The 44,646-nt window shown below is 60.5% G+C and carries 40 protein-coding genes (1 of these 40 cut by a window edge); 14 read left to right on the plus strand and 26 right to left on the minus strand.

Going from position 1 to position 44,646, the window contains the following annotated elements; translation table 11 throughout:
• On the minus strand, positions 1–349 hold the 5' portion of the coding sequence (locus tag F8O05_RS11440) for a sulfite exporter TauE/SafE family protein (protein ID WP_158052878.1). 515 nt of this gene lie to the left of the window's left edge; 349 of the gene's 864 nt are visible here — the first part of the coding sequence; it begins with the start codon at positions 347–349; its stop codon lies off the left edge, out of view.
• A gap of 128 nt (positions 350–477) precedes the next feature.
• On the opposite strand from F8O05_RS11440, the gene F8O05_RS11445 reads away from it, so the two are divergent.
• Positions 478–1,545: an MBL fold metallo-hydrolase gene (locus F8O05_RS11445; protein WP_158052879.1), complete on the plus strand. Its 1,068-nt coding sequence runs from the start codon at positions 478–480 to the stop codon at positions 1,543–1,545.
• On the plus strand, positions 1,545–2,879 hold the full coding sequence (locus F8O05_RS11450; RefSeq protein WP_225735877.1) for an MFS transporter: 1,335 nt from the start codon (positions 1,545–1,547) through the stop codon (positions 2,877–2,879). The genes F8O05_RS11445 and F8O05_RS11450 overlap by 1 nt, the downstream gene beginning before the upstream one ends.
• A 5-nt stretch (positions 2,880–2,884) precedes the next feature.
• Here the strand turns inward: F8O05_RS11450 and F8O05_RS11455 are convergent, their stop codons facing one another.
• The 8 genes from F8O05_RS11455 to F8O05_RS11490 form a co-directional block, all read right to left on the minus strand.
• Positions 2,885–3,826, minus strand: a complete 942-nt coding sequence (locus F8O05_RS11455) for a LysR substrate-binding domain-containing protein (RefSeq protein WP_158052880.1) — start codon at positions 3,824–3,826, stop codon at positions 2,885–2,887.
• Between the two features lie 33 nt (positions 3,827–3,859).
• Positions 3,860–4,243: a ribosome silencing factor gene (rsfS, locus tag F8O05_RS11460; protein ID WP_158052881.1), complete on the minus strand. Its 384-nt coding sequence runs from the start codon at positions 4,241–4,243 to the stop codon at positions 3,860–3,862.
• A gap of 45 nt (positions 4,244–4,288) precedes the next feature.
• Positions 4,289–4,921: a nicotinate-nucleotide adenylyltransferase gene (gene nadD, locus F8O05_RS11465; RefSeq protein WP_225735878.1), complete on the minus strand. Its 633-nt coding sequence runs from the start codon at positions 4,919–4,921 to the stop codon at positions 4,289–4,291.
• Positions 4,922–4,945: 24 nt separating this feature from the next.
• On the minus strand, positions 4,946–5,191 hold the full coding sequence (locus F8O05_RS11470; RefSeq protein WP_158052883.1) for a hypothetical protein: 246 nt from the start codon (positions 5,189–5,191) through the stop codon (positions 4,946–4,948).
• A 10-nt stretch (positions 5,192–5,201) separates the two neighbouring features.
• Positions 5,202–6,719, minus strand: coding sequence for a GTPase ObgE (gene obgE / locus F8O05_RS11475; RefSeq protein ID WP_158052884.1), 1,518 nt, complete (start codon positions 6,717–6,719; stop codon positions 5,202–5,204).
• A gap of 112 nt (positions 6,720–6,831) precedes the next feature.
• Positions 6,832–7,086, minus strand: coding sequence for a 50S ribosomal protein L27 (gene rpmA / locus F8O05_RS11480; RefSeq protein ID WP_158052885.1), 255 nt, complete (start codon positions 7,084–7,086; stop codon positions 6,832–6,834).
• An 18-nt stretch (positions 7,087–7,104) separates the two neighbouring features.
• On the minus strand, positions 7,105–7,413 hold the full coding sequence (gene rplU, locus F8O05_RS11485; RefSeq protein WP_026937417.1) for a 50S ribosomal protein L21: 309 nt from the start codon (positions 7,411–7,413) through the stop codon (positions 7,105–7,107).
• A 185-nt stretch (positions 7,414–7,598) separates the two neighbouring features.
• Positions 7,599–10,343 (minus strand): Rne/Rng family ribonuclease, encoded by a 2,745-nt coding sequence (locus F8O05_RS11490; RefSeq protein ID WP_225735879.1) that lies wholly within the window; start codon positions 10,341–10,343, stop codon positions 7,599–7,601.
• Between the two features lie 297 nt (positions 10,344–10,640).
• On the opposite strand from F8O05_RS11490, the gene F8O05_RS11495 reads away from it, so the two are divergent.
• The gene (locus tag F8O05_RS11495) at positions 10,641–11,120 is read left to right on the plus strand and encodes a DUF3237 domain-containing protein (RefSeq protein ID WP_158052887.1); all 480 of its coding nucleotides are present in this window, start codon (positions 10,641–10,643) and stop codon (positions 11,118–11,120) included.
• Here F8O05_RS11495 and ndk read toward each other — a convergent pair.
• Positions 11,117–11,539, minus strand: coding sequence for a nucleoside-diphosphate kinase (gene ndk / locus F8O05_RS11500; protein WP_158052888.1), 423 nt, complete (start codon positions 11,537–11,539; stop codon positions 11,117–11,119). The two genes, F8O05_RS11495 and ndk, sit on opposite strands and share 4 nt — an antisense overlap.
• 182 nt (positions 11,540–11,721) lie before the next feature.
• Here ndk and F8O05_RS11505 point away from each other — a divergent pair, with 182 nt between their 5' ends.
• Positions 11,722–12,255, plus strand: coding sequence for an arginase family protein (locus F8O05_RS11505; RefSeq protein ID WP_158052889.1), 534 nt, complete (start codon positions 11,722–11,724; stop codon positions 12,253–12,255).
• A gap of 20 nt (positions 12,256–12,275) precedes the next feature.
• Here the strand turns inward: F8O05_RS11505 and F8O05_RS11510 are convergent, their stop codons facing one another.
• The 7 genes from F8O05_RS11510 to F8O05_RS11540 all read right to left on the minus strand — a co-directional run bounded on the left by F8O05_RS11510 (position 12,276) and on the right by F8O05_RS11540 (position 21,683).
• A complete protein-coding gene (locus F8O05_RS11510; protein WP_158052890.1) occupies positions 12,276–12,689 on the minus strand; it encodes a DUF4233 domain-containing protein in 414 nt (137 codons plus the stop codon).
• Positions 12,689–14,329, minus strand: coding sequence for a bifunctional folylpolyglutamate synthase/dihydrofolate synthase (locus F8O05_RS11515; RefSeq protein WP_158052891.1), 1,641 nt, complete (start codon positions 14,327–14,329; stop codon positions 12,689–12,691). Before F8O05_RS11515 ends, F8O05_RS11510 begins: the two co-directional genes overlap by 1 nt.
• 2 nt (positions 14,330–14,331) lie before the next feature.
• Positions 14,332–17,616, minus strand: a complete 3,285-nt coding sequence (ileS, locus tag F8O05_RS11520; RefSeq protein ID WP_158052892.1) for an isoleucine--tRNA ligase — start codon at positions 17,614–17,616, stop codon at positions 14,332–14,334.
• A 423-nt stretch (positions 17,617–18,039) separates the two neighbouring features.
• Complete coding sequence (locus F8O05_RS11525) at positions 18,040–18,660, minus strand: TetR/AcrR family transcriptional regulator (RefSeq protein ID WP_158052893.1); 621 nt, start codon at positions 18,658–18,660, stop codon at positions 18,040–18,042.
• 94 nt (positions 18,661–18,754) lie between these two features.
• Positions 18,755–19,798, minus strand: a complete 1,044-nt coding sequence (locus F8O05_RS11530; protein ID WP_158052894.1) for a DUF4097 family beta strand repeat-containing protein — start codon at positions 19,796–19,798, stop codon at positions 18,755–18,757.
• Positions 19,795–20,466, minus strand: coding sequence for a response regulator (locus tag F8O05_RS11535; RefSeq protein ID WP_158052895.1), 672 nt, complete (start codon positions 20,464–20,466; stop codon positions 19,795–19,797). Before F8O05_RS11535 ends, F8O05_RS11530 begins: the two co-directional genes overlap by 4 nt.
• Positions 20,454–21,683, minus strand: a complete 1,230-nt coding sequence (locus F8O05_RS11540) for a sensor histidine kinase (RefSeq protein ID WP_158052896.1) — start codon at positions 21,681–21,683, stop codon at positions 20,454–20,456. Before F8O05_RS11540 ends, F8O05_RS11535 begins: the two co-directional genes overlap by 13 nt.
• 348 nt (positions 21,684–22,031) lie before the next feature.
• Here F8O05_RS11540 and F8O05_RS11545 point away from each other — a divergent pair, with 348 nt between their 5' ends.
• From F8O05_RS11545 to F8O05_RS11585, 9 genes are all read left to right on the plus strand, one after another.
• Positions 22,032–23,867 carry a phosphoenolpyruvate carboxykinase (GTP) gene (locus tag F8O05_RS11545; protein WP_158052897.1) on the plus strand — a complete coding sequence of 612 codons (1,836 nt, stop codon included), beginning with the start codon at positions 22,032–22,034 and terminating at the stop codon, positions 23,865–23,867.
• A gap of 159 nt (positions 23,868–24,026) precedes the next feature.
• Positions 24,027–25,481 (plus strand): NCS2 family permease, encoded by a 1,455-nt coding sequence (locus tag F8O05_RS11550; RefSeq protein ID WP_158052898.1) that lies wholly within the window; start codon positions 24,027–24,029, stop codon positions 25,479–25,481.
• Positions 25,482–25,532: 51 nt separating this feature from the next.
• The gene (locus F8O05_RS11555) at positions 25,533–26,102 is read left to right on the plus strand and encodes a TetR/AcrR family transcriptional regulator (RefSeq protein ID WP_158052899.1); all 570 of its coding nucleotides are present in this window, start codon (positions 25,533–25,535) and stop codon (positions 26,100–26,102) included.
• Positions 26,103–26,255: 153 nt separating this feature from the next.
• The gene (gene valS / locus F8O05_RS11560; RefSeq protein WP_158052900.1) at positions 26,256–28,850 is read left to right on the plus strand and encodes a valine--tRNA ligase; all 2,595 of its coding nucleotides are present in this window, start codon (positions 26,256–26,258) and stop codon (positions 28,848–28,850) included.
• A gap of 424 nt (positions 28,851–29,274) precedes the next feature.
• Positions 29,275–29,652, plus strand: coding sequence for a hypothetical protein (locus F8O05_RS11565; RefSeq protein WP_158052901.1), 378 nt, complete (start codon positions 29,275–29,277; stop codon positions 29,650–29,652).
• A gap of 8 nt (positions 29,653–29,660) precedes the next feature.
• On the plus strand, positions 29,661–29,945 hold the full coding sequence (locus F8O05_RS11570) for a Fe-S oxidoreductase (RefSeq protein WP_192497154.1): 285 nt from the start codon (positions 29,661–29,663) through the stop codon (positions 29,943–29,945).
• 19 nt (positions 29,946–29,964) lie between these two features.
• Positions 29,965–32,040, plus strand: coding sequence for a M3 family metallopeptidase (locus F8O05_RS11575; protein ID WP_158052902.1), 2,076 nt, complete (start codon positions 29,965–29,967; stop codon positions 32,038–32,040).
• Between the two features lie 70 nt (positions 32,041–32,110).
• The gene (locus F8O05_RS11580; protein ID WP_158052903.1) at positions 32,111–32,533 is read left to right on the plus strand and encodes a VOC family protein; all 423 of its coding nucleotides are present in this window, start codon (positions 32,111–32,113) and stop codon (positions 32,531–32,533) included.
• Between the two features lie 60 nt (positions 32,534–32,593).
• On the plus strand, positions 32,594–34,303 hold the full coding sequence (locus F8O05_RS11585; RefSeq protein WP_158052904.1) for an MBL fold metallo-hydrolase RNA specificity domain-containing protein: 1,710 nt from the start codon (positions 32,594–32,596) through the stop codon (positions 34,301–34,303).
• Here the strand turns inward: F8O05_RS11585 and F8O05_RS11590 are convergent.
• The 3 genes from F8O05_RS11590 to clpX all read right to left on the minus strand — a co-directional run bounded on the left by F8O05_RS11590 (position 34,300) and on the right by clpX (position 37,220).
• Positions 34,300–35,010: a lipoprotein LpqH gene (locus F8O05_RS11590; RefSeq protein WP_158052905.1), complete on the minus strand. Its 711-nt coding sequence runs from the start codon at positions 35,008–35,010 to the stop codon at positions 34,300–34,302. The genes F8O05_RS11585 and F8O05_RS11590 overlap by 4 nt on opposite strands.
• Before the next feature lie 184 nt (positions 35,011–35,194).
• The gene (locus F8O05_RS11595; RefSeq protein WP_158052906.1) at positions 35,195–35,788 is read right to left on the minus strand and encodes a lipoprotein LpqH; all 594 of its coding nucleotides are present in this window, start codon (positions 35,786–35,788) and stop codon (positions 35,195–35,197) included.
• Between the two features lie 136 nt (positions 35,789–35,924).
• Complete coding sequence (gene clpX / locus F8O05_RS11600) at positions 35,925–37,220, minus strand: ATP-dependent Clp protease ATP-binding subunit ClpX (protein WP_158052907.1); 1,296 nt, start codon at positions 37,218–37,220, stop codon at positions 35,925–35,927.
• A gap of 428 nt (positions 37,221–37,648) precedes the next feature.
• Between clpX and F8O05_RS11610 the strand changes: the two genes are divergently transcribed.
• Positions 37,649–38,314, plus strand: a complete 666-nt coding sequence (locus F8O05_RS11610) for a biliverdin-producing heme oxygenase (protein ID WP_192497155.1) — start codon at positions 37,649–37,651, stop codon at positions 38,312–38,314.
• 76 nt (positions 38,315–38,390) lie between these two features.
• Here F8O05_RS11610 and F8O05_RS11615 read toward each other — a convergent pair whose 3' ends face one another.
• The 6 genes from F8O05_RS11615 to F8O05_RS11640 all read right to left on the minus strand — a co-directional run bounded on the left by F8O05_RS11615 (position 38,391) and on the right by F8O05_RS11640 (position 44,499).
• Positions 38,391–39,071 (minus strand): ATP-dependent Clp protease proteolytic subunit, encoded by a 681-nt coding sequence (locus tag F8O05_RS11615; protein WP_192497156.1) that lies wholly within the window; start codon positions 39,069–39,071, stop codon positions 38,391–38,393.
• Between the two features lie 26 nt (positions 39,072–39,097).
• Positions 39,098–39,724, minus strand: coding sequence for an ATP-dependent Clp protease proteolytic subunit (locus tag F8O05_RS11620; protein WP_158052925.1), 627 nt, complete (start codon positions 39,722–39,724; stop codon positions 39,098–39,100).
• Between the two features lie 168 nt (positions 39,725–39,892).
• Positions 39,893–41,251: a trigger factor gene (gene tig, locus F8O05_RS11625; RefSeq protein WP_158052909.1), complete on the minus strand. Its 1,359-nt coding sequence runs from the start codon at positions 41,249–41,251 to the stop codon at positions 39,893–39,895.
• A 196-nt stretch (positions 41,252–41,447) separates the two neighbouring features.
• Positions 41,448–42,338 carry a glycine betaine ABC transporter substrate-binding protein gene (locus tag F8O05_RS11630; protein WP_158052910.1) on the minus strand — a complete coding sequence of 297 codons (891 nt, stop codon included), beginning with the start codon at positions 42,336–42,338 and terminating at the stop codon, positions 41,448–41,450.
• Positions 42,339–42,406: 68 nt separating this feature from the next.
• On the minus strand, positions 42,407–43,333 hold the full coding sequence (locus F8O05_RS11635; RefSeq protein ID WP_158052911.1) for an ABC transporter permease: 927 nt from the start codon (positions 43,331–43,333) through the stop codon (positions 42,407–42,409).
• Entirely contained in the window at positions 43,333–44,499 is a 1,167-nt protein-coding gene (locus F8O05_RS11640; protein ID WP_225735880.1) for a quaternary amine ABC transporter ATP-binding protein, read from the minus strand. The genes F8O05_RS11635 and F8O05_RS11640 overlap by 1 nt, the downstream gene beginning before the upstream one ends.
• Between the last annotated feature and the right edge of the window lie 147 nt (positions 44,500–44,646).

Below are 44,646 nucleotides of genomic sequence, written 5' to 3' on the forward strand. Positions count from 1 at the left end.
CCCCGAGTACCGAACCAACTGCAAGCAGGAGCGCGAGAATCACACTGACGTTCCCGCTCAGCGAATACGAAACCACGCCAACGATGGACGGTGCGACGATCGCGAGCAGCGAGGTTCCGGACGCCAGCCGCTGATCAAAGTGGAACAAGTACACCAGTATCGGCACGATGATGATGCCACCGCCGACACCAAACAAACCGGAGGCGAGACCAACCGCGAGCCCCGTAAGAATTAGTCCGAACCAATTGCGGCGAGGGGCAAGGGCAGGTGAGTTCAAGAATTCTTCCGATCGATCGGCTCCAGCGGCAACGATAAAGACGCTACCACCGAGGCCACGCAATCCCGTCATAAGTAAAACCGATTTCGAGAATAGGACTAATCCGTTTTACTTCTGCAACTTCTCCCCGCAGAGTGGATTCATCAGCACCGCAAGACGGTGCGGAATCGGAACTCGATCACTCATACAAGGGAGTTGCAGTGAATACGACTGTTGACCTGACACCGCGAATAGTCACGCTCGGCACCGCCGGCGGCCCTCGCTGGTGGGCATCGAAGAACGGTGAACACCGTCACGGGATCGCTACCGCTGTCGTCGTCGGCGACGTGTTCTACCTCGTGGATGCAGGCCTGGGCGTCGGTCGCCAGTTGGAAAAAGCTGGCCTTTCCTTTAACCAAATGCGGGCGATGTTCATTACTCACTTGCACTCCGACCACACCGTAGACATCCCAAGCCTGCTGCTCATGGGGCTCTACGAGCGTGACGTCGCCGGGTTGGCACCGATCCGCGTACTCGGCCCCGGTGACCGTGGGGCACTACCTCCGGTCTCGCCGCGCGCAGAGATTGCACCACAACCCGTGTGCCCAGAAAACCCGACACCGGGAATCACCGGACTCATTGACTCGGTCGTTCAGGCCTTTGCCACAGACTTCAACGATCGCATTCTCGATGCTCTCCGCCCTTCCCCGCTTGACTGCTACCAGGCCACTGACATTGTGATTCCGGCAGATATCGGATACCACCCGAACGACAACCCCACGCCTGCGGGGATGGCACCCTTCGAGATCTACCGTGACGAGCTCGTGACGGTAACGGCAATCCTCGTCGAGCATCCGCCCGTTGCTCCGGCATTCGCATTCCGCTTCGACACCGCGGAGGGTTCCGTGACAATCTCCGGCGACACGACGGCCACCGATAATTTGGTCACACTCGCCAAGGACACCGATCTCCTCCTGCACGAGGCCATCGACTTTGACTGGGTGGCAGCTCGTTATGGTTCGAGTGACGCAGAAGCCGATCAGGCCTCCATCGATCATCACCGTCGGTCACACACCAGCCCAGAACAGGCCATCGAACTCGCTGAACGCGCTGGTGCCGCCCGTCTCGCGCTGCATCACCTGGTACCCGGCAGCAAGACCGAAGCCCAATGGCAAGAGTTCGCGCCCACGTTCTCCGGCGAATTCTTGATCCCGAACGACCTTGATTCCATCTCGTTTGCGCGCAAGGAAGCCGCAATCGAAACCACTCCAATTAAAGTAGGTGCCTAGTGAAAACCACCGCTCCCGCCCCGATAGAAACTTCGGCTATCAGTACGTCACTCAACACGAGCATGATGCGGCGCATCCTCGCGTCGAGCTTCTTCGGCTCCATGATCGAGTTTTACGACTTCATCTTGTTCGCCACGGCGTCATCGATCGTGTTTAGCCAAGTGTTCTTTGTGGATCTAGACCCGGGCCTCGGGCTGTTCCTCTCCTTCACGATTCTCGCGGTGGGATACGTCGCACGGCCCCTCGGCGGCGTCGTCTTTGGACACTTCGGTGACCGTCTCGGACGCAAAGGCGTCCTCGTCCTCTCAATGATGCTCATGGGTGGCACGACCGTGGCAATCGGTTTGTTTCCTCCCACAGCAGTCATCGGCGTCGCCGCACCGATTCTTCTGACCCTCTTCCGTGTGGTCCAGGGACTCGCAGTTGGCGGCGAATGGGGTGGCGCCATGCTCATCGCCCTCGAGCACGCGCCAAAGGAACGTCGCGGTTTTGCGGCCAGCTTTGCCAACATGGGCGGCCCGGCCGGTGCTGTCATGGCTACCATCGTCATGTCCGTGTTCACGATGCTGCCAGACGAGCAGTTCATCGCTTGGGGCTGGCGTGTCCCCTTCCTCCTCAGCGCGGTACTTGTGCTCATTGGTCTCGTTGTCCGCTTGAAGGTCCAAGAATCGCCTCTCTTTGCCAAGCTTGAGGAGAAGGCCGAAGAGCGCAAGACGCCTATCGTCGAGGTGATTACCAAATACCCGAAGAACCTCATTCTTGGCATTATCGCGGGCATGAGTTCATACACCGTTCAGGGGCTCATGACAGTTTGGGCCATTGCCTATGTCATCAACAATGGTCTCGACGCCACCCACGTGCTGTGGGTGAAGGCTCTCGGCGCCGCATCCACGGTCGTTGTGGTGTGGTTCGCCTCGCGCCTTTCAGACCGCTACGGTCGTCGTCCAATCATGATGCTCGGCATGGCACTTGGTGCGGTCGCCGCATTCCCAATCATGTTCATGCTTGACCTCGGCTCGCTGTGGGCATTCGCACTCGCGCTAATCATCACGCAGGGCTTCGTCCAGGGAACAATCTTTGGCCCCTTCGGTGCGTTCTGCGCGGAGCTCTTCCCGACCCGAATCCGCTACACCGGTTCGTCGCTCGTCTACCAGGCGTCATCGACGCTTGGCGCCGGCTTCACTCCGATGATCGTGTCCGGTCTGGTTGCCCTCGTTGGCGGTTCACTATGGCTTGTGGCAGTGGTGTGGATCGCTGTATTCCTCATCGCTATTCTCGCCACTCGCTTCGTCAAGGAAGGCCGCGACGCCGACCTCGAAAGTGAAATGCGCTAGAGCCACTAGGGCGCGTCAGGTGCGCGGTTGGATGCATTGCTTGCATCCAACCGTGCACCTTCTGCTTTGCACAGACCAATGAGTTCGGCCAGGCGTCGGCTCCGCCGCTCCTGGACGTATGCGATGCACACGTCGCTCGATTCGAAATCGATGAGCGGAATCGTCACGATTGGCAAGCCGTCATAAGAAATATCAACGGGCGGTCGCTGCACCAGGACACTCCAGCCAAGTCCTCGGGCAACCATACCTCGCACCGCCTCAAAGCTCGTAGACCGCCACCGGACATTCGGCCCCAGTCCAGCAGCGCGAAGCTTCGGAAGCTGAGCGTCGCGGACAGAAGGTACATCCAACAACACGAATTCATCGTCACCGAATTCAGACACGTGAACCGCATCCCGATCAGCCAGACGATGGGAAGGCGAAACCAGTGCGTAGCCTTGGCCCTTCCGGATCACCTCATGCAAAACCCCGTCCACAAGATGGCCGGTATGGGTAATGACGGCGTCGTATCGGCCGTCAAGCATCCGACGCTGCAACTCGTGACCGTCTCCCTCATCAATCCGAACTGAAACTTCGGGATTCGGAATGATGAATTTCTCTGCAATGAAGGGCACCCAGAATGGCGCCACCGCCGTGTAACAACCGATATCGAGTGGCCCCACGAGGTGCCCGGCGCGGTCCACCATCTCTTGTTGAACATCCGCAGCACGCGCAACAAGCGCGCGCGAATCATTCAGAAATCTCCGACCAGAAGACGTGAGTTGAATGCCGTGCGAACGAGTTCGCACCATCAATTGCTGGCCGACAGCCCGTTCCAGTTCACTGAGCGACTGCGACATTGCCGCCTGCGAAATATGCGCAGCCTCCGCGGCGGCCGTGACGGTCCCAACATCGGCAGCGGTAATGAAGTGCTGCAGCTGGCGAAGTGTGAAGCGAAACGGTTCCACAGTCCTACCGATCCCGAAGCGCCGCGTGAGCTGTTACTCCCCCGCAGCGTCCTCCTCGGGCAAAGCTAACTCAACCACCGGAGCATCCGCCCAGATTCGCTCGAGACCGTAGTACACGCGATCTTCCTCGTGGAAGACGTGGACAACGAGGTCACCAAAGTCAACCAGCACCCAGCGGCCGTTGTCGGTGCCCTCGCGGCGCTTTGCTTTGATACCGAAGTCTTCGCGCAGGCGATCTTCAATTTCCTCGGCGATCGAGAGCACCATGCGCTCATTCCGGCCTGAAGCAAGCAGGAAGACGTCAGCGAAGGGCAGATTCGCACTCACATCCAGTGCCACCAGGTCGAATGCAGATCGTTCGTCGGCTGCTCTGGCGGCGACTTGGGTGAGTTCGAGGGCGTGCTCGCTTGCCGTCATAAAGAAGGTTCTCCTACTGAGGTAAAAGGTGGATGCCGCGAAGGCTTATTCGTGAGTTTCAGGTTGGCGATATAGCTGGTTTTTCGCGATGTACTGTTGCACACCGTCCGGAGTCAGGTACCAGACCTGATACCCCTTACGGACCCGAGCTCGACAGTCGGTCGAAGAGATCGCCAGGGCCGGGATTTCGAGTGTGGAAACATGCTCTTCCGGCAACCCATCGAGATTAATCTCGTGCCCCGGTCGCGAAACCGCGACGAATCGCGCGTATTGGAACATCTCTCGAGAGTCTTTCCACTCGAGGATCTGCGTGATCGCGTCGGCACCGGTAATGAAGAACAGGTCCGCGTTTGGCGCCAGGGTGTTGATATCGCGAAGCGTGTCGATCGTGTATGTGGGACCACCGCGGTCGATATCCACACGGCTCGTCTTAAAGCGCGGGTTGGAGGCGGTGGCAATCACCGTCATCAAGTAACGATGCTCAGCGTCGCTCACGCCGGATTTCATGTACGGCGTTCCCGTTGGGACAAAGTACACCTCGTCCAGGTCGAAGTGCTGTGCTACTTCGCTTGCTGCGACGAGGTGACCGTTGTGGATGGGATCAAAGGTACCGCCCATGATCCCAATCCGACGCCGGCGGCGGACTGCTACGTCCGCGTTCGTTTGAGTTGGCGTCACGAGGCGCTAAACCGAGGCGGCACCCTAGTGGGTGTCGTCGTGTCCCGATTCGATGATGGGCTGGCCCGGGTGACCAACCGGGTCATGCTTGTAAAGACGTGCGGGCGACTCGTGGCGAGCCGCCATATTACGGAACGAGAACGTCACGAGCGCGATCGCCATAAGCAGCACGAACATCATGATGCCAAACACAATGGGTGGGAAGACCATGGGCCCGGGGGTAATGATCATTTCCTCGGCAGCCTGAATTACGGTCGGAAGCTCAAACATAGTCACTATCCTAGCTGTTCTTTTCGTCGGCGGTTTCCGTCCAAAGGCCCGCTTCTCGCTCGGCTTCAAGCTGCGCACGGGCCGCTGCCTTCGCATCCATCCACTCGTGGTAAGCAGCCTTGCGTTCCTTACGCGTGGCTCGGGAACTCTCCTCGAGACGCGGGTCGGTACCGTGTGCCGTCATGACCTCGGCAGCCGAAGACAGCGTCGGCTCCCAATCAAAGATCTGGCCTTCGCCGGCACCAACAACCACAGTTGAGCCAGCCTGCGCACCGGCCTTGACCAGGGCATCCTCAATACCGAGCTTCGCGAGCCGGTCGGCAAGATAACCAACGGCTTCATCGTTGGTGAAATCACACTGTTTGACCCACAACTCGGGTTTGCGCCCAATGATCCGGTAGATGTTGCCCCAGGTACCACCCTCGACGCGAATCGTGAAGGCTTCCTGGCGCTTCGGCTTCGGGCGGATGACGATCCGGGGGCGGCTTTCCAGTTCGGATGCACGTTCCTCGCGCGCCTTTTCGACGATCTCGCCCAGGGCAAAGCCGAGCTCACGCAAACCCTCGTGGGCCACTGCCGAGACGAAAAATACTCGGAAGCCGCGTTCCTCGAGCTCCTGCTTCACAAATTCCGCCAGCTCGCGCCCGTCGGGAATATCGACCTTGTTCAGCACCACGAGCGAGGGACGCTCGGTCAGCGGCACCTGCCCCTCGGGCACCTCATAGGAGTTCAACTCGTTCAGAATGACGTCGAGATCGCTCAGCGGGTCACGTCCCGGTTCCAGCGTGGCGGTATCCAGCACGTGCACGAGCACCGAACAGCGCTCCACGTGACGCAGAAACTCCAAGCCCAGGCCTCGGCCCTCTGCCGCACCTTCAATGAGCCCCGGCACGTCTGCAATCGTGAACCGGGTATTCCCGGAATCCACGACACCGAGGTTCGGGTGCAGGGTGGTAAAGGGGTAGTCGGCAATCTTCGGACGGGCAGCGCTCATCGCGGCAATCAGCGAAGACTTGCCGGCGGAGGGATACCCGACGAGCGCAACATCTGCCACGGTCTTGAGTTCGAGATGGACCTCAATCTCGTCGCCCGGCGTACCGAGCAGCGCGAAGCCCGGCGCCTTACGGCGGCTATTCGCGAGCGCGTTGTTGCCGAGCCCGCCCTGGCCACCTTCGGCGGCGAGGTAGCTCATTCCCGGTTCGCTAAGGTCAGCGAGCACCTCGCCATCCGCATCCCGAACGACGGTGCCAACCGGGACCGGGAGTTCGAGATCTTCCGCCTTCGCACCGTGGCGGTAGTCACCCATGCCGAATTCACCGGAGTTGCTGCGGCGGTGCGGCGAGTGGTGGTAACTCAGCAGTGTGGTGACATCGGGGTCTGCGACGATCGTGATGTCGCCGCCATCGCCACCGTTGCCCCCGTCAGGCCCAGCCAGCGGCTTGAATTTCTCGCGGCGAATCGACATGCAGCCGTTGCCGCCGTCTCCGGCCCGCAAATACAGCTTTACCTCGTCTACGAACGTGGTCATCGATTCTCCATTTGTTTCGTGATGCGCGAAGAGGGGCGGAGAATTCTCCGCCCCTCTTCAGAAGTTATGTGAGCCGCCTTATCAGCAGCTCAGAGTCGTCTCGACCCGGTAATTACTCACCGGTAACGATGTTGACGACCTTACGGCGACCCTTGTTGCCGAACTCGACCGTACCACCGGCGAGGGCGAAGAGGGTGTCGTCGCCACCGCGACCGACGTTGGCGCCCGGGTGGAGCTTGGTGCCACGCTGACGGACGAGGATCTCGCCGGCGTTGACTTCCTGACCTGCGAAGCGCTTCACGCCGAGGCGCTGCGCGTTCGAGTCACGACCGTTCTTGGTTGAGCTTGCGCCCTTCTTACTTGCCATCCTGAATCGCTCCTCGGACTACTTGATGTCAGTGATCTTGACGGTGGTGAGCTCCTGGCGGTGACCCTGGCGCTTCTTGTACCCCGTCTTGTTCTTGTACTTCTGGATGCGGATCTTGGGACCGCGCAGGTCTTCAACGACCTCGGCCGTCACGGTTACCTTCGCGAGCTTGTCTGCGTCGCTGGTGATCTTGTCACCATCAACGAGCAGCACGGCGGGAAGGTTCACGTTGCCCTTGTCGTCTGCGACGACACGGTTCATCGTGACTACCGAGCCGACTTCGACCTTTTCTTGACGGCCACCGGCGCGCACAACTGCGAATACCACTTCAGCTACCTTTTTCTCTGTGCTTGGGACTTGCGCCCCGTGCGGATTGATCCGGCCTTGCACCGGAGAGAACATACACACGTCCAATCTCAACAGGCGTCAGATGGCGCATGCGATGAGCAACGTGCAACAGCGACTTATCTTACGGGAGAAATTACAGCGACGTCAAGCGCCGCCACACCCGATTAGGATTCCTCGCCCGACCCGGTCGAAATCGGCCCGGTCGTAATCCGACGACGTGCCCCTCGCTTCCGGCGCGAACCGGATGCGGTGGATGCGTTATCGGACTGGGTCTTTTCTGCCGCCGCCTGGGGAGCCACGGGCTCGGCCTGCTTCGGCTCGACTTGTTTCGGCTCGACGGCAGGCTTCACAGGTGTAGCTGCATCGGCCACCGCCGAATCAGCATCCTCGCGTCCCGCGAGCGAGTCGAGTGCGGCATCCAAGAAACTCAGCGCAGCCTCAACTTGTTTCGGATCTTTGGACTCTTCCGGCTCATGCTCCACCGGCGTGGGCAGATCGATCGTAATCGACGCCTCGGAGCCGCGGTCCTCCGCATCCGATGCCGTGCGCGGTGCCGTAGCCTCCGTGCGCACGCGGCGGTTGCGACGTGAACAACGCGAGGAGCCCTTTCCAGAGTCGCGCTCAGAGTCATCTCGCGCGGTACCCTGTCGACCCTGCTGCTGATCGGACTTCCCCGACTTGTCAGCTTCAGCCACCTGCTTTGAAGACTCTGCCCCCGCACTGCCGTCCGCAGCGTGGCCTTCGATCTGTTTCACCACTTTGAGCATCTCGGTGCTCGATGAGCCAGCAGACTTCGCCGCAACCTCCTCGCGAGCGGAATCCTGCGTGTGAGCGTGTGCCTCGCCATTACCAGCAATGGTCGAAGCAGCAATCTTCGTGAGGGCGTTACGCGCATCCTCAGTAATCTCATGTGTCGCGCCGTTGCTGTGGTGCTCATGTGACTGCTGCGGTTTGTTGTCTTGCTGCTCGTTTTGCTGCGGCTGACCCTTGCCACGGTTGCGCGAACCACGGCTCTTGCGATTGCTGCCCGAAGACTGGCTACCGTGGTTGTGGCTCACCGGCTCGCCGTGGATGACCACACCCCGGCCGTCACAGTGGGTGCAGGCCTCGGAGAAGGTCTCCAGCAGCCCCAGGCCAATCTTCTTTCGCGTCATCTGTACGAGCCCGAGACTTGTGAGCTCAGCAACCTGATGCTTGGTGCGGTCGCGTGAGAGCCCCTCGACGAGGCGTCGCTGTACGAGGTCGCGGTTCGACTCGAGCACCATGTCGATGAAGTCGATCACAATGATGCCGCCGATATCCCGCAGTCGCAGCTGGCGAACGATCTCATCCGCTGCCTCGAGGTTGTTCTTGGTGACGGTCTCTTCAAGGTTGCCGCCGGTACCCACGAACTTGCCGGTGTTGACGTCAACCACGGTCATTGCCTCGGTCCGGTCGATCACCAGCGAGCCGCCCGAAGGCAGCCAGACCTTGCGAGCAAGCGCTTTATCAATCATGTCGTTGACGCGGTACTCGCTGAAGATATCGTCGCCGTTGAATCGCTCAACGCGATCGAGCAGATCAGGCGCCACCTGGCCGAGGTAAGACTTGATTGTGTCGAGTTCGGACTGCCCCTGAACGATCAACTTGTCGAAGTCCTCGTTGAACACGTCGCGAACGATCTTCACGAGCATGTCCGACTCGGAGTGCAGGGTCTGCGGCGCCTTCGCGGAGTTCTTCGACTTCCGCTGGATGTCTTCCCACTGCTTGGTAAGACGCTCGACATCTCGCTGCAGCTGTTCCTGGGTCGCACCTTCGGCAGCGGTGCGCACGATGACGCCTACCCCCTCCGGAAGCACCTCTTTTAGGATCTTCTTGAGACGAGCGCGTTCGGTGTCCGGCAACTTGCGGCTGATGCCGTTCATGGTGTTGCCGGGTACGTACACGAGGTAGCGACCGGGCAGCGAAACTTGGCTGGTAAGGCGGGCGCCCTTGTGGCCCACCGGATCCTTCGTGACCTGCACGAGTACCTTGTCGCCGGACTTCAGCGCGTTTTCGATCTTCCGCGGCTGGTTGGCACCCATCTCAGCTGCGGCCCAATCCACTTCGCCCGAGTAGAGCACAGCATTACGAGCGCCACCGATGTCGATGAAGGCAGCTTCCATGCTGGGCAGCACATTCTGCACCCGGCCCACGTAGACATTGCCGATCAGCGAAACGTCTTCGTTTCGCGCGACATAGTGTTCAACGAGGATATTGTCCTCAAGCACACCGATCTGCACGCGGTTGTTCTTGGCGCGCACGAGCATCTTGCGGTCCACCGCTTCGCGGCGTGCTTGGAATTCGGTCTCGGTCACCGTCACTCGGCGGCGACCCGAATCGCGGCCTTCGCGGCGACGAGCACGTTTAGCGGCAAGTCGGGTCGATCCCTGAACCTTCTGCGGCTCAGTAATCGGTTCCTTTTCTTCGGCCTCCTCGACAGCCTTGTCCTCGTGGCTATCGTCGTGGCGTCCGCTATCGCGCTGACCACCCTCACGACGGTCTTGACCGCGGCTACCCCGGCGGGAACGACCTCTGCCCCGTGCGGGACGGCGACCACCAAGATCCTGCTCATCGTCAGTCGAGTCTTCCGTGGCTTCCTCGCGCTGACGGCGGCTCGGTGCCGGGCGCTCGGAGATCGGCGGCAAATCCGGCGCCAGGAAGAAGAGGGTCCGATTGGTGATGACTTCGGGGATGCGCGGATCGCGCTTGGGCTGCTCTTCCGCAGCTTCTGGGTTCTGGTCTTCAGCAGCCTGAGTCTCGGGCACTTCAGCCTGCGTCTCGGGCGCGTCCGCCTGCGCGCCTTCGCTCTGCGTGTCCTGCTCGCTCGCAGTTTCTAGCTCAGTTGATTCTGTTTCAGGGTTGTTCGGTTGCTCGTTTTCCACGGTCACGTGGGTACTCCTGTCCCAACCAGTCGCGTCGCGGTCCTGGCTGGCAATCTGTCCGCAGCAATGTTGCTCGCGGGAAATCCTTCTTCACCGTAGTTACGGCGCTGCCACACGGTGTGGCGTTGCTGGGACCTCGCCGTAGCGAAGCCCAAAAAGTCTTCATGCGCTCACGCGCACTCGTACAGTATCGCACGGTGTGCAGGAACCGACCGAAGGAATTCTTAGAAATACCGATTGTGAGTTGCCCAAAACGTCACAAGATTTAGCTCGCTATTACGGCACATAGCTACTGTGACGAGTATGACTGAAGCCATGCATCCCGCCGCACCCTCGCTCACATTCTTCGCATCCATCACCGTGGATGTCGACGCACCGATCTCGATCGGAAACACCGCCCACGGTGGGCGCAAGATTATTCCCATCCGCGGGGGCACCGTCACCGGTGACGGGTGGTCCGGGAAACTCTTGGATGCGGGGGCTGACTTCCAGCTTTACCCGAGCGCCGAGATCGCCGAACTCACCGCAATGTACGTCATTGAGGCGACTGACGGCACGACCATCTTCGTCGACAATCACGCGCTGCGTACCGGCGCACCGGAAGACCTCGAAGCACTCGTAAGCGGCAAACATGTTGACCCGGCGAAGATCTACTTCCGCTTCGCCACCCGATTAAGCGCCGACGCGAGTTCACCCTTCGCGTGGGTGAACTCGCGTCTGTTTGTTGGCACCGGTACGAGGCAGCCGGAAACTGTCCGCCTCGATTTCTTCGTGGTGAACTAGCCGAACCAGATTGCAAGCTCGCGCTCGGCGGAGTCGACCGAGTCCGAACCGTGAACGATGTTCTCAATCACCTTGGCGCCCCAGTCACGGCCGAGGTCCCCTCGAATTGTGCCGGGAGCTGCTGTGGTCGGGTTTGTCGCGCCCGCGAGCGAGCGGAAGCCTTCCACAACCCCGTGCCCCTCTACCCGAGCAGCCACGATCGGGCCCGACATCATAAACTCCAGGAGCGGTTCAAAAAATGGCTTACCGACGTGCTCTTCATAGTGCTTCTCGAGCAGTTCGCGCTCGGCTTCAACCAGTTTGAGACCGGTTACGACGTAGCCCTTGCGTTCAATACGCGCGAGCACCTCACCGATCAGGTTGCGACGCACACCGTCGGGCTTCACAAGGACGAGAGTCTGTTCCTGTTGCGAGGACATGCTGAAGGCTCCTTCGTAATTAGCTTGGTGACCACGTTACTCGTTCGGCGTTCTTTGCTGCTTCGAATCGCTGCGGTGTTTTATCGGTTTGACGCAGTCGGCAGGTTTCGCAAGCTTCCTCGGGCAGGATCAGGCATAGTGCTTCCAAGACAACATTCGGCAATGACGCAGGAGTGGTGATCATGGAGGCGCAATACGAGCGGTTCGATAGTGGCACGATTGGCCCAGTCGATGCGAGCCGGGTCCCACGCTTCGCAGGGATCGCCACGTTCGCGCGACTCCCCCGCCTCGAGGAAGTGCCCCGGGCAGACATCGCGGTTGTCGGCATCCGCGGTCCGCTCTTTAACCGTCGAGATTTGCGCGATGATCAGCGCCTCGGCTTCGCCATCATTTCGGCGAATGAGATCGAGGAAGAAGGCATCGCGTCGGCAATTTCACGGATGCACGCCAGGGTTGGCAATCGTCCGGTCTATCTCTCGGTTGATATCGATGTGCTCGATCCCGCGCATGCTCCCGGCACCGGCACGCCAGAAGCGGGAGGGCTCTCGAGCCGGGAATTGCTGCGGCTACTGCGGGAGTTCTCGAAGTTGAACCTCATCGGCGCCGACCTTGTAGAGGTCGCACCACCCTATGATCACGCCCAACTCACCGGCATTGCCGCGGCACATGTGATCTTTGAAATCATCAGCGCAATGGCGGTGACGATCGTGAAATAGCGGCCACGACTCGAAGTTCCCTACTCGGCAATCGTAGGGTTCTCTTCGTCGGCCTTGCGGGCAGCCATTTCGCGCTCGTATGCGGCGAGGATGGGCGCGCGTTCGGCGTCGATCTTGGTGCCCTGATATTGGCAGTAGATCCAAGTGGCGAGGAAGAGTCCGCCCACGATGAACATCCCACCGTGCACGAACCCGGTCAGGGTCAACGCGATCTGCACCCCGAGCATGAACCAGGCACCCCAGGGCTTTCGCAACAGGACGATGCCGACAACGAGCAGCGCAATAAAGAACGCGCCACCCCCAAACGCGATAGCGGGCGAAAGTGCCTTTAGCCCAAACAGTGTCAGGGCTGCCAGGCCAACCGCGAAAACCTCAAACGCCACCAGGATCGAGCCGAGCTGCTCGGTCATGGTGCGGTATCGGCGAGACTTCACTACTCGTCATCCTCCGGGAATCCTTCGTCATCAACGTAGGACTCGTATTCTTCATCGGACAGTTCCGCTTCCGCGGCCTGAACCTGTGGTTTCCAGTCGTCTTCGAGGGCGATCGCTGCGGCCTCCCCAACCAAGGTGATCGACCCCGTGATGAGCACACCCACGGAGTATGGACGCCCCTCTCGATCAGCCACTACCGCGGTATCGGTGGCCTCCCGCCGGGCGACATCAAATGCATCCTGTGACCGTTCGATCACTTCGAGTCGTTTATCGATGGCTAGCTGCTCACCGATAATCTCTCGGACTTGTTCTGCGAGATCCCAAGCGGCGATTGCCCGCGGCGAGTCCGACTCGGTAATGATCAGCCGGTCGGCGATCTGCGCGAGCGGCTTGACGATCCCGTCTACGGCCTTCCCTTCGAGTACGCCGAGCACGACGATGAGTTCATCGAAGTTGTAGGTCTCCCCCATCGCCTGTGCGAGGTGGGCGGCACCGTGCGGATTATGCGCGGCATCGATGATGACCGAGGGGTCAATGCCGATGAGATCCAGTCGTCCCGGAGAGACCGCACCGGCGGTCCCCGCAGCAACCGTGTCGTAATCAAGCGGACGCTCGCCACCGAAGAAGGCTTCCACTGCCGCGATCGCGAGTGCCGCATTGTGTGCCTGATATTCACCGGCGAGGGCGACTGGCAAGTCATCGTACTGCGCGGCAAGTCCTCGAACGGACACGAGTCGACCGCCCACGGCCATGTGATCCGCAGTTACCGCAAATTTTTCCGGTTCCGCATAGAGCGTGGCTTCTTGGAGCTGCGCCGCACGACGCAGCTGATCCATCACCTCGGGAACCTGCGCGGCGGTTACCACCGCAGCCGAAGGCTTGATGATGCCCGCCTTCGTGGATGCGATCTCGGCGACCGTGTCGCCGAGGCGATCCTGGTGATCCAGCGAAATCGGGGTAAACACCGAAACGGCGCCGTCGGCGACGTTCGTCGAGTCCCATTCCCCGCCCATACCGACCTCGACGACGGCCACGTCCACCGGCGCATCCGTGAAGCAGGCGTAAGCGAGCACCGTGAGTGCTTCGAAAAAGGTCAGCCGCGGTTCCCCAGCGGCCTCAAGTTCCTTGTCCACGATGTCGAGGAAGGGCTCAATGTCGCGCCAGTTCGCGACGAGACGTTCATCGGTGATCGGCTTGCCGTCAATGCCAATGCGCTCGTTGATACGAGTCAGGTGTGGGCTCGTCAGCAGCCCGGTGCGCAGGCCGTGGGCGCGAAGCAGCGACTCGGTCAACCGCGCGGTCGAGGATTTCCCGTTCGTCCCGGTGATGTGGATCATCGGCCAGGCTTCGTGAATATCCCCGAGGAGTTCGCATGCGCGACGTGTCGGCGCCAGGCGCGGTTCAGGCTGTGATTCACCGACCCGTGACATGAGCTCTTCGTACACGAGGTCCGCTTCCGCGCGCCAGTCGGTGTTCGCGAGCCGTTCTCGCTCTTCCTTTTCGCGTTCGCTGAGCTCTTCCTCGTCGAAGTCCGATTCTTCCAAGCCGTCGTCAAACGGCGCCCCGCCGAAAAGCTTCAGCAGGTACTCGGTGGTGAGCTCTTCATCCGGATCGAACTGTTCGTCGCGTTCCTTACTCATCCCTATGCCTTTTCGAGCTTGATTTCGAGTGCCCCGTAGCTGTGCGGGATCGACGCGCGATCCGCTTCGGGGGCGAGTCCGTCGGTGATCGAGATTTCCGTCGCGAGCGTCTCGTTCGCGATCAGTTCGGACTGCGACTGCAGCGCCGCAAGCGATGCCTCATCAGTTGCCAATGCCAGGTGGATGCGGTCGCTCACCTCGAGACCGGCGGCCTTGCGTGCATCCTGCACGGCGCGAATTGCGTCGCGAGCCGCACCTTCAGCTGCAAGCACCGCGGTGACCTCCGTGTCGAGCACGAGGATGCCGCCGTTCGACAGCAGTCCGAGCACATCACTGCCCTGCTCACCGCTGACCTGCAGATCGACTTCGTACTCTCCCGGTTCCAGCGCGATGCCGCCTGCGACGACCTGGCCGTCGATCTCCGACCAATCACCGGTCTTCGAGGCCTTGATCGCCTGCTGTACCTGCTTGCCGATACGGGGGCCCGCGGCACGGGCGTTGACGCGCAGCACGCGCGCAACCCCGTACTTCGAGGCGGCTTCCTCGGTACGCTCCTGCAGCAGCACCTCGCGCACATTCAGCTCGTCGCCGATGATCGATGCGAAATCCTTCAGCTCCGCGGCACCGTTCACGAGCACCGTGAGCTTGCCTAGTGGCAGGCGCACCCGCAGGTGGTGCTGTTTGCGCAGGCTCTGACCGGCCGAGACAATGTCGCGCACCGTGTCCATCGATGCCACGAGGGACTCATCGGCCGGATAGTCGGCAGCATCCGGGAAGTCGGCCAGGTGCACCGAGCGCTCGCCCGTCAAGCCCCGCCACACCGTCTCGGTGGTAAACGGTGCCAGGGGTGCGGCCAAGCGGCAGACCGTCTCCAGCACGGTGTACAGCGTGTCGAAGGCTTCCCGGCCGGCCTCGGAAGCTTCGCCCTGCGCATCCGTCGTACCCACCCAGAAGCGGTCCCGCGAGCGACGTACGTACCAGTTGGTGAGCACGTCGGCAAAGTCGCGCAGCCGCGCGGTGGCGTTGGATGCATCCAGTGCCTCGAGATCGCTCGTGACAGCCACCACGGTCTCCCGCAGTTTCGCGAGAATATAGCGGTCGAGGAGGTTCTTCGAGTCGGTGCGGAACTGCGCCTGATAGCCGGAATTTTCCGGACCATTCGCGGTATTGGCGTAGGTCGTAAAGAAGTAATAGGTCGACCACAGCGGCAGCAGGAACTGGCGCGTGGATTCGCGAATTCCTTCTTCGGTCACGATGAGGTTACCGCCGCGCAGCACTGAGCTCGACAGCAGGAACCAGCGCATCGCATCCGAACCGTCGCGATCGAAGACCTCGTTCACATCCGGGTAGTTGCGCAGCGATTTCGACATCTTGCGCCCGTCGGAGCCGAGCACGATGCCGTGCGAAACCACCCGCTTATAGGCGGGCCGGTGAAATAGCGGGGTCGACAGCGCGTGCATCACATAGAACCAACCGCGAGTCTGACCAATGTACTCGACGATGAAGTCAGCCGGCGAATGCGAGTCGAACCAGTCGCGGTTCTCGAAGGGGTAATGCACCTGCGCGAAGGGCATCGAGCCGGAGTCAAACCACACGTCGAGGACGTCTTCAATGCGGCGCATCGTGGACTTCCCCGTCGGGTCGTCAGGGTTAGGGCGGGTGAGCTCATCAATGAACGGACGGTGGAGGTCCGTGACCTTCACCCCGAAGTCGCGCTCGAGTTCCTCGATCGAACCGTAGACATCCACGCGCGGGTAGTTGGGGTCATCGCTCTTCCACACCGGGATCGGGCTACCCCAGTAACGGTTGCGCGAAATCGACCAGTCGCGAGCGCCCTCAAGCCATTTACCGAACTGCCCGTACTTCACGTTCTCGGGCACCCACTCGATCTGCTCATTGAGCTCGATCATCTCGTCCCGATAGTCAACGACCTTCACAAACCAGCTCGAGACCGCCTTATAGATGAGCGGTTCTTTGCATCGCCAGCAGTGAGGATAGGAGTGCTCATAGGACTTCTGCTGCAGCAGGCGCCCATCTGCCTTCAGCAGTTGGATGAGTGGCCGGTTCGCTTCAAACACCTGCATACCAGCGACCGGCTCGATGGCGTCGAGGAAGCGACCACCCGCATCCACCGAGAGGATGGTTGGGATGCCCGCGGCGTCCCCAACGATCTTGTCGTCTTCACCATAGGCCGGGGCCTGGTGGACGACACCGGTACCATCGGTGGTCGTGACGTAGTCAGCGACGAGGATCTGCCAGGCGTTTTCGGTGCCGAAGGCCTCGGTGTCGGTGTAGAAATCCCACAGCGGTTCGTATCGGACGCCCTCAAGCTCGTGTCCGGAGAAGGTCCGCTCGATCGCTTCGGTAGCTGCCTCGGCGGATTCGTAGCCAAGATCCTTGGCATATTCGCCAAGGCGAGCAACCGCGAGAAGATACTTCGTCTCGCCCGCTACGCCACCGTCTGCAGCACCCTTCGGGCCCGCAGCAACAACCGCATAGGCCACCGCCGGCCCAACCGCGAGCGCGAGGTTCGTCGGGAGGGTCCACGGGGTGGTCGTCCAGGCGAGGGTGCGCACACCGGTAAGCCCCAGGGCATCCGCCTTCTCACCGGTGAGTGGGAAGGTGACCGTGGCAGTGTTGTCTTGGCGCATCTGATAGACGTCATCGTCCATGCGCAATTCGTGATTCGACAGCGGGGTCTCATCGTTCCAGCAGTAGGGCAGCACTCGGAAGCCCTCATAGGCAAGGCCCTGATCATAGAGCGTCTTGAACGCCCAGATCACCGACTCCATGTAGTTGATGTCGAGAGTTTGATAGCCGTTTTCGAAGTCAACCCAGCGGCCCTGACGCTCGACGTAATCGCGCCATTCCTGCGTGTAGCGAAGCACCGACTCCTTGGCGGCGGCGTTGAAATTGCCGATGCCCATGTCTTCGATCTCTTCTTTCGTAGAGATCCCGAGTTGCTTCATAGCTTCAAGTTCGGCGGGCAGACCGTGGGTGTCCCAACCGAAGACGCGCTTGACTTGTTTGCCGCGCATGGTGTTGAAGCGAGGGAAGACATCCTTCGCATAACCCGTGAGCAGGTGACCGTAGTGCGGCAGGCCGTTCGCGAATGGCGGGCCGTCGTAGAAGACCCACTCTTCGGCACCTTCGCGCTGGTCAATCGACTCCTGGAAGGTGTTGTCCTTTCGCCAAAACTCGAGCACGTGCTCTTCGAGGTTCGGGAACGAGGGGCTGGCCGGTACGGCATCGGCCCCGGGGCCGAAGGCGGACTTCGGATAGGACATGTGGTGATCTCCTGGAGATTTACGGCTCGTTGTCTGGTTCAGGGACGCTTTCGCGCGGTACCACCCCGATTGCAACCCGCGAGGATCACCACTCGTTGTTCGCTGTGACGGGCGACCCCGTTCGGTTCTACTGGGCGCGCTTGCGCGTGCCGTTCTTCCGAAGACTCCCCGTTGATGGCGGATCATCGTCAATGCCTCAATGCTACCGCCGTTCCACGAACCTTGAAACCTCCCGCTGCCGCGTCCGCGAGGCTGACAGCGAACAGCCGCGCGGCAGGATGGGTGGCGCAGCCCACGACCTCGATCCGTGTCAAAAAAGTGCACGCACGGAGGCGACACGCGACGACACGCCGCAGCAGCCCGCATCCCATGCACTTTTCCGACAGGCCACACTGGGGCCGGCGCACAAGCCAGCGCCGGGTGCTACCAGTCCCTGCCGAGGGCAGCTTCGAGGTAGGCGGTGAGCGGTGGGCGGCCGATCCCGGCCGCGGCCCACTCGAGAATTGCGGTGAGGGTGCCCGAGGCGAGGGCGGATGCGCGGATGCGCTGGATCGACGCCGACAGGTTCTGGGCATCTGCAGCTACTGCGGCCTTGGCGTCGCTGCCGATCTCGGCGCTGGTGCCCGTCTCGGTGTCATTCTCGGCGCCCGTGGCGAGAGGAGCAAGTGACGGCCCGCGCCGAAGCAGCGCGGCCAACCGGGCCGCACGCGAGACCGAAGACTCCTCTGCCGCATCCCGCGCGCCCATCGTGTCGATATAGGTGAGCGCGGTCGGCGGACCGATCTCTTCCAGCCGCGACACGAATTCGCGCAGACTCGTTGCCGATTCCAGCGCCACATCGACATTGCGCCACAGCACATCGGCCTTGGAAGCGAAGTAGTTAAAGAAAGAGGAACGGCTCACGCCGGCGCGCTGCGCAATATCGCTGGCGGAAACCTTGTCCCAACCTTGTTCAAAGGCGAGTTCACAGGCCGCCTCTTCGAGCGCAGCGTGACTCGATGCGGCGGGGCGCCCCGCGCCAGATTTGCCCTTGGCGGCAGACATGTAGTTCCTCCCAGCACGCCAAGACCCGACGTGCGAATGATAAGCACTCATTCTGACACGTCGGGTCTTGGTCTGGGTTTGTCCAGCAAGCGTTTTAGTAGAAGGTCACGTTCCTCATATCAACCAAAATCAGTACCTGTGGGGCATCCGCTCCCCCGTCGACCTGATATCCGGCATCCTCTGCCGCAGCAACAACATTCAGCGGCGCATCGAGTGCAATCGGTACCTGCGGAATATCGAGCTCAACATTCCCGATATTCGTTTCAATGCGAGTCTCCCGCGGCATCGATTCCACGAAGTGAATGTGTCCGTCGCCCATATCAAAGGTGAAGTCAGCCCGGTCGGTCACATTGCCCTCGAAGGTAAAGCTACCGATACCGACTTCGGCGGTGAGCGACTCGAAGGCGCCGGTGGCCAAGACGTCTCCCGTACCGGCATCAATCGTGGCGTTACCACCGCCCTCGCTGAGCACGATGCTGCCGACTCCGGACGAGAATTCGCCAGTATTGAAGGTGTTGTTGACGTACAGGATGCCCGTGCCGACTTCAGCGTGAATATCGCGCAGCTCGCCGTTGATGGTCACCTCACCGACACCGAGCTCAATATTCACATCGATATTTCCTTCAAGTTCGGAGGGCAGGGTCAGCACGCCCTCGAGCTCGCGATCCTGCCACCAGTTGGGCCCACCGTTGAACCAGGAACCATCGTTGCGAGCTTGAAGTACAACTTCGGAGCCGGTATTCGTCAGCGTCATGGGCACTTCCCCACCGCGAGAAAACCCGGTGACCTCGAGGTTAGCTTCCTCGGTCGCATCGCTGAAGTTGATTTCGACGTTGCCGTAACTGACATCCACGCGAAGGCTTTCGGCCGCTGCCACAGAGGTCTGTGCATCCACCGATTTGATCGAGCCCTGCCAGATTCCGGTAACGACCGTCCAGCCGAAGAGACTGATGAGCAAGATGGAGCCCACCACGGTTGCAAGGATCCCAACCCACGCGTGCCGTCGCTCCGGTTTCGGCGCTTCACCATCGGAGTGGCTCGGCTCTGCCGGTGGCGTCGGCATGTTCCCGCCGGGGTTCTCGCCTTCTTGGCCGAGAGGTTCGTAGGGCAGCGTGTCGTATTGTTCGGTCGCGTTCATCGCGCGCCTCCTGATTCGTCGATCTCGACACCGAGATATGCGAGGACCGCCAGCACCCGACGGTTTCCGCCGGTCTCAGCACCGAGTCCAAGCTTTTGGAATACCTGCGAGATGTGTTTTTCGACGGAGCCCTCAGAGATATAGAGCTGGGATGCGATGGCCGCGTTGGATTTACCCTCGGCCATGAGCCCAAGTACGGTGCGCTCTCGCTCGGTCAAAGCATCCAATTGCGAGTCGCGTGAGCGACGCCCGAGCAGCTGGCCCACTACCTCGGGGTCAAGGACCGTGCCACCTTCGGCGACCTGCTCGATCGAGTCGAGGAACTCGGCGACGTCAGCCACGCGATCCTTGAGCAGGTATCCGAGTGCGCCCTTGCTGCGGGCGATGAGCTCGGTCGCATAGCGCTCTTCCACGTACTGCGAGAGCACGAGGATCGGGAGCCCCGGATTCTCATCACGCAAGGCCATCGCCGCGCGCACCCCCTCATCGGTAAATGTGGGTGGTAGGCGCACATCGAGGAGCACGAGGTCAGGCCCTGTCTCAGCAACCTTGGTCTGCAATTCGACTGCGTCGGGGAGGGATGCGACTACCTCGTGGCCTTCATCGCTCACGAGGCGGCCGAGGCCCGCTCGCAGTAGGGCGTTGTCTTCACAGATCACAATGCGCATGGCACGCTCACCTCAATTACGGTCGGTCCGCCCTCGGGGCTGGAGAAGTTGTAGCTGCCGCCGACTGCGGTCACGCGATTGATAACACCGTCGATCCCACCGCCGGGACTGCGGTGTGCACCACCGCGGCCATTGTCCTCAATGTGTGCGAACAAGTAGCCATTTTCTTCGTGGATGCGCGCCACGATCTTCGTGGCATTCGCATGCTTCGCGGCATTCGCGAGGGCCTCTGCCACGGCAAAGTACATGGTTGCCTCCGAGCGGTCGCTATAGCGGTTCGGCAGGTTCACTTGAATGTCCACCGGAATCACACTGCGTCCGATCAAGGCCGAGAGGGCCGCATCCAAGCCGCGATCTTGCAGGACGGCTGGCTGGAAGCCACGCACAAGCTGACGTAGTTCCGCCACCGCGGTCATCGTTGATTCCCGTGCTTCGTCGATGAGTTCGCCCACGCGTTCGGGATCCGTGTCGAGCTTGCGACGTGCCATACCGAGGGTCATCCCCACCGCAACGAGCCGGGGTTGGACGCCGTCGTGCAGGTCGCGTTCGATGCGCGCGCGTTCGATATCGGCGGCCGAAATCGCCTGTTGGCGGTGCTGCGACTGCGTGCGGGCCTCAGTGCGAAGTTCTGCTTCGCGGCTCGGGACGAGCAGCTGCTTAGACAGTGCTCGATGGGCGATTGCGAGCCCCACGATCAGGGCGCTGCCGAAGAGGATAAGTCCCACACCGAGCAAGAGCGCCACCCAGCTCGGCTGCTCACCAAGCCAGAAATTACCCAATAGATAGGTACTGCCTTGCAGCGGGGCGAAGAGCCAGGCGATGCCGGTGGCTACCCAATGAAGGCAGAACACGGTGATCAGACCGAGCAGTGATACAAGCGAGCCGTGCAAAATGCCGATCCAGGTTCGCGAGTCGGCCCACTGCAGCGCGAGGGTGTGGAGGAACTTCCAGCCGTCGGTGCGGGGTGACGTGCGAAATTCGTGGTGCGGGATGTTGAGATCGAAGGTCCATCCGGCGCGCGCCTCTTCGAAGCGAGCGAGGAGGTACATGGTCAGCCCGAGCACCGCAAACACCACGACCCCGAGCAAGAAAGCGAACAGGAGCCCGATACCGGTGGCCACGGCGCCGATGAACAGAGTGAACATCGGTATACAGAGGACGCCGTAGAGCACCAGCTGCGGAATCGCCGCTGTGATTTGAAGTGCTTTGGTTTTCATGCTTTCAAGCTACGCGGCCGGGAGCCTCGAAACGACGCTGCTGACCGGAGCGCTTCTGGGGGTTTTCCCCGGAAGTTTGTTCCCGGGAAGCTTCAGCACTCGCGGTTTCTGCCTGACGAGTGTGCAGTTGAAGCAAAAGTTACTCGTGAGGTCTCGCTTGGCGGCTATCAAAATCCCGCCTCCCGGACACTCCTACTCGGCAGTGATGTTGTCCGAACATGACATATGACCGCATTACTCATGGAATACTGTGGAGGCAACAAACAATTCACCGAACCTTTTTCCATGTGTTAAAGGTTCCAGGGCTGATAGCTCCATCCATACCGAAGACGTGAAAGCAGCTGCGCAATGACCTCACCCTCGCCCGTGAACGCTACTGACATCCCACAGTTGTCCGAAAATGCGGAAGTCAATGCTTGGGTGGTGAACACCGCAGAGCTGACCCAGCCCGCTCGAGTGGTCTGGTGTGACGGTAGTGACGAGGAATATAACCGTCTCGCGGAAGAGATGGTCGAGGCTGGCACGCTCATTCGTCTCAACCCCGAAAAGCGCCCCAACTCTTTCCTCGCCCGCTCCGACGCCGCGGATGTCGCGCGTGTCGAGTCGCGTACCTTCATCTGCTCACAGCGGGAAGAGGACGCCGGCCCCACGAACCACTGGCGCGCGCCCGACGCTATGCGTGCCGAACTGCAGCCCCTGCTTGAGGGTTCTATGCGGGGCCGCACTATGTACGTGGTGCCCTTCGCCATGGGCCCGCTCGGCGGCAAGATCACTCAGTACGGCATCGAGATCACTGACTCGCCCTACGTCGTACTTTCGATGGCGCTCATGACCCGTTCGGGTAACGCCACGCTCCAGTACATTAAGCCCGGTGCTCAGTGGGTCAAGGCCCTTCACACCGTTGGCTACCCGCTGGTAGATGCCGAGGGCAACGAGCGTCCGGATGTTGCTTGGCCTTGCAACGACGATAAGTACATCACGCACTTTCCCGAGGACCGCGAAATCATCTCTTACGGTTCCGGTTACGGCGGGAACGCCCTTCTCGGCAAGAAGTGCTTCGCACTGCGCATCGCTTCGGCAATGGCGCGCGACGAAGGCTGGATGGCCGAGCACATGCTGCTCATCCAGGCCACCAACCCTGAGGGTAAGAAGTTCACGATCACCGGCGCTTTCCCCTCGGCAACCGGTAAGACGAACCTGGCGATGATGCGCCCGAAGCTCGACGGCTGGCAGGTCGAAACGCTCGGCGATGACATCGCTTGGATGCGTCCCGGCGATGACGGGCGCCTCTACGCGATCAACCCCGAGTTTGGGTTCTTCGGCGTCGCCCCCGGAACTGGCTACTCCACGAACCCGGTCGCGATGGAAACCATCACCAAAAACACGATCTTCACGAACGTGGCACTCACCGATGACGGCGACGTGTGGTGGGAGGGCATGACCGATGAGGCACCCGCACACCTCATCGACTGGCAGGGCAATGATTGGACGCCCGACTCAGAAACCCCGGCAGCTCACCCGAACGCACGCTTCACCGTGCGCGCCGAGCAGTGCCCAACCATCTCTGACGACTGGCAGGCAGCAGATGGCGTGCCCGTGGACATCATCCTCTTCGGTGGCCGCCGCCGCACCAATGTGCCCCTCGTCTACCAGTCGAAGAACTGGGAACACGGTTGCTTCCTCGGCGCGACGCTCGGCTCCGAGCGCACCGCCGCGGCAGAGGGCAAGATTGGCGAACTTCGTCGCGACCCCTTCGCGATGCAGCCCTTCACCGGTTACCACATGGCCGACTACTGGGGTCACTGGCTGGAGATGGGTGAGAAGCTTGGTGACAAGGCACCCGCTATCTTCCAGGTGAACTGGTTCCGCCGCGGTGAAGACGGTTCCTTCCTGTGGCCAGGCTTTGGCGAGAACATTCGCGCGATCGAATGGGCGACCCAGCGTGTGGACGGGAAGCTCGACGCCATCCAGCAGCCGATCGGTAACCTGCCAAAGGTCGAAGACATTGACGTCGAAGGGCTCGACATCGACCAGGCCACGCTTGAGGCAATCTTCGATGTACCGGCCGAAGGCTGGCTCGCTGAGCTCGATGACACCGAGAACTACTTCGCCGAGATCGGCGAGAAGGTTCCGGCGCAGCTCCACGAGCAGCTGAAGCAGGTCCGCGAGGGCTTCAGCAAGTAGCCAGCGCACCACTTTGCCGCGGGGTCTTTCGGTTTCGAAAGACCCCGCGGTTTTTTGCGGGACTCCGGCTGAGCGGCCTGCGAGGTAAATACACCTCGAAGGGCCGCATACGGGAGCGGCGCAAAATGCCGCCACCCAGAATCCAAGTAGCATTGCGCCGTGAGCAATCAAACTGAGCAAACGCAAGCGCCCAAACCGGCGTCACCCGCTTTGCTGGAGCGACTTTTCCAGCTCGGCGACCGGAAGTCGAACATCAACCGCGAGATCCGCGGTGGTGTGGTCACATTCATCACCATCTCGTACATCCTCGTTCTCAACCCGATAATCCTCGCCGGGGCCTCCTCCCCCGATGTCGACGGGAATTATCTGGATGCGGTGCAGGTCGCCTCTGCCACGGCGCTCGCCTCGGGCCTACTGACTATCCTCTTCGGCCTCGTCGCGAACTTGCCTTTCGCGCTCTCGGCTGGACTCGGCATCAACTCGTTCCTGGCCGTATCGATGGTGCACCAGATTACGTGGCCCGAAGCCATGGGCCTCGTGCTCCTGAACGGCGTAATCATCGTGATTCTCGGTGCCACCGGGGCACGAACTGCAATCTTCCACGCGGTACCACCGGCCCTGAAATCTGCGATCACCGTCGGTATCGGTATGTTCATCGCGTTCGTGGGCCTGGTGAATTCAGGATTTGTAACACAAGCGCAGGGAACGCCCGTCCAATTGGGCCTTGCGGGTTCGATCACCACCATTCCAACTGTGATCTTCGTAATCACCCTGTTGCTCATGGCTATCTTGCTCGTGCGAAAAGTGCCGGGAGCGATCCTCATCGGTATTGCCGTGGGCACCGTCATCGCACTCATTGCAGAAGCAATCTGGCGGATCGGTGCCGCCGGCGAAGACAACCCCAGCGGCTGGGGACTCACCGTCCCATCCCTCCCCGACCAGATCGTCTCGATTCCCGATCTCGGGCTAATCGGACAGTTTGACCTCTTCGGGTCCTTCGAACGAATCGGACCGGTCGCGGCCCTCATGCTGCTACTCACACTGGTATTCATGAACTTCTTTGACGCCATTGGCGCCATGACGGGGCTCGCCCGCAACGCCGGGCTCGCGAACGAGGATGGCACCTTCCCGCGCATCCGCCAGGCATTCATTATTGAGGGTCTGGGCGCGGTTGTCGGCGGTGCAACCTCAACTTCGTCAAATACCATCTATGTGGACTCCGCTTCGGGCATCGGCGAAGGGGCTCGCACCGGACTTGCCTCAGTGGTCACGGGTTTGCTCTTCATCGTGGCAATGTTCTTCACCCCGCTTGCCGTGGTCGTTCCCATGGAGGTGGGTTCGGCCGCACTCGTAGTCGTTGGTGCACTGATGATGGCGCAGGTCTCCGACATTCGATGGAATGATCTTGCCGTCGCGATTCCGGCCTTCCTCACCATCATTTCTATGCCCTTGACCTACTCCATCGCCAACGGCATTGGCATCGGTTTTGTCGCCTGGGTCATTATTCATGCGCTGGCAGGTCGGGTACGACAGGTGCACTGGCTGATGTGGGTGGTGGCCGCAGGCTTTGTGATCTTCTTCGCTCGCACGCCACTCGAGGCCCTCCTCGGATAATTCGCCTGGACTCGAGATAAGTTTGGGGAGTTACCGAGAAACGAGGTTCGAATGACTGACCCCCGCGTACTGCGCACCAGAGAAGCGCTCCAAGCCGCGGCGCTCGAGCTGGCAATGGCCGATGAGGGCAAGCCACTCAATGTCGCGGCGATCACGCAGCGCGCTGGCATCAACCGAGCAACGTTCTACGATCACTATTCCTCCCCGCAAGAGGTCCTCATGAAGGCGCTCTCTCGCGAATTGGATGTGCTTCGTTATCTTGATATTGAGCGTCGCGCCGACCGTACAAAGCCACGGCTTGAACTCTTGCGTACCGGCATGGCCGGGGTTGTGGCTCATATCCGCAAGTTTGAGCCAATCTATCGCCGCTCCTTTGAGCATGCGAGCGACGGTCTCTCGCAGAACGTCCTCGCGGACCACTTCGCAGTATCGATCCGGCAGATCATTGATCGGCAACCGTCCTTCCCCGAGGAGCTCAATCGCGAGATCGCAGCGAAGTTCGTCGCCTACGCCCTCGTCGGCGCGTTGGAGGTGTGGGTCCTCGGCAATCAGGTCAGTGAGCACACGCTGCTCGAGTCGATCCTCACCTCGATGCCCAACTGGTGGAACGATCTCGTCTAGTAAACCGTCTCGTTGAGGCCCGCCGAGTTCCGTCTCGCAGCGGGCCTCCTCCCTTTGCGACGGGTGTCTTCTTGACGCGGAAACGGGTACCATAGCGAAGTCGCACAGCAGGCACCCCAGACTCGGTGCCGCCCATATCGAAACGGAGTATGCATGACGGTCACGCCCGCAAACATCCCAGACAAGCCGGCCCTGGAAGGGCTCGAAGCCAAGTGGGAAGAGGTGTGGGAAGACCGGGGAACGTACCGTTTCGAGCGCGATGGCGCGACACGAAGCGACGTGTATTCGATCGACACTCCCCCGCCCACCGCGTCGGGCTCACTGCACATCGGTCACGTGTTCTCATACACGCACACTGACGTGGTCGCCCGATACAAGCGGATGCGTGGCAAGCGTGTGTTCTACCCGATGGGTTGGGACGACAACGGTCTACCGACCGAACGCCGGGTGCAGAACTTCTACGGTGTGCGCTGCGACCCTTCGCTGCCCTACATCGAGAACTTTGAGCCGCCGCACCGCGGTGGCGATGGCAAGTCCATCAAGGCTGCCGACCAGCAACCGATCTCGCGCCAAAACTTCATCGAGCTGTGCCTCGAATTGACGCAGGAAGACGAGAAAACCTTCGAGGCGCTCTGGCGCCAGCTCGGCCTCTCGGTGGACTGGACCCAGACGTATCGCACGATCGACGACAATGCTCGCCGTGCATCCCAGCTCGGATTCATTCGCAATATCGAGCGCGGTGAGGCTTATCAGGATATGGCCCCCACGCTGTGGGATGTCACGTTCCGCACCGCCGTGGCGCAGGCCGAACTGGAGGACCGCGACCAGCCCGGCGCGTACCACCGTCTCGCTTTCCACAGCGAGGACGGCGATATTCACATCGAAACCACCCGCCCGGAACTGCTCCCTGCCTGTGTGGCCCTGGTCGCGCATCCTGATGATGAGCGATACCAGCCCTACTTCGGCAAGACCGTGCGCACGCCGCTATTCGACGTCGAGGTTCCGGTTCTCGCGCACCAGCTTGCCCAGCCCGATAAGGGTTCCGGTATCGCAATGATCTGTACCTTCGGTGATGTCACTGACGTGATCTGGTGGCGCGAATTGAAGCTGCCGAACCGTTCAATCCTCGGTCAAGACGGCCGTATCATCGGTGAGGCTCCCGAAGCGATTACAAGCGAAAAGGGCAAGGCAGTGTACGCCGAGATGGCGGGCAAGACCGTGTTTTCGGCGAAGAAGATTGTCGTGGATGCGCTCACCGAGTCGGGCGAGCTCGAAGGTGAGATCAAGAAGATCACCCACCCGGTGAAGTTTTTTGAGAAGGGCGATAAGCCGCTCGAAATCGTTTCGACCCGGCAGTGGTACGTCAAGAACGGTGCCAACGATGAGGCGCTGCGTGCAAGGTTGCTCGAGCACGGCAAGAACCTGAAGTTCTGGCCTGATTTCATGCGCGTGCGTTACGAGAACTGGGTTGCGGGGCTCTCTGGCGACTGGCTCATTTCGCGGCAGCGCTTTTTCGGCGTACCGATCCCGGTGTGGTACCCGATCGACCCTGAGGGAAATGTCCAGTACGAGTCGCCGATCTTGCCGGCTGAAGACCAGCTGCCGGTTGATCCTTCTTCGGATGCACCGGCCGGGTACCAGGAGTCACAGCGTGGCCAGGCGGGTGGCTTCCAGGGCGAAGTTGACGTGATGGACACCTGGATGACCTCTTCCCTCACCCCACAGCTCGTGGGCGGTTGGGAGCGCGATGCGGAACTCTTCGAGCTCGTCTATCCCTTCGATGTGCGCCCGCAAGGGCAGGACATTATCCGTACCTGGCTCTTCTCGACGCTGCTGCGCAGCGAGCTCGAAGCGCAGACTCTGCCCTGGCAGAATGCCACGCTTTCGGGCTTCATCGTCGACCCTGACCGCAAGAAAATGTCGAAGTCCAAGGGCAATGTTGTTACCCCTGCGGGCCTGCTCGATCAGCACGGTTCGGATGCGGTGCGCTACTGGGCGGCTTCGAGTCGCCTCGGTACCGACGCGGCGTTCGATCCGCAGCGTCCGACACAGATCAAGATCGGCCGCCGGCTGGCGATCAAGGTGCTCAACGCCGCCAAACTCGTACTTGGCTTCGACGCCGAGGGCACCGAGTTCGCTTCCATCACCAACCCGCTTGACTTGGCGATGTTGGCCGAGCTGAGGCAGGTTGTCGAGACGGCCACCGCATCCCTCGACGAATACAACCACGCGCGGGCGCTAGAAGTCACGGAGACCTTCTTCTGGACCTTCTGTGACGACTACCTCGAACTCGTCAAGAATCGTGCCTATAGCGAAGCGGACGCCGACGGCCGCAAGTCGGCCGTGGCCGCAATGCGCCTCGCCACCTCGGTACTGCTGCGCCTCTTTGCCCCGGTCATCCCGTTTGCGACCGAGGAAGTGTGGTCCTGGTGGCAGGATGGCTCCGTACACCAGGCAGCCTGGCCGCAGGTGTCTGAGCTCCCCGAGTCGGGAGAACCCGCAGTGCTCGCGCTTGCGTCTGAGGCACTGATCTCGATCCGCGGTGCGAAGACCGCGGAAAAGGTTTCGCAGAAAACTCCAATTCTGAACATCACCATCGAGGTTCCCGAAGCGCAGCTCGAGCACCTGCAGGCCGTGGCCGAAGACCTCAAGCAGGTTGGTCGTATCGAGGCTATGGCACTCGCTACGGGTGAGGCATTCGCAGTTCGCGATCTCGAACTCGGCGAGGCACCGCAGAAGCAAAAGTAGTAACACACCCCGGTGGAGAGAGCGAGCGGGTGACTGGATCCCCCGAACCAGCCACCCGCGGATTCCCTCCCCAGGGTCCCGGTTAGAAAATCCGGGAGCGCGTCAGCTGAAAGCAAGACGCGCATCCCAAACAATATGAGAGAGCGCGAATGCTCGCGTCGCCCGCCAGGCCAGGCCGCGTGCATCCCTGTGGTGACACCGCGTACAACTAAACGACGAGTCCACCGGAATCTTCTCCGGGCGTTCTCACAGACCGCAGCGTAGAATCCTTAACTCCAGACGACAACGGCAAGGTATGACTGACTCACTCCCTAGCACCTCTCGCCGACGCGCGCGTGCCCTGGCGGCCAATCGCCCCAGGCCGACGGTTCGGCCGTTATCCGACTCCGATTTCTTCGCATGGGTAGGCCTCTACAGCGACTATTTGACCACCTTGGGTGCGCCGTTCACCGACGCACGCGCGCTTCGAACCTGGCAGGGCCTGGATCAGATTCAGGATTTGCACGCCATTGTGGTGGAGCGCTCAGGGCACCTCACCGGGTTTGCTTTTGCGACTCCGCAACTGAGTTCGCTGGACGGATTCCTGCGTCTAGAGGTAGGCGCGATTTTTGTGGAAGACATGGAATCTGATGGCACTGCCCTCGAGGTTCTCGTTGGTGCGCTTAACGACCACGCCGCTGGCCTGGGCGCGACCAAACTCATTTGGCGCATCCCTTCGTCGAGCGACGTCTGGATGCGAATGAGCAGGCAGTTCGGCACCCTCACAGATTTCGGCACCTTCGAGATGCCAGTGCACGGCTAGGGCGCGCCGTGCAAATTGGTACCCGCTGGCAGACAGGGCAGCAGCCGCCCGCGCAGCTGCCGGACACCGTGGCCGCTGCGATCGCCACGGCCGAAACCGAACACGGTTTGACCGCGGGTGCGTGGACGCTCACGTGGTTGGAAGGTCGCCCCATCGCAACGCATTCGGATGAAGTGCGAATCTCGCTCCGTGCTGATGGCACGGTGCTCACCCAGACCGGTGAGGATGCGATTGCCAGCACTGGCGTAGGCGCCGACTGGGCCGAAGACGACGACGATGATTGGCTCAGCTAACGCATCGTAGGCTGAGGCGATGACTGGTTTGCTCGCTGCCGATAATCCCTTCGCTTCGCCTTCACCGCTCCCCTATGAGCTACCGCCCTTTGAGCAGATTCAAGTGGAGCATTTTGCGCCCGCCATCGAGGCAGGGTTTGCCGAGCACCGAGCTGAGGTCGCGGCGATCGCCGGGAATACGGCCGAAGCATCCTTCGAAAATACGATTGAGGCGCTGGAGCGCAGTGGCGAATTGCTCGACCGAGTGCTCGAGGTATTTTTCGCACTGACCTCTTCCGATGCCACACCTGAGATCGAGGCACTCGAAACAGAGTTTTCGCCGCGTATCGCCGCGCACTATGACGCGATTAGCCTGGATGCGGAACTCTACGATCGCATCCGCAAGGTCTACGATCAGCGCGAGCAGCTCGGTCTCACCTCTGAGCAGCAATATTTGGTCGAACGTCTTGAGCTTGAATTCCGTTTGGCCGGCGCGAACTTGGATGAGACCGGTAAGTCCACGCTGAAAGAGCTCAATCAGCTGCTCGCATCATTGGACACTCGTTTCGTGCGCAATCTGCAGGCCGATACGAATGATCTTGCGGTTGTGGTGGATGATCCGTCGGCCCTTGCCGGGCTCGCGGAGTCGGAGGTCCAGTCGGCAGCAAGTGCCGCGACGGATGCGGGGCTCCCCGGTAAATACCGCGTCACGTTGCCGCTCTACACGGGTCATCCCTGGCTGGCGCAACTGCGGCATCGACCGCTACGGCAACGGATCTTCGAGGCGTCACGTTCCCGCGGCGTTCGTGGTGGTGACCACGATAATCAACAGACCGTGCTCGACTCCGTCCGACTGCGGGCACAGAAGGCGCAGCTGCTCGGGTTCAAGAGTCATGCCGATCTGGTTGCGGCAAACTCGACGGCTGGCTCGGTGGCGGCAATCGATGAGCGCCTGCGCACCCTCGCGGTCCCCGCGGTGCGGAATGCCGAGCGCGAACTCCAGGTGCTGCAAGAGCTTGTGGATGAGCAGCAGCGTGCCGAAGGCGAGGAACCCTTCGAGCTCGCGGCCTGGGACTGGGCTTACTATGCGGAGCAGATCCGCGAGCGCGATTTCCAAGTTGATGAAGCGGCGCTGCGCCCATATTTTGAGGCAGATCGCGTCCTGCACAACGGCGTATTCTTCGCTGCGAACCTCCTCTACGGCCTCACGTTCGAGCCTCGCGAAGACCTCGTTGGCCATCATCCCGAGTGCAAGATTTTCGAGGTATTCGATGCCGATGGCACCGGACTCGGGCTCTATATTCTCGATCTCTACGCGCGGGATATCAAGCGCGGTGGCGCATGGATGTCAACCTATCGGCAACAGAACGAGCTGAACGGGCAGGCCACCGTGGTGTTCAACGTGTTGAACGTGCCGCGACCACCCCAGGGCTCACCGACGCTCTTAACGTTCGACGAACTCGAAACGCTCTTTCACGAGTTTGGTCACGCTCTGCACGGTCTACTCGCGCACGTGACCTATCCGCATTTTGGTGGCACCAATGTCCTGCGCGACTTCGTTGAGTTCCCGAGCCAGGTCAACGAGATGTGGATGACGCATCCCACGGTACTTGCGAACTACGCTCGCCATTACGAGACCGGAGAACCCCTCCCTGAGGAACAGTTCGCAAAGCTGCGCGCCGCGAAAGCCTTCAATCAGGGGTTCATGACCGCCGAATACCTCGCCGCATCAGTACTCGACATGGCCTGGCACAAGCTCTCGCCGCAGGAAGCAGCCGAGGTCACCGATGTCGTCCAGTTCGAGCGGGATGCGCTGGCAGAGGCAGGGCTTCTGCTCGAGACGGTGCCGACTCGCTATTCCTCGACCTATTTCCAGCATATTTTCGGCGGCGGTTATTCGGCCGGCTATTACGGCTATATCTGGAGTGAGGTCTTTGATGCGGCCTCGGTGGAGGTGTTCGAGACGGCCGAGGATATCCGCGCCACCGGCGAGCGCTTCCGGCGCAGCATCCTCGAGCCGGGTGGCTCTCGACGACCACAGGAGCTCGTGCGCGAGTTCCTCGGGGCGGATGCGAGCATCCAACCGCTGCTGCGCCGTCGAGGTCTGGACAACTAGTTCTCGGGAAATGCCAACCTAGTTCCGGAACACTCGCGAGGACAGAAATCGATTGCCGAGGAGGCAAATCATGGCTCCAAAACTCGCAACGTACATCGCCCTTCCCGGAACTACCGGAGATGCTTTTCGTCACTGGCATGAGGTGTTCGGTGGGGAACTGAACTTAATGACCTACGGTGACACCCCGATGCCGGGGATGCCCTTTGAGCCCGATCCCAACGCGGTGGCACACGTCACGCTCGATCTACCGGGTGGCTTCCTGGCAGGCGGTGACGCGATGCCCGGTGAGGAATACAACGTGGAGGGGAGCGCCTATTCGCTGCTCTACCAATTCGACACCGTAGCCGAGGCCGAAGCAGTCATCGATAAGCTCCTGGCCGCTGGCGGCCGGGTGGGCATGAAGTTCGAACCGGCACCGTGGGGTGACCACTACGGTCAGATCTTCGACAAGTTCGGCGTCATGTGGGCGATTAACGTGCCAGCGCAGCAATAGCCGCGTCGACAATTCCTGATCACTCGGAGATTCCACAAGCGCACCTGGCATCGTTGGGTCATGTCGAGCAATGTCATGTCGGGCAATAGCTTTCCGAACCGGACCACGCTGCAATTTCTCGGCGCGGCGGAAACCGTCACCGGTTCGAAGTACCTGCTCAGTGTTGGGAAGCGGCGCATCCTGATCGATTTTGGAATGTTCCAGGGTCCAAAGAAACTTCGCGACCGGAACTGGGAACGGTTCCCTTTCGATCCCGCCTCGATTTCGGATGTGCTGCTCACCCACGCGCACATGGATCACGTGGGTCTGCTGCCGAGACTCGTGCGCGAGGGATTCCGAGGTCCGGTGCTGTGCACACCTGGTACCGCGCAGCTCGCTGAAATCGTCCTTCGCGATGGTGCAAAGATCCAGGAACAAGACGCCGAGGATGCAAATAAGCACGGCTATTCCAAACACCGCCCGGCGCTGCCGCTGTACTCCACCGAGGATGTTGAGGCGACACTCCCGCTACTGGTGCCTATCCCCTACGACGAGGACATCGACCTGGATGACGGCATCGTCGCGCGGTATACGCGAGCCGCGCACATCCTCGGGGCCGCATCCATCACTGTCTGGACGGAACACTCCTCGATCGCGTTTTCCGGAGATATTGGGTCGCGCGAGCATCCGGTCCTGCGACCTCGCGAAGCACCGCCGGGAGCCCCGTTCGCGCTCATTGAATCTACCTATGGCGATCGCGATCACCCGGACGAAGACGGCCGTCCGCATGAAGGTTTTGCGGATATTATTCGTCGCACCATTGAGCGCGGCGGCAGTGTGCTCGTGCCCGCCTTTGCGGTGGACCGCACCGAAGTGATCCTGAAGACCCTGAGCGATTTTCGTCGGGCCGATCGCATCCCGTACGTCCCCGTCTATATTGACTCACCCATGGCCAATGCGGCGCTACGGGTCTACCTGTCGATGCCGGAAGAGATGCGATCGGATATGCATCCGGAGGATTTCCTCGAATTCCCGGGGCTGCATCCGATCCGTTCCGTGGAGGAGTCGAAGGAACTCACCGAATCGAGTAGGCGAACTCCGTCAATCATCATTGCGGCATCCGGCATGGCCACCGGCGGCCGGGTGGTGCACCACCTCGAGGCGATGCTTCCGGATGCGAAAAACTCGGTGGTACTCACCGGCTACCAGGCGATCGGAACCCGCGGCCGCTTGCTCGCGGAGGGCATCGACAAGCTCAAAATGCGCGGCAAATATATCCACGTCAATGCCGAAATTTATTCAGATCAGGGATTCTCGGTACACGGGGATCGCAGTGACTTGATCGAATGGCTTGGCGAACTCGAGCCGCAGCCGCGCACCGTGTTCTGCATTCACGGGGAGGTGGGAGCGGCCCATGCCCTAGCCAACTTGATCGAGGAGACCTATCCGCGGATTGATGCGGTGGTGCCCACCCACGGCGAAGTGATCGTGCTGGAAGATCTTGCGGCCGCGGCGATGAAACCAATCACCACGCGGACGATCGAGCGCCACGTGAAGACTTCTGCCCGCGCCACCGGGAAACCGTCTCCGAGTGTCGCACCGACCGCTGCCGCGGCCGCTGAGACCGTAACTGGCTATCAGTTGCTCGTCGGCAAGACGCCGCAGGCGCTATCGGAACAGGTTGAGGCTGCCCTCGGCGACGGTTTCGTGCCCTTCGGAGCGCCGAGCGTGGGCGTTGCCGAGGAGGCAGCCGTCTACTTACAAGCAGTAGTGCGCCGGCAGACCGATTAGTACATCACGTCGCAGGTGAGCTGGATTTCGAAGCTGATTGGGTTCTTATAGGAGTAATCACTGAAATAGAAGGCTTCACCCGAGGCTGAGAACTTGTCCCCGTTGAAGTTCATGGTGACCGAGCCTGCGTCAGCGGTAGAAGACCAATACAGTGAGGTGGCACCATCCGACGTTCCCTCGCTGATGAAGAGGTAGTCCGGCTGGCCGTCTTCATCGGCGGAAATCATCAGGGTCGGTCCGGTTTCGTCACCGGTCGCCTCCGTGTCACTGGCGATCACGTATTGCGAATCACTGTCGGAGGAGCACAGTGTCGTCCAGCTCACATTCGAGAGATCAATATCGTCATATTTCACGACGCTATTACCACCGGAGCTGCTGCCACCGCTCGAGTTCCCCGAACCGTTACTGCCGCTGGTACCGGTCCCACTTGAGTCGCCAGAAGCACCAGCGTCCGAGGATTCGATGCCACCCGAGGCATCCGCATCGCTCGAGGCATCATCGCTGCCGTCGGGGAACGGGAAGGGCAGTGATCCGCCGCCGGTACTATCTGATTCGCTCTGACTCTGTGGCGAAGTTGCTTTCGGTTCACGGGTTCGTTCGGCAGTCTCCTCGCTGCTAGCGCCGGCACAGGCAGAGAGTCCGAATACCGTAATTGGCACAATCGCGGCCAGTGCGATGCCCTTACGCAGGAGCCCGATGTTACTCATAGGTGCAGCTCGATTCTGAGTTGAAACGGAACACAGTGCTCCCAGCGTAGAGGTCGCGGCACTTTAGTTCATCCCCACGAGTGCTACCCGTGGGTGCAACCGAGGAATGACTCCGGCGGCCGAGGCGACTCCATGACTGCAGTCTTCGCTGCGTTATCCGCTAGCCCCCTATCCCGCTATCTCATTATCCGGCGCAGACAAACTCCACCGAGTAGGTCATGTCGGCTTCAGTGTGCACCGTGGTCTCGTCATACGAGATTCCTCGGCCGGTGGAGGTGACTGTGGTGTCCTCAACCCATAACGAGCCGTTCCCCTGCCCGACCCCCGGGTTCACAGTGAGTCCCGAACGTTCCCGCACCGACTGGCCTTCCGCGGTTTCTGTAAACGTGAAGCTCGCGAGCGAGTCCGACCCTGAGCCAATGACCACCACGACATACGCGGTATTGTCTTCATCTGCTGCGGAGGCGATCACGGTCGGGCTACCGTCCAGTCCCGTGCAGCTGACGTGCCAATCAAGGTCTGAATGGTCCTGCTCACCAATGCGCACCTCGATTGCGTGCGCAATCGTTGGCCGCGGAGTTTCTGTGGGACCCGTTCCCTCATCCGGGACTTCACCATCACTCGGTGCCGGGCGCCCTTCCCCCGGCGCAAATGTCTCGGTGGTATCGGTCTCCACTATCGAGGAAGACGGCACGGGAGTGGTCTCGGGCGCGCTCGAGGCTTGACAGCCAGTGAGCGCAACACTCGCGGCGGCAAGCACCATGGCATACCGCCGCAATGAATGCGCCCTCACCCGCAATAGGTTTCCTTCCGTGTTGGTAACCACTTCGGAACGTGACCAGCAGATCGCCGATTAGCCTATCGTGCAGCGATGAATCACGCCGTCACGATTTGGACGCAAATTCAACCGATGCTCAGGCAGTTTTCTCGTTCGGGAATGGCTTGGGTTTCTTCGGCAGGATGCTCGGGGCGGCATTCTTCTGCACGACACCGGCCGTGATTTCGACTCGTTCAACGTCATCACGCGAGGGAATATCGAACATGATCGGCCCGAGGACCTCTTCGAGAATGGCGCGCAAACCACGGGCGCCGGTCTTACGCTCAACTGCGAGCTCCGCGATCGCTTCGAGAGCTTCATGCTCAAAGTGCAGCTCGACATCGTCGAGCTCGAACATCTTCTTGTACTGGCTCACGAGCGAGTTGCGCGGTTCGGTGAGGATTCGCACGAGCGCGTCCTGATCAAGCGGCTCAACAGTGGTGATTACCGGGAGACGACCGATGAATTCGGGAATTAGACCGAATTTGTGGAGGTCCTCCGGCTGCACATCGGCGAAGACATCCTCGGTAATGCCGGGGGTGTTCAGCGGTGCGCCGAAGCCAATGCCCTTCTTACCTGCGCGCGAGGAGATGATGTCTTCCAGACCGGCGAAGGCACCCGCGCAAATAAACAGCACGTTGGTGGTGTCGATCTCGATGAATTCTTGCTGCGGGTGCTTCCGGCCGCCCTGCGGTGGCACCGAGGCTTTCGTCCCCTCGAGAATCTTAAGGAGTGCCTGCTGGACGCCCTCGCCGGACACATCGCGCGTAATCGAGGGGTTTTCCGCTTTGCGTGCGATCTTGTCGATTTCGTCTATGTAGACGATTCCGGTTTCGGCGCGCTGCACGTCGTAGTCGGCCGCTTGCAGCAGCTTCAACAGAATGTTTTCGACATCTTCACCGACGTACCCCGCTTCGGTCAGCGAAGTGGCGTCGGCCACGGCAAACGGCACATTCAGCCGGCGGGCGAGTGACTGCGCAAGGTAGGTCTTACCGGTACCGGTCGGACCGATCAGCAGGATGTTGGACTTGGCAATCTCTACGGTGTCGTGCGCGTCTTCGGCCTTTTTCTCCACGGCGCTAATTGCATCCCGAGCCCGGATACGCTTGTAGTGGTTGTAGACCGCGACCGACAGAGCACGCTTGGCATCCTCTTGCCCGACAACGTACTGCTGCAGGAATTCAAAGATGTCGACTGGTTTCGGAAGATCGAAGCCCAGTGCTTCTTCGGGTGCCTGCTCGTCCATCCGCTCGCGAATGATCTCATTGCAGAGTTCAACGCATTCGTCGCAGATGTACACGCCGGGACCAGCGATGAGTTGCTTCACCTGCTTTTGGCTCTTTCCGCAGAATGAGCACTTCAGCAGATCGCCGCTTTCACCGATGCGTGCCATGGATCCTCCTTTTGCAAGTTCGTATTAGCCTAGCCTTCCCACCCGACATCCTGCCGACCGACACCTCAATATGACGGAGCGCGACGGCTTCGCAGCGACCTTCAGCGTAATAGCCATCAGGCCCGAGGATGGCCACCAACAGTAAATCTGACTACCAGGGGTACTGCCACATCGATTCCAACCGGCGGCCACAGTATTTGCGAGCCCGAGGCCACTATGTTCTCACTGCTGAGATTGTCAGTGACGTGTACCAAACTCCCGTGGCGGTCATCCCCCACCCGAGGACTGGGAAAGGAATCGTTATGCCGATGCGTGACTTCTAAGTTTCAACACACTTCCCAGTCAAAATCACTTGCCATACCCCACTAAGGCTGGCCTAAAGTATCCCCAATATCTTTGCGCGGTCGATCATGAATACGGAGTCCAGAATGACACAGTCCCCCGCACCGTCCACCCTGAGTGAGCGGCTGCGTGACCTCACGTCACAATCTCACGAGAGCGCTGAAAACTCACAGTTCATCAAGCTGCTCCTTGACGGCTCACTTGACATTAACGCTTGGTATCACCTCCTCGAGCAGTACCGCTACATCTACTCAGCACTTGAAGAAACTGCTGGCAAGATGCGTGACAACGATCCTTGCCTCAAACTGCTCTCGGTCGAACTCAATCGATTCGATTCTATCGAACGCGATCTCGTGGCGCTGAGCGGACGCATCACGGTTGAGCCTGTCGGTATGCTCGCGTCGACCCGCGCGTATGTGGAGCGCATCCTCGACACCGCCAATGATGCCCCGCGTTACATTGCCCACCACTACACGCGCTATCTCGGCGACCTCTCCGGTGGCCAGATCATGCATGTGTGGATTAATCGCCACTATGGACTTTCAGAAGAGGAATCCGCGTTCTTCCGTTTCGAGGGCATTGAGAAGCCGGTACCGTTCAAGCGCCACTACCGCGAATCGCTCGATAACTTGCCGTTCTCGGAGGCAGAGCAGCAGCGTCTTATTGATGAGGCAAACGCAAGCTTCGAGGCAAACGAGCAGATCTTCACGGAGTTGCAAGAGATTCACGGTGGGGCGCGCGTAGCCGCCTAACCAGCCACCTCGGAAAATAACTCGACCCGGATGCTGATTCCAGCATCCGGGTCGAGTTACTTTCTTTGGCCGAGGATTAGTCGACGATGACGGGCTGTGCGCCCTTACGGCTCGTGAGCACCTGGTCAATCAGGCCGTATTCGAGTGCCTCATGCGCCGAGAGGATCTTGTCGCGCTCGATGTCCTTCGAGATCTGCGCCGCATCCTTACCCGAGTGGGTCGACAGTGCCTCTTCAAGCCACTGACGCATGCGCAGGATTTCCTGCGCCTGGATCTCGATGTCCGACGCCTGACCCTGGCCACCGCCGCCAGCGGCGGGCTGGTGGATGAGCACACGAGCGTTCGGCAGTGCGAGTCGCTTACCTGGCTGGCCGGCAGCGAGCAACACCGCGGCAGCCGATGCCGCCTGACCAAGGCACACGGTCTGCACCTCGGGGCGGATGTACTGCATGGTGTCGTAGATCGCGGTCATGGCGGTAAACGAGCCGCCGGGAGAGTTAATGTACATCGTGATGTCACGGTCCGGGTCCTGCGACTCGAGCACGAGCAGCTGCGCCATCACGTCATCGGCCGAGGCGTCATCGATCTGCACGCCAAGGAAGACGATGCGGTCTTCAAACAGCTTCGCGTACGGGTCTTGACGCTTGAAGCCGTATGCGGTGCGCTCTTCGAAGGACGGCAGAATATAGCGCGATTCCACGCTCGGGTCACGGGAGATTCCGGCGGGAAGACTCGAGCCGGTGGGGAGATTCAGCATAGTGTTATTCCTTCGTTCCTCGAGGCCTAGTTATCCGAGTTATCTGCGCCGTTATTCGAGGCCTCATCCGGCTTGCTCGAAATGCGACGGTCGGTGCCGCCACCGCCAACTACGCTGCTTGCTGACTCGGAGATGTGGTCAACGAAACCGTATTCAAGGGCCTCTTCGGCGGTGAACCAACGGTCACGGTCGCCATCTTCGTGGATCTGCTCGACAGTCTTGCCGGTGCGCGAAGCGGTGATCTCTGCGAGGCGCTGCTTCATGTCGAGGATGAGCTGTGCCTGGCGCTGAATGTCCGACTGGGTACCGCCGAAACCGCCGAGGGGCTGGTGCAGCAGCACGCGAGTGTTCGGGGTGATGTAGCGCTTGCCGGGAGCACCCGAGGTCAGCAGCAGCTGCCCCATCGACGCAGCCATACCGATACCCACCGTGACGATGTCGTTCGGCACGAGCTGCATGGTGTCGTAAATGGCCATACCCGCGGTCACAGAGCCACCGGGCGAGTTGATGTAGAGGTAAATGTCGGCCTCGGGGTCCTCGGCCGAAAGCAGCAGCATCTTCGCGCAGATTTCGTTGGAGTTGTCATCGCGGACGTCCTCGCCGAGCCAAATAATTCGGTCCTTGAGGAGTCGGTCGAAGACACTGTTTGGCATTTGCTGTTCAGCCACGGATACTTCTCCTTCGTAAGGTGTCGCAATGAATCTATCCGAGCAAAGCTTGGATTTAGGGGCCTGTTCGCCCTCGGCGTGAGTTGAGAGCGGCCGGTGGGATGCGCATTCAACGCATCCCACCGGCCGCCTTCTATACGTGGCTATGGAGCCTTACTCAGCCTTTGCTTCCTCAGCTTCGGGAGCCTCTTCAGCGGCCTCTTCCGGAGCTTCTGCGGCCTTTTCGCGAGCCTGCTTCACAACAGCGGTGAACTCGGAGATGTCTACGGCGTTGCCCTTGTCGTCAACAACCTCGGCGTCTTCGAGGACGTAGAGCACAGCCTTCGAGCGAGCAACCTCGCCGATCATCTGTGCCATCTGGTTGTTCTGCTGCATGATCTCAACGAACTGCTGCGGCGCAATGCCGTACTGCTGCGACTGCTGGAAGAGGAACTCGGTGAACTCGTTCTGCTCGACCTGAACATCCTCAGCCTTGATGATCTCGTCGAGGATCACCTGCTGCTGGAAAGAACGCTGCGCGTTCTCACGAACCTCGTCGCCGTGCGGGTCGTCGAGTTCCTTGCCCTCCTGCTCGAGGTGACGCTTGACCTCATCCTCAACCATGGTCTCGGGGACGGGAACCTCGTTGGCCTCGATGAGCAGGTCGACGGCCTTCTTGCGGGCCTCGTCAACCTGAGCGAAAGTCTTGCTCTTCGCGGCCTGCTCACGCAGGTCATCGCGAAGCTCTGCAACGGTGTCGAACTCGCTGGCGAGCTGTGCGAAGTCGTCGTCAACCTCGGGCAGCTCACGGACCTTGACCGAGACAACCTTTACGGTGATCTCGGCTTCTTCGCCCGCGTGCTCGCCGCCGATGAGCGTCGAGTTGAAGGTAGTCTCTTCACCGGCAGTCAGGGTCAAAAGCGCCTCGTCGGTGCCCTCGAGCAGCTCGCCCGAGCCGACCTCGTGCGAGAGGCCGTTCGCCTCGTCAACAACTTCACCGTTCACCTTGGCAACGAGGTCGATGGTGGCGAAGTCGCCGTTTTCGATCGCACGCTCAACCGTGGTGAGGGTGCCGAAACGCTCACGCAAGCTCTGGAGCTCCGCGTCGATGTCCTCGTCGGTAACCTCAGCGGCCTCGACCTCAATCTTGAGGCCCTTCCAGTCCTTGATTTCAACCTCGGGGCGAATGTCAACTTCGATGACGACCACAACGTCGCCCGAGAAGTCCTTCACGTCAGGAGTCTCGGTGACGTCTGCCTCGGGACGGCTCAGCGGCTGCAGTTCGTTCTCAGCGAGTGCCTGCTGGTAGAAGTTGTCGAGACCGTCCGAGATGGCCTGGTCGAGGACAACCTCGCGACCGACACGCTGGTCGATCAGCTGGTTGGGCACCTTGCCCTTGCGGAAGCCAGGGATCTGAACCTGGTTCGCGATGGTGCGGTATGCGCCATCGAGGTAGGGCTTGAGGTCTTCCGGCGCCACGTTAAGGGTGAGCTTGGCGTGGGTCGGGGTGATCTTTTCGACCGAAGTCTTCACGTGCGGGTACTCCTGCGGGTTGGGTGGCGCCACATTTTGGCGACCGGACGATCTGTCGTGGCGTTACAAGTCAGCACAAAAATGGCGTGACAAGACACAAACAAACCTTAACGATACGCCCCGGGGCCTGGCAGTCGCCAATTCTTGGCGAAAATTTGCAAGCCCCGGGGCGGGATTAGGTGGTTTCGCGGTGCGACTACTGGGTCAGGCCGTCCACAAACTCCTGGTTCTCGGATGCCCACTGCTCAACGAGCGGACCGTATTCGGTCGTGTCGGTGCCGTTGAACAGTGCGTTCTCGAGCGAGTACAGCGTCTCCGAGTCCATCGTGAAGTTCTGCATCCAACCGTTCAGGGTCGGGTGGCTGGTGGCAAAGTCCGTGCTCGAGTAGCTGTGGATGCTTTCCGCACCGCCAAGAGCGCCTTCCGGGTCTTCCAGGTCACGGATTGGGTATTCGTCGTAGGCCCAGTGCGGACGCCACAGCGTGACCACAATGTTCTCGCCAGCGGAAGTTGCCTTCTCAAGCTCGGTCAGCATGCCCGGGGTTGAGGAGATCACAAATTCCATGTTCTCCAGGCCGTAGGTCGGGATGACCTGCTCCTGGGTGGTCTTTGTCAGGCCCGCACCCGGGTCAATACCGATGATCTGGTTGCCAAACTCATCGGCATTATCGGCGAGTTCTTCAAGCGAGGTGATGGGGGCATCCTCGTTGACGGCGATGGTAAGTTTCGCCTCGTCGTTCCATGCCCCGAGGTCGACAATATTGTCGCCGTACTCCTCGACGTAGCTGGCGTGGGTAATCGGCAACCAGGTGTCCACCGTGAAGTCGTAGTCGCCGTCGGCAAGGCCGGTGAATACCGGTGCCGGGTCGGCATACTCAAGGTTCACGGTGTAGCCCTGGCCTTCGAGGACGTACTTCCACAACTCGCTGACCGCGATGCCTTCATCCCAGCCATTGAATACGGCGATCGTGACGTCGGCCTCATCGCCGTTCTCCACGGTTCCGCCGCCGGTGGAGGCGCAACCAGTCAGTGCAAGGCCGGCGATCCCGGCCAGTGCGATTGCTTTTGCAAAAATTCCCTTACGCATTCTTTCCATTTCGTTTCGTGATCAATCGGTTCAGTATTGAAGATGTGGGTGCAGTGTCCCGCACCGGTCTAGGCGGATGCTGGGGCCACCTGTTGTTCGACAGGCTTGGTCTTTGTGTCCCCCGCGTCAGGCTTCTCGGCCTTCGGCTTCCGCTTACGTTTCGTACCAATCCCACCGGTGAGTCGGTCGAGGATCATCGCGAGCACGACCACCGAGAGGCCAGCCTCAAACCCAAGGGAGAGGTTGATGCTCTGCAGCGCCTGGGTTACCTGCTGACCGAGGCCAGCGGCGCCGACCATACCGGCGATAACCACCATCGACAGCGAAAGCATGATGACCTGGTTGACGCCCGCCATGATCGAGGGCAATGCCAGCGGCAGCTCGATCTGACGCAGGATGCGCCCGGGAGTTGCACCAAAGGCGCGGCCAGCTTCGACCACTTCTTTATCCACTCCCCGGATGCCGAGTTCAGTCATACGTACACCCGGCGGCAGCGAGAAGATGACGGTGGCGAAGATGCCCGGCACGACGCCGACGCCGAACAGCAGCAGCGCCGGAATCAGGTACACCATCGCGGGCATGGTCTGGAAGAAGTCAAGGATGGGTCGAATCACTCGCGAGGCACGTTCTGACTTCGCGGCCCAGATACCGGTCGGAATCGCGATGATGAGCGCGAGAATACTCGCGACCAACACCAGCGACAGCGTGCGCATCGCGTTGTCCCACTGGCCGACCGCGACGATGAAGAGCATCCCGATGACGCTGCCAACCGCGAGTACGACACCCTTCTTGCCCTTGGCGAGGATCGCGAGGACGACAACGATGAGCATCATCAGCCAGTTGGGCAGGAAGGAGAAAACTCCGTAGAAGAAGTCGTAGGGCACTTTCAAGATGACGCCGACGACGTCAAAGAAGACCTGGAAAACGCTAATCAACCATCGCGTGCCGGTTTCAACCCAGTCACCGAAGGGGATTCCAAAATTGATGTCGATCATTACGGCGCCACCGTCCCTTCCGTCATTGCCGTGTCGGGTACTTCGGCGAGTTCTGCGGCAAGCAGAGGCACCTGGGGATCGGCGATTCCCGCTTCTGGCGGCAGGTCGATTGTGCCGGTTGTGGTGGTCATCGAGCTCAGTAGTGCAACGCGCGGAACGACTCCGACAAGGCGCCCGGTTTCGTTAACCACCGGCAGCGGCATCGTTGTGTCGACGGAGGGCTCGAAGAGCTCATTGAGCACGGTTTCGGGCTCCACGCGAAGGATGTCGCGGTCAATGATGGCGGCGAGGTCGCGCTGCCCCTTGCGGCGGGCACGGCCAATCTGTACCTCATTGACGCTTCCGGCGAGCTTGCCGTGCTCGATGAGGAAGACACCGCTGACCTGCAGTTCACGCATCATTTTCTCGACACCAGCGATACCCGCTGAAACCGGCAAGACCGCGCGGGCGGGCTGCATCACAGCGGCAGCCGTAAGCACGCGTGAGCGGTCGACATCCTGCACGAACTGCTCAACGTATTCATTCGCCGGATCGGTCAAGATCTCCTCGGGAGTACCAATCTGCACGATTTCGCCATCGCGCATCACGGCAATCCGATCACCGAGGAACATCGCCTCGTTGAGGTCGTGCGTGATGAACACGATCGTCTTGCCGAGCTTCTGCTGGAGCTCAACGAGTTCTTCTTGCATTTCACGACGGATGAGCGGGTCAAGGGCGCTGAACGCTTCGTCCATGAGCAAGATTTCGGTCTCCGCGCACAGCGCACGAGCAATACCCACTCGCTGCTGCATACCGCCGGAGAGTTCATTCGGGTAGCTATTTGCCCACTGGTCGAGGCTAACCGTAGCGAGGACCTCAAGCGCACGGGATTCGCGCTCTGCTTTTGCCACACCCTGGATTTCAAGGCCAAAGGCGACGTTTTCAAGCACAGTCCGGTGCGGCAGCAATGCGAAGTGCTGGAACACCATAGACATGTGGCTCTTGCGGACTTCACGGATGCTCGCTGGCGAGGCGCCGATGATTTCGGTCCCCTGCACCTTGATCGACCCCGCCGTGGAGTCAAGCAGCCCGTTCAGCATGCGAATGAGGGTGGATTTACCCGACCCAGACAGACCCATTACGACAAAGATCTCACCGGTGCGCACCTCGAAGGATGCGTCAATCACGGCTGCCGTCGAGGCGGGAGCTAGTGTCGCGTTTCTGAAGTTCGTTGAGGGTTGGCTTTCGCGAGTACCTGTTCCGGAGTTTTCGTCCACACGAATGGGTGCTTGCGATCGTTCCAGCCAGTAATGAATTGACGGATCTTTGCATTC

The organism is Gulosibacter chungangensis, from assembly GCF_008831155.1.
Taxonomy (GTDB): domain Bacteria; phylum Actinomycetota; class Actinomycetes; order Actinomycetales; family Microbacteriaceae; genus Gulosibacter; species Gulosibacter chungangensis.

What these genes read in the sequence shown, in the direction of transcription:
- rsfS (WP_158052881.1), bottom strand. Translation starts at nt 4,243, where the DNA reads ATGACGGCAAGCGAGCACGCCCTCGAACTCACCCAAGTCGCCGCCAGA.
- F8O05_RS11470 (WP_158052883.1), bottom strand. Translation starts at nt 5,191, where the DNA reads ATGTTTGAGCTTCCGACCGTAATTCAGGCTGCCGAGGAAATGATCATT.
- obgE (WP_158052884.1), bottom strand. Translation starts at nt 6,719, where the DNA reads ATGACCACGTTCGTAGACGAGGTAAAGCTGTATTTGCGGGCCGGAGAC.
- rpmA (WP_158052885.1), bottom strand. Translation starts at nt 7,086, where the DNA reads ATGGCAAGTAAGAAGGGCGCAAGCTCAACCAAGAACGGTCGTGACTCG.
- F8O05_RS11495 (WP_158052887.1), top strand. Translation starts at nt 10,641, where the DNA reads ATGACTGAAGCCATGCATCCCGCCGCACCCTCGCTCACATTCTTCGCA.
- ndk (WP_158052888.1), bottom strand. Translation starts at nt 11,539, where the DNA reads ATGTCCTCGCAACAGGAACAGACTCTCGTCCTTGTGAAGCCCGACGGT.
- F8O05_RS11505 (WP_158052889.1), top strand. Translation starts at nt 11,722, where the DNA reads ATGGAGGCGCAATACGAGCGGTTCGATAGTGGCACGATTGGCCCAGTC.
- F8O05_RS11515 (WP_158052891.1), bottom strand. Translation starts at nt 14,329, where the DNA reads ATGAGTAAGGAACGCGACGAACAGTTCGATCCGGATGAAGAGCTCACC.
- ileS (WP_158052892.1), bottom strand. Translation starts at nt 17,616, where the DNA reads ATGTCCTATCCGAAGTCCGCCTTCGGCCCCGGGGCCGATGCCGTACCG.
- F8O05_RS11525 (WP_158052893.1), bottom strand. Translation starts at nt 18,660, where the DNA reads ATGTCTGCCGCCAAGGGCAAATCTGGCGCGGGGCGCCCCGCCGCATCG.
- F8O05_RS11530 (WP_158052894.1), bottom strand. Translation starts at nt 19,798, where the DNA reads ATGAACGCGACCGAACAATACGACACGCTGCCCTACGAACCTCTCGGC.
- F8O05_RS11535 (WP_158052895.1), bottom strand. Translation starts at nt 20,466, where the DNA reads ATGCGCATTGTGATCTGTGAAGACAACGCCCTACTGCGAGCGGGCCTC.
- F8O05_RS11540 (WP_158052896.1), bottom strand. Translation starts at nt 21,683, where the DNA reads ATGAAAACCAAAGCACTTCAAATCACAGCGGCGATTCCGCAGCTGGTG.
- F8O05_RS11545 (WP_158052897.1), top strand. Translation starts at nt 22,032, where the DNA reads ATGACCTCACCCTCGCCCGTGAACGCTACTGACATCCCACAGTTGTCC.
- F8O05_RS11555 (WP_158052899.1), top strand. Translation starts at nt 25,533, where the DNA reads ATGACTGACCCCCGCGTACTGCGCACCAGAGAAGCGCTCCAAGCCGCG.
- valS (WP_158052900.1), top strand. Translation starts at nt 26,256, where the DNA reads ATGACGGTCACGCCCGCAAACATCCCAGACAAGCCGGCCCTGGAAGGG.
- F8O05_RS11575 (WP_158052902.1), top strand. Translation starts at nt 29,965, where the DNA reads ATGACTGGTTTGCTCGCTGCCGATAATCCCTTCGCTTCGCCTTCACCG.
- F8O05_RS11580 (WP_158052903.1), top strand. Translation starts at nt 32,111, where the DNA reads ATGGCTCCAAAACTCGCAACGTACATCGCCCTTCCCGGAACTACCGGA.
- F8O05_RS11585 (WP_158052904.1), top strand. Translation starts at nt 32,594, where the DNA reads ATGTCGAGCAATGTCATGTCGGGCAATAGCTTTCCGAACCGGACCACG.
- F8O05_RS11590 (WP_158052905.1), bottom strand. Translation starts at nt 35,010, where the DNA reads ATGAGTAACATCGGGCTCCTGCGTAAGGGCATCGCACTGGCCGCGATT.
- clpX (WP_158052907.1), bottom strand. Translation starts at nt 37,220, where the DNA reads ATGGCACGCATCGGTGAAAGCGGCGATCTGCTGAAGTGCTCATTCTGC.
- F8O05_RS11610 (WP_192497155.1), top strand. Translation starts at nt 37,649, where the DNA reads ATGACACAGTCCCCCGCACCGTCCACCCTGAGTGAGCGGCTGCGTGAC.
- F8O05_RS11615 (WP_192497156.1), bottom strand. Translation starts at nt 39,071, where the DNA reads ATGCTGAATCTCCCCACCGGCTCGAGTCTTCCCGCCGGAATCTCCCGT.
- F8O05_RS11620 (WP_158052925.1), bottom strand. Translation starts at nt 39,724, where the DNA reads ATGCCAAACAGTGTCTTCGACCGACTCCTCAAGGACCGAATTATTTGG.
- F8O05_RS11630 (WP_158052910.1), bottom strand. Translation starts at nt 42,338, where the DNA reads ATGCGTAAGGGAATTTTTGCAAAAGCAATCGCACTGGCCGGGATCGCC.
- F8O05_RS11635 (WP_158052911.1), bottom strand. Translation starts at nt 43,333, where the DNA reads ATGATCGACATCAATTTTGGAATCCCCTTCGGTGACTGGGTTGAAACC.